The sequence below is a fragment of the Prevotella sp. P4-98 genome (assembly GCF_002251405.1).
Taxonomy (GTDB): Bacteria; Bacteroidota; Bacteroidia; order Bacteroidales; family Bacteroidaceae; genus Prevotella.
Map to the genome: position 1 here is coordinate 173,015 of NZ_NPJC01000058.1, position 44,434 is coordinate 217,448.

Sequence of the window (44,434 nt, forward strand, 5' to 3'; positions counted from 1 at the left end):
TCCATTTACTCATTGCTTTATTCCTTTCTTTATAATTTGTCGCATCCATACAGGAGCCAACAATAAATCATATTCTATGGTGTCAGTCTCAGGAGTTTCTGAGAACAATTGTCCAATCCTCGCTTCAACATCCTGAGTGATGTTATGCTCACCAATGTTGCGTAATGCCTGTACCAGTTCTGGCATCAAACGTCCTCGGAATGCAAAGTTCTTAGGTGCCCCATGCTTCAGAGTCACTGTTCGATTCCCTAATTTCAATTTTCGCCCAGACCCAGTAGTCAGAAAAATAGTATTCATGGGTACTTGCGTTGAGAATCCTAAGCGATTAGCGGCTGTGGCTCCAGTTGGTATAACTTTTGCCTTATCTCGTTTAGCAATTTCTTTCACTAATTCGTAAGCCGAAGGGTAAAGGATGCCAAAACGTGTCTTGCGTGGCTTGACATACACACCCTTGGCTATACGGGTAACCAATCCTTCTTTCTCAAATATGGCGAGTAACTTTGTGACATACTCAACATCATACTGAGGAAAAGAAGAAACAAAGAATATCTCGCCGAATTTACTGTGAGTAATCTTCTTTCTAATCTGCTGTACTACTGCATTCTCCATTGATTTTGTATATAAATTATGGTCGGAATGATAACAAATATTTCCGACCACAAAGATATAAAATTTCTTTCATACAACAATACTTTAAGTGCTGAAATTAAGTTTCATTGGCAAATTATAGCGTTTTTCTTGTTGTGCAGATGGCATTCCTATATAAATAATGTGTCGTTTTTTACATTAGGGGGCAATATAGCCAGAAAAGACGACTTCAAGAATAAAATGCCATGACTTAATCAAATCATGGCACACTTGTATGCTATTTGTGGTTCAAAAAAGTTACAAACGTTAAATATTCGTCTTTTTCCCAATCTTTAGAATCTAGGTTATCACTTTTCTACCGCTTAGTTCATAAACCATTAATATAAAAGACTTTACAAATACGATGACTATAATACTGTAACGCGACAGGGCTTCTAAGACAACACTCTTTCTTTACATTATCACATTACTCTCCATTATTATTAGCGCCCCACACTTACCATTGCTAAATGTACGTATCACATCCCATGTAACTCCGTTAGAAGTCCCACGTAAGTCCCAATAATCATACAAGCAAGATAGGAGACTGATAGGAGCCACCACGGTCGTACAAATGGAACACTAATTACGTGGTCACATTTGCATGTTGAAATAGTAATCATCACCATAAAGATAAGACTTTAGCCTTGTACCACACATTTTTTGAGTATAATGTTCTTTGTTTCAGAGAAAAACGTGTAAATTTGTAGGCATGAATTAATAAAAAAAACTATCCTTATGAAACAAAGGTATTATAGATTTGGAATATTGACCTGTCTGCTGCTTTTCCTACTGACGGGCAATATAGTTGCGCAAACCAATGAAGAGAATCAACAGACCTACACCAAGCTGATGAAACAGAAAAATTATGGCGATGCTATCAGGCTGATGGATAAGGTTCTGAAGGACAAGGAAAGTAAAACTGCCGAGAACTACTACAAACGGGCTGCCGCATACGCTGCCATAGATACCGACCACCAACACTACACCTTCAGCGAAATGCTCACAGATCTCGATTCCATCGCCAAACGCTATCCCGACTTTGTGAGTTACGAACTTGACAGCGCCACAACCCTACTGGGACATCGGTTGCCTGTGGTCACACTCGGCAACCGTTCGGCTCGTCACCACATCATGGTACAAGCCACCATGCACGCTCGCGAATATATGGCAACACAACTCACCATGGCACTCCTCGAACATTATGCCCAGATGTGCTATCAAGACATTTGTGAATATAAAGGCCAACGCATCAGCAATCTGCTGCAACAGGTGTGTTTTGTCATCATCCCGATGGTCAATCCCGACGGAGTGGAGATTGCACAAAACGGCAGCAACGGTCAACTGACCGATGAAGTGAAACAATGGGTAAGGCAGACTGAAGACAACGGCACCTCGCATACAAAAATCAAAGCCAATGCCAACGGGGTGGATATAAACCGCAATTTCGGCAATGGCTTCAACAATCCGTTTACTTCAAGCCGTAAGACCCATCGCAGTTTCAATTTCTATTCGGGCTTGTTGCCCTACTCCGAGCCAGAGAGCCAACTGATGCTCCGTGTGTCGCAGCGCTATGACTATGACCTTTTTCTCAACTATCACACATCCGGAAACATCATCTATTACGGATGTCAGAATGCAAAAAAATACGTCAACAAGTTAGCCCACGACTATGCCAAACTCATCCATTGCCACACCAATTATCCACTCTATGGTCCAGATAGTGCTCCTGCCGGCGGCACATGGGCTGACGACGTAGAGATTATCTACCAATGTCCCAGCGTTACCGTAGAATTAGGAAGTACCAATCCCGTACCCATCTCGGAGTTTCCTACCATATTCGAAAAGCATAAAAATGTTTGGGCTGACCTCGCTATCGAAGTGCTGGACAACCCATAGCCTCTATACTTTTTAATGTATTTCCCGTCAAGAATGGGAAAGTGCAGTCTTGGTAGATTTTCTGTAAAGCAACATCAGACAGACAAAACCCAACAAACAGAAAGGAATACCGGCAAGTGCCGTATAACGCGGTGTGCAACCAAACGAGATGGGCAATCCGCCAACAAATGCACCAAGCGCATTACCAAGATTGAACGCCATCTGTACGCAGGCACCTCCCAGCATCTCACCACCTGGTGCATGACGCAGAATGAGGAATTGCTCAGGACCGCTTACGGCAAACAAACAGCCAGCCACTACCACCATAAGCACTACCGAGAGCCATCCATAATCGGCAAGGAAGAAAATCAATATCAGTCCGACAACGGCAAGAAGCTGTGTGGCTGGTGCAACACGATAGGCTGAATAGCGGTCGGAAAGCACTCCACTCAGTATGTTGCCGAGCACCATTCCTGCACCAGCGGCTATCATCAGCATCGGAACTTGAGTCAATGCAAATCCACTCTCTTGCGAGAGCAACGGAGAAATATAACTGTACCAACAGAACACGCCACCATTGCCAAGCAATGTTGCCGTAAGTATCAACCAAGGAGCACTGGTGCTAAGAAAGCGAAACTGCCCTTTGAAACCTGTCACTGGCAAGCGATCCATATTGGGCACCCAGCGCCAGATACTGCAAAGGACGAGCAAGGCACATATACTGGTAATGAGGAAAGGGAATCTCCAAGACCATGTGGAACAAAGCCAAGACGACACCGGAACACCCATCAGGTTTGCCACCGTCATTCCTGCTATCATGGTTGATACTGCCTTACCCTTCTTATCTTCGGGTGCAAGATGCACAGCCACGATAGACGCTACTCCGAAATAAGCACCATGGGGCAGTCCTGAAATGAATCTTGCCACCAGAAACAACCAGTAGTTGGGAGCAAGCACAGAGAGTACGGCACCCGCAAACATCACCAATGCCAAAAACAACAAGACACTCTTGGGCTTGAATCTATAGCCCACAATGAGTAGCGGTGCACCAACTGCCACACCTAAAGCGTATGCAGAAATCAGGTGTCCTGCCTGCGGAATACTAATCGACAAACTTGATGCTACTTCCGACAAGATAGCCATCATGACATATTCAGTAATACCTAATGCAAAAGTGCCAAGAGATAAGGCAAAGAGAGCTTTCTTCATTTGTGTTTTCAATTTTCGTGCAAAGATAGGGTAAGAAAGTAAGGTATAATTGGTAGATATTATCAAATAATTGTCTAATTTTGCACCAACAAGCATTATACCTGATCGATTATGAGGAAATATTCAAAGTCAAAGGATATGGTTACCGACGAGAAACAACCTGCATATGAGGTGCTCGACTACGACACAGAGGGAAAGTCGTTTCGCTATCTGCATCATGAGGTGCCGATAAGCGAAGAGATTGCCATCCACTTCCATCCTGAATTGGAAATCAACTGGATAGTGCGTGGCTATGGTATGCGCATTGTTGGCACCTGCCATGAGTTTTTCTCACAAGGTGAAATGGTATTCATGCCGGGCAGCATGCCCCATTGTTGGATATACGATCCTGAGTCGTGTGGCGATACAGGTCGCAAGGAGTCGCATGTGTGTCAGTTGTCTGCCAACATACTGTTGCATGCCTGCATCATATTTCCCGAACTGAAACCTGTAGTCAACTTTCTGCTTAGTCTGCGCCAAGCATATCTGATTACGGGCAGCAGCAAAGCTGTAGTCTGTCAGCAACTATTGGCGATGGAGCATGCTGATGATGCCATGAGGCTGTGTCATCTGTGGTCTGTCCTTACCTATATAAGTCATCACCCTGCCGATTTATTACCCATTGGTAAACCGGAAGACACCACGTTTGAAATGAATCAGAGTATTGAACAGATGCGCAAACTATTGGACTTTATATCGCTTCATTATAAAGAGGAAATCAGGCTCAATGATATTGCCCAGCATCTGAATCTCAGCACAGCGTCCTTCTGCCGATGTGTGAAGCAGGCCACTGGTCAAACATTCATTGCTTATCTCAACAGTTATCGGTTAAACAAGTTTTGCGAACTGTTACAATCTGACACAACACAGCGTATCAACGAATTGGCATGGGCATGTGGCTTCAGCGATATCCCCTATTTCAATCGGTTGTTTAAGAAAGTAAAAGGCATGACTCCATCCGCATGGATTGCAGAGAGTCGGAAATGTGTGGAAACAAAGTCGTAAGATTTGAGCGAGTCTGAGACGTCAGAATGAGACAAAACTGGCTGCTTCCAAATACTGTATGAAATATCTGCAAATTCGTCAAGGCTGCCCTTTAATAACGATATTCTTCACTTCCACTGCCATATCAAGGTCGTTGCGTCGGCAACGGGCAAGCCATTTCCTGAAGTTTTCTACTGTGGTTTCCCTGGGCATAAGTTCTGTTGTTGAACGGTCGATGGTCTTGGTCAGAGGATTGGGTGAGAAAATGATGTAGAGCTGATTATACTCTTTGCTTTCTTGACTGTTGAGTATGTATTCATCTACTAACGAAGCGATACTGCGGTCAGCATCCTTAGGTGAGAAAAGCACATAACGACGGTTTGCCTTTACTGGAAAATTGCCTGTCGTCTGTTGGCGATAAGGCAAGAGGCAATAGGCTTTCTGACTCTCATCGATGAGATAAACCAGACAATAAGCATCAGTGGGCGACTGGAAAGAGAACACCGTGTACATGATACTGACAGCCTTCTGCATGAATTTCTTCGACTTAAAAGAGCGTTTTCGTTAAGCCAAATATGCTGAGTTAAGCTTGTTTTCACTATGCCATGGCGAGAATAGATGCACTTAAACAAATGCGCATTTAACATCATTTGCAGAAAAAAACTTGGAAGCTATCCATATATTTTCTATATTTGCAAAATCTATCACTCGTTAAGCCGTAGAACATCATCCTTATAGATCATCAATTCGGCAAGCGACAGATAGTGAGAGTAATTAACCCTAAGAAATAACTTTTTAAAAACCAAGAAACATGAAGAAGTATGTATGTGATGTATGTGGATGGATTTACGACCCAGAAGTAGGTGATCCCGAAGGCGGTATTGCACCAGGAACAGCATTCGAAGACATTCCCGATGATTGGGTTTGCCCTCTTTGCGGAGTTGGCAAGGACGAGTTTAGTCCAGTAGACTAATCTACGTTCTCAGACTCTATATTCATTTAACTTTTAATATTAGGAGGAACTATTATGACAAAAATAAGACAAGTATATCGCTGCCCCATCTGCGGCAACGTAGTAGAAGTATTGCACTCTGGAGCTGTTCTGAGTTGCTGTGGACAACCCATGCAACTGATGGAAGAAAACGCTACCGACGGAGCCTACGAGAAACATGTACCTGTTATCGAGCCCATAGAGGGAGGTTTTCGTGTCAAGGTAGGAAGCGTGGAACACCCCATGATTCCCGAGCACTATATCGAATGGATTGAACTCCTCACTCCTACCGATGTGCTTCGTCATGAATTGAAACCAGGCGAGAAACCTGAAGCTATCTTCATGACTAATGCCACAGAGGTGACAGCACGCGAATATTGCAACCTACACGGACTGTGGAAAGGCGAATAATACATTTCTCACTCATTTATACAAACAAGGACAACGAGTACTAATGCTCATTGCCCTTGTTTTTTATTTATTCTGTTGACGAATGGCATACGACTACAGATATAGAAGCTACTTAAAGAAACGATTCAGTTGCTTCACAGCCTTATCAAATTGCTTGACAGGCAAAGTATAGTTCTTCACAGGATTCATCTTGCTATCGTATACATCAAGCGATCCCTGTGGAGTCTTTTCCAAAATACTATCTTTGTCGATAATGAAAGCATAATTCAGATTGCTACCTACTATCTGCCATAGACGGGGTGAACTATCAGTCATAAGCCTGCCCATAGAATAGTCGTCTTCAGGATTCTTCACGCCTAAATATTCCTTCATCAACGTAGGGACCACATCATAATGAGTCGTACGATGTGCATACTGATGTGGCTGTTGCCCTGGCACATGCCATATCATTGGAACTCCTATCTGATGAATAGAGAAATTACTATTGTGTCCCCAGTAATTGCGATGATTCTCATTAAACTCCTGACTATGATCGCCAGTGATCATAACCAAAGTATTCTCCAACAATCCTTGCTTCTTCAAAGTCTCAAACACTCTGCCTAAGAGTAAATCATCTTGGTAGCAAGTATTGCGATAAAGATTCCAAAAAGGAGTGGGATCCATATTGTTGTTCAGTTTCGTGTAGTCGGCAAAGGCCCATGCTGGCTGAAAACGCGTATTCTTATCGGCAGGTAACTCAAAACTATGAGGAAGGTCAAAGAAGAGGAACGAGAAGAAAGGCTTTTTCTTGTCCTTTCTACCTTCCACATCGGAAATAAAGAGATTGGTAATACGAGTATCTCGGTCCAAGGCTGTCTTACCCTCGGTCTCTGTTCGTATACCAGGTACACCACCAAAGATAACCCTGCCGAAAGGAGGGTCTGCCCATGTAGCACTGGGATAAGTATGAATATCATAACCTAAAGCCTGCAACCTCTGTATCAAGAGTGGTTGCACATGAGCAGGTTCAAAACTTTCCCAATAATAGCAAGACAAACCGAAGAAAAGGCTAAACACACCACTCCTCGTACCATTGCTTCCACTCGTATGATTAGTATACCATTGATTCTGTTTAGCAAACTGATAGGTATGAGGCATGCACTCAGGAGTCAGCGCCCTGCGATTCCATGAATCAATAAGAATAACTACAATATTGGGTAAAGAATCGGGCTTTTCCGCTTCTAATGGGTGTATGGGATATTGCAAGTCTGTACTATGTCTGCCCTGGGTATTCCCCATTCCTCTTGGTTGTTTGAATCCCCACTTGAGCAGTAAACCATTAGAAGTAGTAGGAAAATAATAAGGTAATAAGGTGGCACTCTTCATAACCGACTGATGCTGATAGAAGGCTGCATATACATGCCAAAGATGCGCATAAAGCATACTGCCTACAAAGATGCCTACCATCAGCCAAGCATAGGCTTTTCTTCTCCATAACCAAAAACGATGAGACAGATACCACACTCCCACTACGACAGCTGCGACAACAGCAAAGAGTCCTACTTCCTTAAGATAGAGCAAGATATCAAAATTGAATATCTCGCCTGCACCCTTGCCAAAAACCATACTCAACACAAAACCATTGATATGGAAATGATAGATGGAAAAAACCTGCGAGTTGAGGTAATTGAGCACACTGAGCAACACCACTCCAATTATCTGCACCACCAGAGCCGTCTTTCTGTATCGACACAACAGGAACAATAGACTTAAGAGATAAGACACCAATGCAAACTGCGAAGCATGACTCACGCAAGATGCAGCAAAGAAAACCCATCCCTCCAAATCCATATAGTCGAGAATGGAACTATCCACAATATAAAAGCCAAACTGAATGGCTATCAATATTGTAAAAATGCATAAAACAAAAAACCTTGTTTTATGCTCTTTATCAATTGATTTTTATAAGTCATATTTAGGTAAACCTTAATTCCGCAACACTATTATAAATTAAACTTTTTAAGTACCTGAACAACAAAAAGTTCTTAGACTAGCTATGCGGCAGAGCCGAGCGGTCCAGGATTTTGCCATGTCGAAGAATTCACTTATCTTAGTATTGCAAAAAGAAAACAAGCAAAAACTCCTTCTTTTTCTTTATATCCGCTTTTCTATGCGGCAAAGTGGTTCGTTTATGCCACCCATTTCCTTTTTATATCTTTCTTCGCCACGACACATGTCGAAGTCTACTATACCTTCGTTCATCCAAAGCTTTGTAGCCTCCAAAATAAGCAATATACCTGGCGAATAGCGACTAAAAGAGGTGTCGATAGCAAGACGTGGCATAAGTAGATTTTTGTTATGACGATATACAATCATAAATGCTGCAGGCTTTTTGTCTATTTCCAAAACATAAAGTTGAGCATCTTTTAGCTTTTTCAAGCTTGCTGTAGCGCAACCGTTTTTCACCTCGTAGACAGCCTTTAAGTAGGTGGTGATATTGCTGAAAGCATTATAGCTCTTGTGTCGCCAAGCCATCTTACGTTTGAAATAGAAATGCCAAAGATAGCGCAAATAGCTGTCGGAAGCCATATTGTCGTGGTTAAACACTTTTAGCTCCATTTTCTTACCATCTGTGGTAAGATGATTATACGACTTGCGAATATTCTTATATATATTTTTAGGTAGCGACGACACATATTCTTCGTGAGAAGCAAATTGTGTTAATGGTACATGAAAGCTTGTACGCTCGATAGTATTATTGTCGATTAGCTTCATTATTTTAGCAAAAGGAGTTTGACACGGCACATCAGCAAGGCTTAGCGTCATTCCCTTACATGAGGCTACTATATGGTCGGCAATAGCCTTCATTATCTCCTCGTTGCCTTCGTATGTATATGGGCAAACCATATTCAGCACACCTCCTACTCGGCATGATGGTATTCGTGCCTTTTTTGATGAGCGTGTAACAGCAAAAGGAATAATGGCGAAAGGTTTACCATCTACTGTTATTAAATCGTAGCGCATAATGGTAGTAAGTATTCCTAAACCATCTGTAGAATGGTGAGCAATGAAGTAATTCCATTCGTATGTCTGATAGTAGGTATAGTTGATGTATGCAGATGTTTTGTTTTCTGCTATCTTGTCGAGCACAAGCCATTGATTCTTAATGCTTTCTATCTTGCTATGTTGACTAATAGATATATTATTTTTCATAAGTCTTATACAATAGTTCGTTAAAATTTGAGTATATGGCTACGCAGCCTTAGGCTGCCAGCCAATGAGTTCTTAGACTAGCTAAGCGGCAGGGCCGAGCGTCCCAGGATTTTGCCATGTCAGAGGATTCACTTAATTTAGTGTTGCTGTAATAATCAAACAAAACCTCATCAGACATGACAAAAATACAAATAAAATCTGAGAAACTCACTCCTTTTGGAGAAATTTTTGCAATCATGGAGCAATTTAACCCAAATCGGTCTTTATAAAATTACAAGATGCTTGTTCTAATGATTTGGTTAAAACAAATGATATATATAACCACCAATAAGCCCAATTGGTATTGATTTTCTTCATTTTTCATGCCCTTTAATAACGATATTCTTCACTTCCACAGCCATATCAAGGTCGTTGCGTCGGCAACGGGCAAGCCATTTCCTAAAGTTTTCTACTGTGGTCTCTCTGGGCATGAGTTCTGTGGTTGAACGGTCGATGGTCTTGGTCAGAGGATTGGGTGAGAAAATGATGTAGAGCTGATTATACTCTTTGCTTTCTTGACTGTTGAGTGTGTATTCATCTACTAACGAAGCGATACTGCGGTCAGCATCCTTAGGTGAGAAAAGCACATAACGACGGTTTGCCTTTACTGGAAAATTGCCTGTCGTCTGTTGGCGATAAGGCAAGAGGCAATAGGCTTTCTGACTCTCATCGATGAGATAAACCAGACAATAACCATCAGTGGACGACCGGAAAGAGAGATAGAGTTGATCGTTGGTATTGAAGCGGTCGGTTTCAAACTTATCGTCGGTGCCATTACACAACACTTTTGCCATAAACTCTACCTTGGCTCTTTTTATTTCACGCGCCTTTCCCTTTACTTTTGCTGTGATGAGAAAACCATCATCTTGTGGTATTACGGTTATATCCGGTTTACCGACGGTCTCTATCCATTCGCCATTCACCTCGTATACTGCCACCTGTACAAACTTATCGATAGATTCACTACTGGTTTCTTTGGCAAACGACGAATTGGTCATCGATACGGTAGTTCCAAATTCGTCTGCCAATGCTTTGATTTTAGCTCTTTGCAAGGCATAGTCCTTGGCTTCGCGCAACGTGACATTTTGTGGTGCTGCGTATGTATATTCACCTGCTACGGTTTTCACCTTCTGCGCCATCAGCATGATGGGACAAAACAACATGGCAAAAAGCATCGTAAACTTCATTCTATTCATCATCTTTATAGATATCAAATTTGTAATGGTTAGCATACTTATTGTTTCACGCTGCAAATATAAGGACTATTTCCGGTTTTACAAAGTCTATTTTCACATTTTTATTGTAGCAGTACGAGGATGGCTCATTCATACTCAACATGAAACCCAGGCTCTATATACTAATGTACGCACGCGCACATACGCGCACGCGACTCGTCAACTTTTCGACCACCGACCACCAATTACGCATAACAACCTACCATATAGCATCTTACAACGGTGGTCAAAAGATATTCAAATGAGTGATCGACCACCAATCGACCACCCATCAATATCCATGGCTGCCTATACAGTCTCCCCTTCAACACCATTCTTTATTACTTGATAACAATAGGGATAGTACCTTCTATGACAGGCCATATTGTTCATTGTGTTTGTACAACATTACACAACATTTGGCCAAGCGTTGGAAAACACCCTTGCCAAACGTTAGAAAATACTTTTATCAACGTTGGAAAACACTTTTGTCAACGTTGGATAATACTTTTATCAAACGTTGGATAATACTTTTATCAAACATTGGATAATACTTTTATCAAACATTGGATAATACTTTTATCAAACGTTGGATAATACTTTTATCAAACGTTGGATAATACTTGAAAATAATATAGTAGTTTACACAACTGCTCGTTTTCCAGGTATTTGTGTCAACTGCAAGTGTTATTGCATCTATTTTTTTATTTGTGCCAACAGCTATGTTCTGTTCATAGACCTAATAACACTGCACTGGTTTTGTAAATGTTTAAGCCATACAACAAACGCCACCATGTAAAATTATAATATATTTTTGCCCTAAAATCCGTTATTATTAGCAAAATCTTAACAGTACACGTACATACTTGATAACTAAAGCGTTAGACGATATATAACGGCTTTTAACGTGAGAGGGGCGAGGCATAGAATTCAGAAAGATCTGTTAACAGAAGTTAAAATTTGAGAGAGCACTAAACTTAATGGAGAGAGATAGGTATTGTGATGTGTTTTATGTATATTAATAGGTTCGCGCGCGAGCTGTGTTATGGTAGGCGCACGTCAAAAATACCCCTTGTGGCCATTTCTGCAACTTCAACTTGTCAGTGTACCACCCGACGAGTTGATTCGCCACAGACGCCTTGCAAATACCTTAAAACGGGTATTATAATCACCAGATAGTATCGGCGATTTGATTATTGGCTGTTCGTCGCCACCTCGACCCATCTTCGTCGTATTCTCGTCGTCATTTCGCTGTTTTTTCGTTGTTTTCTCGTTCGTTTTTCGATTGGTTCTTTATCGGCAAACGAATGACGAGCGAGAGACGAACGAAAGACGAACGAGAACCGAGCGAAAAGGGAACGAGAAGCGATCGAGAACGGAACGAAAATGGACAGAAAAAAGATTAAAATTCAGTATGTTTTGTAAACAAGTATGCCTGCACATCCCATTCGTCTTGTTAAAAATGTTAGCATAATATATATAGACATGATAGTATGTTGGCTATTGTTTAGTGAAGAGGTATCATACGATTTGCTAAAAACTGAATGATATATATGTTTTCAGAGACGCAGAATGTAATAAATGTGAAAAGAAACAGAATAATCGCTATTTTTCTTTGTAATACGAAACAAAAAACGTAGATTTGCCAACGAATACTAATATTAAAACTATGATGAAACTCAACGACAAACAAACAGCTGCTGCCATTATCGCTGTAGGCATGGCATTCATGGGAATGGCCATCCGCAATGGCATTGTGACTTTTAAAGACCGCGACCGTACCGTGGCAGTCAAAGGATTGTGTGAACGCGAAGTGAAAGCTGATAAAGTGACATGGTCGCTGACCTATAAAGAGATTGGCAACGACCCTTCCACCATGTACGACCTGCTGGAACAGAAGAACCGCAAGGTGGTGGCTTTCCTCAAATCGGCAGGCATCAAAGATGATGAGATAAGCATCAATCCTGCAGAGATTGCCGACCGGCAAGCCGACAACTATGGCAACGAAATCATGAACTACCGCTATAAGGCGAAAAGTGTGATTACCGTCACGTCAAACAATATCGACCAAGTGAGACAACTGATGCGCCGACAGGCTGAACTGATGAAGCAAGGCATTGCAATCGTCAGCGAAGAGTATAGCAACAACGTCACTTATGAGTTTACAGGGCTAAACCGCATCAAACCAGAAATGGTGCAGGAGGCTACCAAAAACGCTCGTGCCACTGCTCAGAAATTTGCAGACGACTCCGGCAGTAAGTTGGGAGATATACGTAGTGCACAACAAGGACAATTCTCGATTGAGAACCGCGACAACAACACACCGTATATCAAACGTATCCGCGTGGTCAACACCATGGAATATGCCTTAGACTGATACAGAAGCAGTATAAAGCAAAACAGTAAAAAAAGTATCGTGCCCCTTCTGACCTACAGGTCAAAAGGGGCACGACTGTTATAGTACGACAACTTTATGCTGCAAAAGCAAAGAGTCCGTCGAAGATGCATGAGCATACACCGAAGAGCACAATACCAGCAATGGTGAGTACCAAAGCTACACGAGTAGCGCAATCGGTGGTAAAGGTAGGCAATGGATTCTCAGACTTGTTGATATACATAGCCTTCACGATGAGCAGGTAGTAGTAGAGTGACACTACCGTGTTGATCAAGGCGATGAATACCACAAAGTAAGCCAGGAACGATCCCTGCTGAGCGGCAGCCATGAAGACGAAGAACTTCGAGAACATACCGGCAAATGGAGGAATACCTGCCAATGAGAACAAGGCGAGCGTCATGAGGAATGCCAAGCGTGGGTTGGTCTGATACAGACCATTGTATGCCGACATGATGGTAGAGCCGTTGCCACGCTGTTCAACAGTATTGATGACAGCGAATACAGCCATATTTGCCACCACATATACCAATACGTAATACATCAGCGAAGCCATGCCCATCTGAGAAGCACCAATCACTGCCAACATAATGTAGCCTGCCTGTGAGATAGAACTGAATGCCATGAAGCGCTTGAGTTCTGACTGGCGGATAGCGAAGAGGTTGGCAATAGTGATGCTGAGCACGATAACGATATAGAGCAGATACTCCCAATACTCAGTAAGAGGAGCAAATGCACGCGAAAGTACTACCAACAGAGCGAAGGCAGCTGCACCTTTTGACACGACGCTGAGATAACCAGTAACGGCAGTAGGAGCACCCTGATAGGTATCAGCAGTCCAGAAGTGGAATGGAACAAGCGAGAGCTTGAAACCGAGTCCGCTGAAGAAGAACACCAAACCCACAATAGCCAAAAGCAAAGAGGGCTGATAGTGTGCTACGCTGAAAAGCATCTGGAAGCGTCCTGCAACATCATTGAAATAGAGCGTGCCTACTGTGCCATAAATCAAAGAGATGCCATAGAGCATGACACCACTTGAGAATGTGGCAGTGAGTACAAACTTAGCAGCAGCCTCAGCTGAGCGATTCTTATACTTATCGAATGCCACGAGACAAGCCATGGGCACTGAAGCCATTTCAAGTCCAAGGAAGAACAGCAGGAAATTGCCGCTCGACATCATGACATACATACCAAGCAGTGTGGAAAGTACCAATACATGGAACTCACCTGCAAGTTTCTCTGCATCGCGCTCAAGCCAAGACTGGGCTACAAGCACTACGAGAAGTGTACCGAGAGTGAGAATAATCTTCATCACCTGAGTAGCCTTGGTAGCTACATACAGTCCGCCAAAGGCTTCTGCAGGACCTACGAAAGCGCATGACACAATCTGTGCCACGAGCAATACGGTCATCAGCATGCCGAGCGTCTGCACCTTCTTCTTTCCCTTGCCAAGCATCAGGTCGGCAAAGAACATGATAACCAGAGCAAGCACGAGTGATGCTTCTGGTAGCATATGTAAGAATTGTCCGTAATTCATTGTTGTATCTTTTATTTAAGGGATTAAAGAATGTTTGCCAGAATAGGACCTACTGCATCGCTGATAACATTGCTGGCCCAGAGAGGGAACAGACCGAGACCTGCCACACAAGCAATGAGGCAGATAACAGCTACACGCTCGTCCCAAGAGGCATCGGTCAACTCCAGGAAGTGAGGATTCTTCACCTCGCCATACAGAATCTTGCCGACTACACGCAGAATATAAACTGCTGTGATAACAATACTGGTACAAGCGATGATGGTGCAGACACGATGGAACATGTCGCCATTCTCAAACGAACCGACGAAAATAGTCATTTCTGCAATGAAGCCTGAGAAGCCGGGAAGACCAAGGTTTGCCAAACCAGCAATCACATAACCCACTGCAAGGAAAGGCATAATCTTCATCAGACCGTCCAAATAACGAATGTCACGAGTATGGGTACGACCATAAATCATACCGATGAGGGCAAAGAAGAGAGCCGTCATCAAACCGTGTGACAGCATCTGCAGAATGGCACCAGTGCATGAAGTCTTGGTCATCATCAGCAGAGCGAAAAGCACCAAGCCACAGTGGGATACCGACGAATAGGCGTTGATATACTTGAGGTCGGTCTGTACGCAAGCAGAGAATGCACCATATACCACCGAGATAGTGGTAAGAATCAAGAAGATCCAAGCCAATTCATTGGCAGCATCAGGCAGAAGGTACATAGCCACACGGAAGCAACCGTAGCCTCCCAGTTTCATCAGTACACCAGCGTGAAGCATTGATACTGCTGTAGGGGCAGAAGCATGACCGTCGGGTGACCATGTATGGAATGGGAACATAGCACCAAGCACACCGAAACCTATAAAAATGAAGGGGAAGAAAATCTTCTGAATCTCTACCGGAATATTGTTCATGGCAGCAATGGCATTAACGTTCATCGTGGTATGACCACTGAAATAATAGATGCCAAGAATACCAATAATCAGCAGAGCAGATCCTCCCATCAGCATCAGAGTGAGCTTCATGGCTGCATACTCCTTGTTACCACTACCCCATACTCCAATCAACAGATACATGGGGATAAGAGCAACCTCATAGAACATGAACATAGTGAAGAGGTCGGTGCAGATGAAGAAACCATAGACACCAGTGGAAAGCAAGGTGAACCACAGGAAATACTCCTTTGTCAGTGGCTGCAAACGCCATGAGGCGAATGTTCCGGTGAAGACGATGATGCTCGAAAGCAACAACATCACAACAGAAATGCCATCGACACCTACAGAATAGGCAATATTGAGAGGCTTGAACCATGGAGTGCTTGCTGTAAGCAACATCACGTCGGTATTGCCGGCAGCACGCTGCTGAACAAAATAGATGGTCAGCCAAACAGACAGTGCCAGCAGACACGAAGCGCCAGCCACCATCACACCACGCACCTGATTGAGGCTCTTGCTCAGCCAAAGGCCAAGGAGCATCAGGGCGGGGATTACTACGAATAATGTCAATATACTCATTGTTTCGATTTTTCTTTATTCATAATGTTCAGAGAGCACATGCCAACAAGATGAGGGTCAATGCTACAGTGCCGGTGAGGAACCATACGGCATACTGGCGAACATCACCACTCTGCCAAGGACGAATAGACTCGCCAGCCTCGTTGGCGCCCCATGCCAAGAAGTTGAAAGTACCGTCAACAATGTGGCGGTCGAACCAGGCAACAGGTTTAGAAATGCAACGGAAGATGATACGGTGAGTAACATACTGCCAGATTTCGTCTTGATAGAAACGCTTATAGGCAGCACGATGCAAACGCGGGAACATCTTGTACAGACGATCGGCGACGGGCTGACTCTCACCCTTATATATATAGGTGGCGAGGCAAATACTCAGAATGGCAATGACGGTAGAGGTCAATGCTATCTGTACGTCGAAATGGATGTTGTACTCCTGACCGCTGGCGGTTACAAACGAACCGAAGCTGCCTCCCCATCCTGCAAATCCTGCAATGGTGGTGTAAACACCCACACCAACAGTGATAACACAGAGAATAATAAGAGGAATGGTCATGGTAAGTGGAGCCTCATGTGGAGTATGGTGCTCGTGGGCAACCTTGTTTTCAGTTCCCCAGAATATACCATAGTACAAACGGAACATATAGAAGGCGGTCATAGCAGCAATACCTGTCATAATCCATCCTACCACAGGGCTATAGGCAAAGCAGGCACTGATAATTTCATCCTTGGAAGAGAATCCAGAGAAGAAGGGAATACCAGCAATAGCCAGACAGCTGATAAGGAAGGTAATATGAGTAATAGGCATATACTTACGGAGGCCACCCATCATAGCCATCTCGTTAGAATGAACTGCATGAATGATACAACCAGCACCAAGGAACAAGCAAGCCTTGAACATGGCGTGGGTGAAAAGGTGGAACATAGATGCCATGAAACCCAACTGTGCATGGTTATCGAGCATCGCCTCGTGACCTGGCAGACTCACACCAAGAGCAACCATCATGAAGGCAATCTGCGAAATGGTAGAGAATGCCAACACACGCTTGATATCGCTCTGGGCACATGCCACAGCAGCTGCATAGAATGCGGTGAAGACTCCCACCCATACCACAATGCTCAACTGAGGCTGTGCATATTCTATCCACAGTGGGAACATACGGGCAATCTGGAACACACCAGCAACCACCATCGTGGCGGCGTGGATCAGCGCAGACACAGGTGTAGGACCTTCCATGGCATCGGGCAACCAGATGTGCAAGGGGAACATAGCACTCTTACCAGCACCACCGATGAACATCAGCACAAGAGCGGTAGGAAGAATAAATGTTCCTGCAATCACAGCCTTGGCGGTATTGCCGGCAATGAATGGAGTGGTTCCCGCACCCATCTCGATAGTTCCTGCAAACGAGAAACTGAACGATTCGGTGTAGTAACCGAAGATCAGAATACCGATAAGGAAGAAAAGATCGGCAAAACGAGTTACGATAAATGCCTTCTTAGATGCTGCAATAGCTGGCTTCAATGGATAGTAGAAACCAATCAACAAGTAAGATGATACACCCACGAGCTCCCAGAACAGATACATCTGGAAGATGTTGGTAGCTACCACAAGGCCAAGCATTGACATGGTGAAGAGACTCAGGAATGCGTAGTAACGCTGGAAGCCTTTTTCGCCGTGCATATAGCCAAACGAATAGATATGTACCATCAGACTGACTGTTGAAATAACGATGAGCATCATCACCGAGATGGGATCCAACAGAATACCCATATCAAAATGGAGATTGCCCAACGGCAGCCAGGTGAAGTTGTAAGGAACAATAGTAGCGAAAGTGCCATCAGCCAGACGGGGAGCAAAGAAATAGCTGAACGCCGTCATATAAGACAACACGGTCACAAGTCCCAACGAAGTGGTGCCGATAAGGCCTGCGACCTTATGCGACAGCTTCATGCCATAGAGTCCCAATACCAGGAACGAGAGAGCTGGCAGAAGCAGAATCAAAAATGTATAACTGTAATCCATCACTTCTTAATTACCATTTCATGTTTTTGATACTTTCAACGCTGTCGCTCTTGAAACGGCGATAGACATTGATGATGATTGCAATCGCAACGGCAGACTCGGCTGCACTTACACCGATAGAGAAGAGTGTCATAAACATACCCTCCATGCTATCAGGATAGAGCATACGGTTGAATGCTGCGAAATTGATATCGACCGCATTGAGCACCAACTCAATAGAGATGAGCATGGCAATCAGATTGCGACGGGTCACAAAACCAAATACACCGATAAAGAAAAGCAGTGCACTCAGGATGAAATAAAATTCTACTGGTACCATAGTCTTAGTCCTCCTTTCTTGATACTACCAATGCACCGATAATACATGCCAACAGGAACAGTGAGATGAACTCGAAGGGGAGTACATACTGATACTTGCCGGCACCTACCAGTGCATGACCGATTTCACGCATGGGAACTTCCTGATCGGGAGTTACCGTACCAATATAACGCGACATGCCGCGCAACATATCATTCTTTAGGAATACCAGCACTACAGTTGCCAAGCCCACAACGCTCAACAAGGCACCCATCACTACACGGCTGCCCTTGAGACGCTCTACCATACCCTGAAGGGTACGTTTGCTAACCAACTGGATGGCGAAGACATAAATCATCGTCACGCCACCAGCATAAACTGAAATCTGTGCTGCTCCCAGGAATGTATAGTCGAGCAGGAAATAAAGACCTGCTACGCCAAAGAGCACAAACAACATAAAGGTTGCGGCTCTCATGATTCGCTTCGTCGTCACACACATCACGGCAGAGCCGAGAATGACGACAGCGAGAATGCAAAACATTACTAAATTAGCCATTGTCTTTACTTCGTTTTAGTGTTAAACTTACCGATAGTCATGCTGGCACCACCTTCCAAGAGGTTGGGCAGAGAACCACCCTGATATACCTCCTTGTCGAGGTGGAGTACCAGACTCTTACGGTCGAATACGGCATTCTCGAAATCGTTGACAAACTCGATAGCATCGAAGTTACAAGCATTGGTACACAACTGGCAGAACATGCAGTCACCAAGGTCGTAACGATAATCATCGAGCACCTTTTTCTTCTTGCCGGTCTCGGGATCTTCCTGCATGTGAGAAGTGATCTTAATCGTGCCATTAGGGCAGGTTTTCTCACACAATGTGCAGGCCGTACATTTATAAGTTCCGTCTTCGTTACGCTTGAAGACGAGGCGTCCACGGTGGCGCTTTGCCACGTGGAGCGTAGTTTTACGGTTCTCGGGATACTGCTCCGTAGATTTGTTGGTAAAGAAGTCCTTGAAATATTCCTTCCAAGTAATCTTCATACCAGTCAGGAGCGTCTTTACTCCATGTCCGAGTTCTCCGAAATATGATTGGTTATTTTCCATTTCTATTCTTTTCACCTTATTTAATATACCATCCGAGTGCCACCACGATAGTCATCAGCACAAGGTTGATGAGGGCCAGCGGCATGAGATATTTCCATTCGAGTTTCAGAATCTGGTCGATACGCAGACGTGGGAAGGTCCACTTAATCCACATCAGAATCCATACCAAGGCAAAAGCTTTACCCATGAACCATACGATACCAGGGATATAGTTCATCACCTGGTCGAATGCTGCTACACCAATGTTAACAGGAGCCCAACCACCAAGGAATACGGTGGCGGCAATACCAGCAATGATAAACAGATTAAGGAACTCTGCCAGATAGAAGAAACCAAAGCCCATACCAGAATACTCAGTATGGTGACCAGCGGTCAGCTCACTCTCAGCCTCTGCCATATCGAACGGACCACGGTTGGCCTCAGCGTTACCGGCAATGAGGAATACGAAGAAAGCGATGAGCGCAGGAATGTGGCCCTGGAAAATCAACCAACGCCAAGGTCCTGTCTGAGCCTCAACGATACCAGAAATCTGCATCGTTCCTGTCAGGATGACAGCTGTAATCAGACAGAGGCACAATGACATCTCATAAGAAATCATCTGTACGGCGCCACGCATAGCAGATACCACAGAATACTTATTGTTGGAACTCCATCCTGCAAGGAAGATACCTACCACACCGATAGAAGAAATGGCAGTCAACAGGAATACGCCCACATTGAAGTCGAGCACCGTTGCACCATTGTTCCATGGCAGGAACGAAAAAGCACCTACAGAACCGATAATAACCAGCAGCGGAGCCACGGCATAAAGCAGTTTGTCGGCTTTATCTACAAAGAAAATTTCTTTGATAAGCATCTTCAGTACGTCGGCAAACACCTGCATCAGTCCCCAATAGCCCACACGCATCGGACCAAGACGGCACTGGAAGTAGGCACACACCTTACGTTCCATGAAAATCAGCGCAATGGCAATCAGCGCATATCCTACAAGGATTCCCGCACCAATCAGCACGCACTCTATCAATATCGACCAGAAGTCGCCCAGTCCCAAAGTGACACGAAGCAACTGGTCTATCCAGTTTGTTATTATTGAAAAGTCAAACATGATATTTTACGTTCTTTTGTTGTTTAACGGTCAATGTCGGGAATCACAAAGTCGATGGCAGCACCAGTTGCCACAAGGTCGGCAATCTTCTGACCACGAAGCATAGGATCAAGCGCACCGGTAAGCGAAAGTCCCATAGGACGCATCTTCAAGCGGTAAGGACTCTTGTCGCCACGTGAATCGAGATAGACACCAAACTCACCGCTGGCTCCCTCAACAGAGAAATACCATTGTCCTTCGGGTACCTTGATGATGGGTTTCTGCTTCACATAGAAGTCACCGGCAGGAATATTGTCGATGAGTTGCTCAATAATGCGCAGACTCTGATACATTTCCTGAATGTGACAGGTATAGCGGTCCATTGTATCGCAACCAGTCATAATAATCTGATCCCATTCAACCTTATCGTACATATCATACGGATGGTTCTTACGTACGTCGTTCTTCCAACCAGAAGCGCGACCAGCAGGACCTGTTACTGCATAGCTGATACAATTTTCAAGATCCATCGGACCAACTTTCTCAAAACGATTGTGAGTAATGATATTGTCACCAAACACATCAACATACTCCTGAATCATTGGTTTGAGATACTTCACGAGCACCTTCACATTCTCCACGAAGTTGGGATCGATATCATCCTGCAGACCACCGATGCGGTAGTAGTTCTGGATGAGGCGTCCACCAGTGGTTTCCTCCATGCAGTTGAGCACATGCTCACGATCGCGCATAGAATAGAGGAAGGCAGTCAATGCACCCATGTCCTGTGCACAGCATCCCACATACAGCAAGTGTGAGTCAAGACGCTGCAACTCGTCCATGATGGTACGGATATACTTGATACGGTCGGTCAGTTCGACACCCATACCCTCTTCTATCACTCCTACCAGCGCATGACGATGCATCATTGCAGAAAGATAGTTCAGACGGTCAGTCAGTGCGAGCGACTGTGGATAAGTATAGCTTTCACACATCTTCTCAATACCGCGGTGGATATAACCCAAGTGAGGATATACACGCTTCACGGTCTCACCATCAACCACGGTCTGCAAGCGAAGCACACCATGGGTAGAAGGGTGCTGAGGGCCGATGTTGATGACATAATCGTCGTCGGTAAAGAGTTTATTCTGCTTCGAACAGAGATGACCATCCTTGTCGAGCCAGTATTCCATACCATAGTCAGGCTCTTTATCGTCTTCAAGCACATAGTCATCGTTAAACTTCCAATCCTTGCGGAAGGGATGTCCTTTGAAGTCATTGCGGAGGAAGAGACGACGCATATCGGGATGACCGAGGAAGAGGATACCGAAGAAGTCATAGACCTCGCGTTCCAACAGATCGGCAACATGCCAGATATTGGTCACAGTAGGAATCACACTCTCACCGTCAACCACCTTAGCAAGCATTTTCACGCTGCAACGCTCATGGCTGTCGGTATTTTCGAGAATATAGACACAGCCAAGGCCTTCTTCAGCGCCGAAGTCCTCACCAACAATAGTTACAAGATAATCAAAGTGTTTCTTGTCCTTCAAGTTCTGCATCTCTGAGGCGAACTTGTCGAAATCGAATACTAAATGCTCAAGTTTCATGCGTTCTCCTCCTTCTCTTTCTTCATTTGTTCTACAAACTCCTGAGGCACATCGGTCACCACAATAGGTTCACGGCGATGATCACCCAGACGGCGTGCAACGAGTTCCTCGTTTGAAACACCCAGTTCGCGCTCAGCCTCCGACTGTTTGTGATTCGCACCACCGAAGAACTTCTCGATTTTCACCTTACGCTGCAACTGCATCATACCATACATGATAGCCTCTGGACGTGGAGGACAACCAGGAATAAACACATCCACTGGTACAATTTCCTCAATACCCTTCACCACATGATAGCTTGACTTGAAAGGACCACCGCTAATGGCACATCCTCCGACAGCTATCACATATTTTGGTTCAGCCATTTCATCGTACAGACGCTTCAAGGCTGGAGCCATCTTGTGGGTAATAGTACCGGCACACATGATCAAGTCGGCCTGACGGGGTGAGTTACGTGTCACCTCAAAGCCGAAGCGTGCGAAGTCGTAGCGTGAGCATCCACATGCCATAAACTCGATACCACAGCATGATGTAGCAAAAGTCAATGACCAGAGTGAGTTAGAGCGTCCCCAGTTGATCAACTGGTCGAGCGAACCTGTCACAACATTGACACCGCCTTCGTGCAGATCGTCAATAAGTTTCTCCAGTGTGGCATTGTCTTTGAATTCCTCGTAAGGAATACTCTTGATTTTCGGCTTTATTTCCATTCAAGAGCTCCTTTCTTCCAGGCATATGCCAGCCCGAACACTAATACAACCAAGAAGAAGCCGATGCTCAACAATGCTGCAACACCCATCTCCTTCACTACTACTGCCCATGGATAGAGGAAAACAGTTTCCACATCAAACATGAGGAAGAGGATGGCAAACAGATAGAAGCCTACACTAACCGGCAACCAAGAAGAACCATGAGTAGGAATACCACACTCATAGGGCTCGCCTTTTACCTTGTTGTAGCTTCGCGGACCAAGAAGTTTGGCCATCACATACGCTGCCACCACCAATGTAATAGCCGTCACGAGGACGGTAATTAACAAAGTAAAGTTCATAAAAGTTATAATATTATAATATCGATTTTGCTTAGCGCTTGCAAAGGTACTAACTTTAATCGAAACCACGAAACATTTTAGCATCGTTTTCTCGCTTTTTTCGTGCTTTTTCAAATAAGATACTGCCCGCACATTCACATTTCACATCACAAAGGATAAAATGCCACATTTACCGACCGCCAACTATCAAAGTGTAAAGCATCATCTACAACACGCCACCACATTTTCTATTATCTGCTTACATTTTGCTTTCTCGCATAATTCAAGGTGGCACTACTTTAATTTTAGTTAATTTATGGTAGAAAAATAGGCAACGTCTTTGTTTTTTGAATAATAATTTAGTAATTTCGCAGTCGAAAAACAAAAATTCCAAAAACAAAAGAAATATGAAAAGAATCCTAACTCTAATGCTGATGCTGGCAATGGTTATAACCATTTCAGCAGAGAAAAAAGCCAAGTACGTGTTCTATTTTATCACAGACGGAACAGGTGTAAATACTGTGCTCGGTGCCGAGATGTATAATGCCGAAATGCAAGGCCGTATCGGTCGTGTACCATTCTGCATGACCTCATTTCCCATCGTAGGTGTAGCCTCTACATATTCTAACAATAGTGGAGTAACCGACTCTGCCGCTTCTGGTTCAGCTCTCGCCACAGGCGTGAAGACCGAGAATGGTGCTCTTGGTATGCGTCCCGACCTCAAGACACCCGTTACCTCTCTTGCCGTATGGGCAAAAGAAGCAGGAATGAAGGTTGGTGTGGCATCAAGTGTTACCATAAACCATGCTACGCCCGCAGCATTCTATGCCCATCAGCCCAAGCGCTCATTGTCCTATGACATTGCCAAGGATATGATTGCTACCGACCTCGATTTCTATGGCGGTTCAGCTGTTGAAAAGGCAGAAGATCCCAAGAATCATCCTGGTGCTCCCTGCATTTATAAAGAGATGGAGAAAGCAGGATATGCTGTAGCTTTTGGTATGGCAGACTATCAGAAAAAAGCCAAGAAAGCCAAGAAGATGTTGCTTGTTCAGGATCCAAAGCACCTGAATCCTGCCTCAGACATATACTCTCTCCCCTACGCTATTGATGTTAAAGACGGCGAGATGACCATCGAAGACATTCTCCGCGCAGAAATTGAATTTCTGATGCGCGACAATAAGAACGGTTTCTTCTTGATGAATGAAATTGGCGGCAAGGTCGATTGGGCATGTCACGGACATGATGGCGCCACAGCATTTGCCGAGGTTGGTGCTGTAGATCGTTGCATCAAGATTGCCTATGAATTCTACAAGCAGCATCCCGACGAGACACTTATCGTGCTCACCGCAGACCACGAAACTGGCGGTTTAGTACTTGCCAACAACGGTCTCTATGCTTTGAACCTCAAAGCTCTGGGCAACCAAAAAGTAAGTATCGACGGATTCACACAGATTCTCCGCAATCTCCGCAAGCAGACTTCCAATAAAGTAACATGGGAACAAGCCAAGCAAGCTCTGACCGACAACTTCGGTTTCTGGACTGCATTGGAACTCACTAAGGACGAAGAGGCATCTCTCCAAAAGGTATGGCATGAATCTTTCGAAGGCAAGACAGAGGATGTGAAGAACGAATACACAGCCAATGAACCCCTTGCTGAAGAAGCCAGACACATCATCAACACCAAAGCTCTGATCTCATGGAGTACAAACGGTCACTCTGCAGGTCTCGTTCCTGTATATGCTATCGGTGTAGGTTCTGAGCAGTTCATGGGTCACAACGATAATGCCCAGATTCCTGTCAAGATTGCCAAGGCAGCTGGATACAATATTCCAGGATATCTGAAATAAGAGAAAATCACTTATCAGACTCCACCAATTGCAGAGTCGATAGATGATTGAAATACAATTCCCCAAACAACAATCCCAAGTGTCAAGCACTTGGGATTGTTAGTTAATGCAACCTAAAATAATATCAAACCGAACGTTCGATGATTTCGAGACACATACGGCTATTGTGATAAGGACACTTCCAGAATCCGGCTTTGTCATCATCCAGATTCAAAGTACCATCTTTACGACGGCTCCAGTGCCACTCGCCATTTTCATTGTCTATAAGGTTCTCCTTAATATAAGTCCAACAGTGTTGTGCTTTCTGCAAAGCAGACTCGTCACCGAAATACTGATAGATATTAAAGAAACCTACCACTGCTTCAGCCTGTACCCACCAATGGAGGTCGCTATCCACATAGCCAGTGTCGAGATTAGCTTCATGAACCATAGAACCATCGGCATTAAGTCCTTTCTCAGAAGCTTTCGCCACCATTTCAACGATGGGCTCCACCTTCTTCAATACTTCAGCATCACCCAATACAAGGGCTGCCTCATGAATAAGCCATGAGCATTCGATATCATGTCCATAACTCTCCAATGCTCCTGCACCTCGTTTCCAATCCATATCGAAGAAAAGATCGAGATGATGAGTTTCAGGATTGAGGATACGGTCTGTGAAGATATCTATCAGATTATGCAGAGAAGCCTTCAGCTCATCTGATTTCCATACGCGGTACAGATTGGTATAGGGTTCGATGATATGGAGATGGGTATTCTGCGACTTAGGATAGTTGGCATCAAGTTCCGACAAACGCATATCGGCAATCGGTTGCCAATCGCGTGTCATAGCCTCGATATAACCATTATATTCATGGTCGAGAGCATGTTCCTCAATGCATCGGTAGAGATCAATTGCCACTTTCAATGCCTCTGCATCACCTGTTGCACGTGCATACTCCGACATGCCGTAGATAGCAAACCCAATGGCATAAAACTGTTTCTTGGTATCAAGAGGTTTGCCGTTGCAGTCAAGACTCCAATATACGCCACCATATTCAGGATCAATAAAATAATCGATGATATAATGCTTAGCGCGACTGGCAGCCTCTAAATATGTTTTATCGCCCAACACACGATAGGCAGCAGAGAATGCCCATAGGATACGAGCATTAAGGATAGCCCCTTTCTCGGCATCGGCATGCAAATGTTCATGTCCGTCGATACGTCCATAGAATCCGCCATGCTCTTGGTCCACCATCTTGTCGAGCCAGAAGCGCAAGATGTTCTTCTGTAGAACATCCTGCATTTCTGTTTTCATTGTAGATACAATATTACTCATCGTTATTTCTTAATTGGGAATTTATACGCCAACAGCATCAGCAGCAAGGCGATTGCTGCGGGGAACAGAGAGAATAGCGACCATACCATTGTCAGCACCGAATCGGTAACAGAAGCTGGATCGATAATCGTATTGCCAAAATCGTCTGTAATCATATTGGCACCTGCCCAACCAAGCAACAGGGCAATCAGCGAACCAGAGATAGCCGTACCAAACTTCTGCGACATAGTACCTGACGAGAAGATCAGTCCTGTAGCCGAGGTTCCGAAGTGTTCTGTATGATAGTCCGCCACATCGGCATACATAGACCAAAGCAATGGTGAATAGATACCGATACCCATTGAAGTAAGGATCACCAGACCAACCATCACGCTGATATATGCAGGATCCATTGGTATGAAGAAGAATGCTACCGATGTAACCAGGCAGAATACCGCAGCCCAGAAGAATGCCATACGTTTTGATCCAACTTTCTTGGCAAACCAAGGAGCCACGCCACCGAATACCATACAGGTAACTTCACCGAATGCCATGAATACTGTGAAGTTGATAATCAGGTTATCGATGGTCACATTGCCATGCAGACAGTAGTCAAACATATATCCAGCTACTGCGTAACGGAATCCGTTGAAGAAGTTGGTACAAACAGCCATGGCAGTCATGTAGAGCCATGCCTTGTTGCGAACAAGGTCACCAAACTGTCCAAACGAGAATTTTTCAGCTCTTACTGGTTTCAGACGCTCTTTAGTAAGCAGACCGCATGCCAGCGTCATGATGGCAGCAACTGCACCCAGTACAGCGCCAGTCACGGCATACTGATGTGCTACACTACCTCCAATCCATTTCTGGAGATAGGGAAACGAGAGCAGGGTGGCAAATCCCATGGCATACGCCCCAATCATGCGATAGGCAGAGAATTGGTTTTTCTCGTTGTCATCTTCTGTCATCACACCCAGCAACGATCCGTACGGTACATTGACCATGGTATAAATCGCCATCATCAGCAGATAGAGGGTATAAGCATAGATGCGCTTACCCATATCTCCGAAATCAGGTGTAAAGAGCAGCAAGGCGAACACCAGTCCGAACGGAATAGCTCCGAAGATGAGCCAAGGGCGATAGGTGCCCCATCGTGACTGTGTTCTGTCAGCAAGACTTCCCATCAAGGGGTCTGTTACGACATCGAACATACGCGCTACAAGCATCAGCACAGCGGCATCAGCAAACGACAAACCGAACACATTGGTAAAGAACAACGGAAAGGCGATAGACATCACTTTCCATACTATGCCACCTGCAGCGGCATCACCCAGCGCATAAGCAATTTTTTCCTTAACACTTGCCATAAATAATAAGGTGTTTATTTGTTCAACGACTTGTTTTTAGCCACCAGTTTTTTGATGGTTTCCACACTAAACTGTGTGCGGTATCCGTCAGCAGGAGTGTTCATGCAGTAATCCACCAAGCGATCGATGGTAGAAGTAGCCACATGCATGCGAGTATCGGAAGAAGCATAGTAGATGAACACTTTGCCATCTTCGTCGGCTATCCAACCATTGGTAAACACAACGTTCATCACGTCGCCGATATATTCCTCACCCTGTGGTACGAGCAGATATCCGCCTGGTTCTGCAATGACCTTTGTAGGATCTTCCAACGAAGTCATATACATATAGAGCACATAGCGCAGGCCGCTTGCACATCCACGTACACCATGGGCAAGATGCAACCATCCTTTATCGGTCTTGATGGGATGAGGACCTTCACCGTTCTTCACCTCCTGAATGGTGTGATAGTGGCGTGCGTTGATAATCTTCTCTTCTTTGATTTCTGCATGGGTGATGTCATCAACAAGTGCCCAACCGATGCCACCGCCTGAACCGGTATCGATGAATCCATCCTGCGGACGGGTGTAGAAAGCGTATTTACCCTCTACAAATTCCGGATGAAGCACCACATTACGCTGCTGGCTCTTGGTTTTCAAGTCTGGCAGACGTTCCCAGTTGATCAGATCTTTGGTACGTGCGATGGCAGCCGTAGCAGTAGCAGCACTAAGGTCACCGGGCTGAGCATCGTCGTGACGCTCGGCACAGAATACGCCATATATCCATCCATCCTCATGGGCGGTAAGACGCATATCGTAGATATTGGTAGCGGGAATCACATCTTCAGGCATCGTGATAGGCTCATCCCAGAAGCGGAAGTTATCCACACCATTGGGACTTTCTGCCACAGCGAAGAAACTCTTGCGGTCTGCACCTTCCACGCGAACCACCAACAGATACTTGCCATTCCATTTGATGGCACCAGAATTGAGGGTAGCATTCATCATGATGCGCTGCATCAGATAGGGGTTATCCTTTTCGTTAAAGTCATAACGCCACTCCAACGGAGTATGTTCTGCAGTAAGAATAGGATTCTTCCAACGGTCATAGATACCGTTACCCCACTCTTCCATTTCATTTTTCTTGGTCAGCAGCGCCTCATGATGAGCACGCAGAACCTTTACTTTTTCGTCAAAATTGCTCATTTTGTTTTGATGATTTATTGTTTTATTATTATTTAATTTTCTTAATATCTTTCAGAAAGAGCGTATTCTCAGCCTCATAGAGTTTCTTAAAATCCTGTGCACAAGGCAACGAGGGAGACGGTCCGAAATATTCTTCCTTATAGTTGCGCCAAAGCAAGAAGTAACTGATGGGATAGCGATCCATTACAGGTTTCAACACGCGCGTCCACCAAGTTGCATCAGGCATATTCTTCAGTCCACACTCAGTCATGGCAAGCAGTTTACCGTTGCGCTTAGCAAAGTCGCTGAGGAAATTGAGGTCGGCTGTAACCTGGCTTACGAAGTCGGCTTCTGTCCCCCACTGGTAAGCATCTTCACCAATCAGCGTCACTCTATCATTACCGGGATAACGCTGCAGGAATCGTTCTTCGGTCCATCCGCCATCAAGGTTTGGCGAATAGCTCCATAACAGATTGTCAAGTCCTCGACCGTTGAGATAGTCTTGCAACATATTCCAAAGTTGGCGATATTCGGTATCGGTACAGAGTTTCTGTCCCCACCAGAACCATGATCCGTTATTTTCATGCCATGGGCGGAAGATGATGGGTACGGGTTGTCCCTTCTTGGTCTTCAGGCTGACGAGGAAATCGCCTACGCGCTGCATCCATGTTTGGAATTTAGCATGACACTTTCCACCTGGCAATATGTTCTTTACTACCGTAGAGTCAGTAACATCCCATGCTGTTCCTCCCGTAAGTGGGTTGCGTGGGTGCCAACTGATGGTAACAATACCTCCACGTTCGTAGTGAGCAATGAGTTCATCGTGTATACGAGTAAAAGGCACACTATCGAGATTTTTCTTGTCGTCCATCTCTATGCCTCCGAGATCAAATCCCATCAAGGCAGGATAGTCGCCTACGGTTTCAAGCACATCACTTCGGTTTTGTTCCCATTCCCATGTCACTCCATAGAAGGGATCATCCTGATGTGCCATCATGTAACCTTTGGGTTGCAAGAGGCGCAACCGCTGTTCCAGTTGTTTGCCGCCATCAATTGTCTTCTTTGCCATGATTTGTAGTGGGCAACCTGCCAACATCAAGGCAGCCATGGCTATCATTGTCATCATCTTCATGGTTTGATATTCATTTGAGTGAGCAACCAGTTTTCCCATTCATCCCATTGTTCCTGATACCAGAAATGGGCTGTCTGCTGATAAGGTGTGATAGACTTCGGACCTTTCACTATATTATAGGTCGCCCATGCTGTAGTGGGTGGCACTACATCATCATTATATCCAAAGGAGAACCATCCGGTTTGTGCATTGGTGATGCGGCGTGCGAAGTTCACTCCGTCGTAATAGCGTGAAGTCTCGATTTGTTTCTCCATTCCCTTGCCTTTGTTCCAATAGAAATAGTGGGGCCATCCGCAAGCCACGCCTTTCAGCGAAGCGGTATGGTCGCAAAGAGCTGCATGCACGGGAGCGTAGAATGTGATGCGGCGATCGAGTCCGGCTGTTGCCAGCGAGAGGAATCCGCCCTGACTTGAACCAGTCACACCCAGTTCTTTGCCGTTCCATGGTGTGTATTGTTCGATATAGTCGAGTGCACGAATACATCCCAACACCACATGTTTATAGTAGCTCTTATCGCGATTGTCCATGCCAAATTCCCAATATCCGTTGAGTGCACCCTGTCCGAGGTCGTCATAAACAGACTGCTGCATGGTAACGGGAATGCCATGAATACCTATTTCGAGCGTCACGGCACCTTTCGATGCGGTATAGATGTCGCCACCATAGGGGCGCACACCTGCACCAGGCACACGGAGCAAAGCGGGATACTTACCCGGCTTTACGGGTTCGCAGAGGATGCCATAAGTGCGTGATCCCCAGCGCACATTCTGGAAGCTCACTTCATAGACGTTAACGTCTTTGGTGCAACGTTCTGGCAATAGGCGCTTGGTAGGATTGAGGTCTGTATGGCGTGCTTCGCTAATGGCATTCTGCCAGAACTGGTCGAAATCGGCAGGATTGACCGTTGTAGGTTTCAACTGTTCGGGTGAGAAGGCTGCTGCACATGCGCCTTTATATTCCTTACCTCCGATAGTGGTCTTCACATCCACGCGGTAGAATCCGGGTTTGCTCATCTTGCCCTTCACGGTCAAGGTACCGTCTTTAAGCACTACGGCGGTTTTCTTCACATCTTGATACATCTCCGGCCCTGCCTCATAGTCGATAACGGCTCCGGCAAGGGGTGTTGCCGATTTGGTAACAGAGATACGGAAAGTTGCGGTCTCTCCTACTTTGTAGGTCCAATCCTGATGATCGGGCACTACGTTGACCTGGATATTGTAGCCTCTGATTTGGGCTGCCACAGGCAGCACGCAGACAGTAGCCAGCAATAGCAGGAGTGTCTTCATAAAATGTTTCATGTTCTTAGTATTTGGATTTTTGTAGTATTATCTTAATGGTTCGTGGGGAGTGTCACGACATTACTGTCGCTCATAGCGCTCTTCCACCAAGCATCGCTACACATGGTGTCTGTAGAACCTTGCTTGCCTTGGTACCACACCATGAAATGTCCCCATTTGGCACCAGCAGTCCAGCAGTTGCCGATATTTCCCTGCTCGCCATTATCACTCTTACCACATTCACCCAGCACAATCATCTTGGTGGGATAGGCAGCTTGCAGTTCGGTAAATTCCTGTTTGTTTTTCTCCACACTACAGCCATAGAGGTCGCGTGCCACCATATCTACATATTGGTCGCCGGGATACCAGTCGTTATCTTGGTTGTACTTTGTGGCGTCGCCGTTAAAGTTTTGTGAGGTCCATATCCAGATCAGGTTTTTCACTCCTTTCTGTTTGAAATAGTCGAACATAGCAATCCAGAGTTTTTTATAGTTGGCAGATCCTTCTGCACCCCACCAAAACCAGGCTTTGCCCCAGCTGGCACCAGATTTCAAGGTAGCATTTCCTGCACCTTCATGGAATGGGCGCCATGTCGCAGCAATTCCTGCATCTTGCAGTTTCAACAAGACAGCCGCCACTTTATCCATTTCTTGATAGAACCACTTGTTTTCCCACGTGCCTTCTTTCAGCGCATTAGAGGCTTTGAACGTGGTTTTTGTAGGATCACAAGTCACACCAGAACCATCCATCTTGACTTCTGTATTCTCACTTGTAGGCACATTGAAATGCCACATCAACTGAACAATACCGCCTTTGTCTGCCCAATTCTTTACGGGAGTAATGTCGTTGTAATTAATCCATCCTTTACTACCCTGATTAGGCACATAGATATGGATAAAGTCGAAACAGTTCATGGCGGGATATTTACCTGTCAGCGCCTTGACCTTATCGGCAATTTTTGTATTCCAGTTCACATCAGCCATCACACTACTAATCACCTTTTTGCCATACAGACCCAGGAAATAATCATAGAGATCTTTTACCTGTTGGGTTTGTCCTGCCACGAGAGTCTTTGTGATGTTGACTTCGGGAGTTTTGTAGGTTGTGAAACTGAAACTGTAGGCTGCTGTAGTATTTTTCACCAATCCGGCAGGAATGGTTATAGCTACAGTAGTGCCCTCATCGGGGCAGTTAGCTTTGATAGTGAGGGTACGTGCAGAACTCTTCAGACTCTTTACCGTACCGCCGGCAATCTGTACTTTGGCAACATCAGTAGAAGTCAGCGTGATGTTCTGGTCATATTTCACATCGATAGTCACATCACCCACAGCAATATCTTTTGCACCATTTGCAGGTGTGACCGATACCACATTAGGAACTGTTGGTTGATTACCACCACCGACATCATTAGGATCGTCACCACCACATCCCACTGCCAATACAGCAGCAGCAAGCATCATTAGAAGTTTTGAAATTTTCATGATTTATATTCTCGTTTTATGTATTTCGTAATATTCGACTGCAAAGTTAGTGGTTTTTTCTGAAATAGACCGATACTTTAATGACTAACTCGCGTACTATTACTTTTATCTTTCAGATTACACAATTCAACCTTGTTATCAACTGAATTTAAGTACCATTCTTCACATGCCTCATCCCGAATCCATCCCGAAAGCATCCCGAAGAAAAAAGTATCATTACACCTATTATTTTTCAGATTTATGAAGTGGTAGAGAAATAGCGTCTGAACTCAAATCGCATACAGGAATTTTAGTTTTCAAAAAAATTCGACCACACGACCACAGATCCGTTTATCACACTATCTATCAACACTTTAAAGTGTGGTCGATAGTATTTCTATCGACCACCCATCGACCACCGCCAAAATTTGTCGAATATTACATTTCAGCCCAATATGCGTATTGTCAGATATCTCCAAACCTTTGGCAAAAGTATTGCCCAACGTTTGGCAAGAGTATTGCCCAACGTTTGGCAAAAATGTTTTCAAACGTTTGACAAAAGTGTTTTCAAACGTTTGACAAAAGTGTTTTCAAACGTTTGACAAAGGTCTTTTCAAACGTTAGAAAAAGGTCTTTGCAACGTTTGACAAAGGTGTTATACAACGTTTGATAAAAGTATTATCCAATATTTGATAAAGGTTTTTGCAATATTGCATAATAGTTCTTATCTGCTAACGTAAAACAAACGGGGAACAGTAGGAACTTTGGCTTACATCGTAAACAGGTGTTTGCAATCGATTTACGGTGGTCGATGGGTGGTCGATACAAACACCTTCGACCACCACTTAAAATACTGACCAACAGCGCGATGCACAGGTCTGTGGTCGAGTGGTCGAAATTTTACGAAAACTAAAATTTCTGTACGCGAATACCTCAAAATCAAGAAGAGGCGCATCCTCGTCGGATGCGCCTCTCAAAGTAGGAATCAATTATAGATTTGTTAGGGGAGAATGCAAATCTTCTTCACGCCGCCCAGGTCACCCTGAATCCAGAAGCCACCACCATTGAGGCCTGCCATCATGGCGTCGTCAAATTCTTGTTCAAGTACTTCCAAAGAAGGATTCCAGTCTGCAATAGTATAAATTGCTGACCAAGCGGAATTGTTGATCTGTACCTGTCCCTTAGCCGTAGGATCTTTATAGATGATCAGCTTAGAGCCTTTCTTCACACCAAGTCCAAGGAGGAAGTCTTTGGTCAAATTGATCTGACCATCAGCATTCCATTGGAAGCTGAAAGGATAAGTAATGTCTTTACCTGACTTGGTCTTTACCTGTCCGGCAATATCAACCTCAAGAGAGATCTTGTAATCCACAGTAACTTTAGTAACGGTAGTATTGTCGTTACCGCCACAGATAGCCAGACCTTTCTCCTTCAGAATCTTCAGATTCTCTGCGTCAAGTACAATCTTAGCTTCCAGGTTATCGAATGATCCATTCCAATAAGCATTACCCATCTCGTCAGATGGAACGTAAGTCTTGTTGAAAGCAAAGCCCCCCTCAGTCTTCATAGCGTAATCATGAGTCCAACCAATACCAATGAAGGCGAGCTGAGTCCAAGCATTAGAAGAATTATCTACGGTATAGGTAACAGTCATGATAGCATCAGCAGGAATGTCAGCAAACTTTTCTGCAGGAATCTTGACCATACCATCACCCCAATTCAGGAATACCATTCCAGAGAACAACTTGAGAGTTACCTCTGTTGCAGGAATAATAGTGATGTTATATACAATCTCACCATTTGAAGAAATCAACTTAACCTTTGCCTGAGCAGGAGTTGTTTCGGGGATACCGATAATAAGTTTCTCACCGCTTACGATATACTGGCATGCAACGCCATTAATCTCAACACCGGTAAGTTTATCGACATTCTTCACTTTCAAAGTCATGGTCTCACCTGCCTTAACCTCATCTTCTGCACCAGGAAGTTCAACTGCATAACAGAATACAGCCTCGTTTACAGTAAGTGCAGGAGCATTTACAGTAACACCATTGGCAAGTTTCATCACAGGAGTACCAGTCTTGGCTTCCATAGGAAGTTTGATGCTCAGAGTAGTACCATCAGCAGAAACTGCATCTTTCTCTACGGTTGCTTCAGCACCACCGAAGTCAACACTCTTCACGAGGTCAAGGTCGGTACCGATAATCTGGATAGTAGAACCAGCACTTGCAGGATTAGCGTTGTAACCTGTTGCGGTTGGCTTAACAAGTGTGAATTCAACTTCTACTTTCTGACCATTTGCCATCACGAGGCGGAGCTTGCCTTCGGTAGCTGTTTCAGGAACGGCTGTCACAACAACCTTATCGGCAGCTACGCTGATAGCTTCGCCAGACAGAGCGTCAGCATTGTCAAACTCTACTGCTGTTACCAGATCCATATCCTTACCAGAGATGGTCAGCGCAGCACCAGCCTTTACAGGAGCAGGAGCAGCTACACAGTCAGAAGGCTTAACAGTTTCAACCATAGCAGCAGGTACCTCTACGTCTGATTTGCAGACGAGATCGATAGCGCCATCGGGAGCTTCAGCAGGCAGCACGAACGAGAGGCTCTTGCCATCTTCAGCAATAGTGATTTCGGTAATCTCGACACCACCAACCTTAACGGCTTTGATCAGCTGCATATAGTCACCAGTAACGGTTACGGTTTCACCAGCCTTGGCAGTAATAGTACCTTCAGCGTCAACCTCGTTGCGTCCCTTTACCTTAGCAACGGTAGGAGTACCAACGATGAGACGGTCGTCGCTCAATACAATCTGATAGTCGAGTTTTGCAGCATCGCCCACGGTAAGGTCAGCGGTGTAGAACTGCAGTTTACCGGTCTTGGCATCCTCAGGAACCTTCACCTTGATGGTGTAGCGGTCGTGCTGAAGGAAGTCTTTTTCGCTGACAACCACGTTGTCGGCAAAAGCCATAGAGTGAATCAGGTTGAGATAACCATCCTCGTCACCCTTGATTTCAATCACATCGCCAGGCATTGCCGATGGAGTGATGCTCTTGATAACGATACCCTCAGTATAGGTCAGTGTAGATTTGGTAGTAATCTCCTGGTCGTTGTTTGCCACAAGTACTACATTACCTACCTCAGGACCATCGTGAGGAACGGTTACACGAATTTCACTGGGAACACCGGCCTTCACCACTTCGATAGTGGTAATAGCATCAACACCAGGAATGCGTACTTCGCGAATCTGGTCGAGGTTGCTACCGATGAAGCGCAACTGACCGCCACGCATCACAGGAGAAGGACCGAAAGCATTGAGCGACACACCACCTTGATACTGGTTGGTGTCTAAATCGTCGTTGCTGCACGCTGCCAGTGACAGCCCCATAAGGGCCATCACCAACAGGGTGAATATGTTATTGATCTTTTTCATAATATCCTTTTAGTTATTGATGTGTTATTTGTTAGGAACCACACGGAGGTTGTCGTAACGGAAGATCGGGGTACACTTCGTGCCCTGAACACCACCGTTGATAGGCCACATGATGAAGCTATCGAAACTTGAGATGCTCATTGGAGACGGAGCTTTGGTACCATCGTCGTTATAAACGAACTCGGTGAGAGGAATAGTTACTGTGATCCACTCATCGCCAGTATCGAACGAACCGGTTGACTTCCAAGGATTGTAGAGTGCACGAGGCAGGTCCTTACCACCATTAGCAGAAGTTTTGATGTAAGTATTGTTCTGCCAAGAGTCGTTAGCACAGAGCTTATTGTTCACAAAGAGAATCTGGAGTGCACCGGCAGACCAAGGATTGCTTGATGGGATGTAAAGCTCAAACTTGAACGACATATTCTCCCAGTCAGAGAAGTCGATGATGTTGCGCAGAGGCACACCGGCACCTTCCTTGATGCTCATAGGATTTCCGTTCCAGTTACCACACCAGAATGGGAGTTTCAATCCTTCAACCCATCCACCTTCTGTTTCAACAGGACCTAACTGACAGTAAGCACCGCTAATACCACCTTCGGTAGAGTATTTAGCAGCAATATTCCATCCCTGAGGTATAACACCCTTAGGACCTGCATTGTTAGGACCGTCAAAGTCGGTAATGATGTTACGGCTGTCAGCATAATAGAATGATGAATTTCCTTCACCGTAAATGGTAGAAACCTTGATGCGACCTTCTTTTGCTCCCTCTGGAACGATGAATGAGATAGAAGACTGAGTAATCTTCTTGATATTCTCACGAGGAACTTCAAGATTCATTGAGTTGTCGATACCTGTGAAGGTCAGAGTCAGTGGCTGGTTGGGGTCATCTATAAAGTACTGACCGTTGATCTGAGCCAATTCACCTACGTGAACATATTCACACTTCATTGAAGTTACAGCAGGTTCTGGCACCATCACCTTGAAATCGTATGTAGTGGTATCCTGACTCTTGTTGACCATATAGATCTTACCAGTGTTGCTGGCAGGAATCTGGTTTGGAATAGTTACCAACATGGTATGGTCTGTGATATAACTGGTGTTGAGCACAGCCTTCACATCATTGAAATACATTTCCTTGATGCTGGTCAGGTTGTTACCGACAATACAGATACCCGAACCGGTGTATGCCGAAGTCAGCAAAGAGTCCTTTGCGGCAACATCCTGTGGGCGGATATAACTGATCGTAGGATTACCATCGGTCAGTTCGAATTTATCTGGCTCATCTTCACAAGCGGTGAAACCCAAACCCAGGGTCACAACGCCAATTGCAAGGAGAAACCGTTTCATATTTCTTTTCATAATATCTTTCTGTTTCTTAAATTACACATTAATAAGAATAGGTTGCACGGATGTCAACATGTACACTTGGAGAACCAGTAGCCAAATTCGGGTTCAGAGCAACGTCCTCTGATGGGAATGGCAGTGTGAAGCTGTTGGCTGTCACATTGGGAACTTCTGTATCATAGTCATATTCAACCTGTCCGCCGGTATAGGTGAGGTTCCATGTACCAGACTTGTAGTATGCCTTATACAAATGATCGCAGTTCCAGAGTTTGTTACGGTGCTGAGCCTTAAGTTCGGCAATACAGCTGTTTACATCATAGTATGCACGACGTACGTAATCATACCAACGGTCGCCTTCACCAGCAAACTCCAGACGACGCTCCTTCCAGATCATGTCGAAGTTGAGCGAAGTAACGGCAACGGCAGTAGGAATAGCACGCTGATGAACAGCATTGAAAGCATCAAGAGCTGATTGCTCACTGCCACGACCCAGCAGCGTCATAGCCTCAGCGTGGATGAGATATACATCAGAGAGGCGGAGAAGATGGGTTGCAAGAGCTGATGCCATACGTCCGTCGGCAATACCCATTTCAGCCTGGTGGTCTGCTGCATCACCGTAGAGATGCTTCACGTTGTTAGAACCGCAAGGACCTTCGAGCTGCTCTGTTGCAGAAGCATTGTATGACTTGTCATAGATGAATTTAAGATAGTCGAAACCACCCTTGTCACGCCAGAAATAAGCGTACTTATCGCCAGCAATCATCATGGTAGCCTTACGACGGGTGTCGATATCGGCACGGCTTGCAGGGCTCTGCCACTCTACCAGACGAGAATCCTTGCCTGTGCCATCAATCTTGATGACACCGAAAGCTTCCATCAGGTCGGTAGAAGGACCAGTCCAGCCTCCCCATACATTACCAACCTCACACATGCCTTCGATACCAAGGTCAGATTGCAATGAGTTCTGGCAAGTCCAGTGTGCACCAACAGTCCAACGCCAAGCAATCAAGCTTTCAGGGCAAGTGTTGTTGGAACCACGGAAGATGTCTTCATAGTTGTCCATGAGTTTACGACCGGAGTTATCGATCACGTCTTTTGCATAGTCTGCAGCTTTCTGCAAGTCTTCGTTGTTGAGCGAACCACTCACACCAGCCTTGGTCAGATAAACCTTTGACAGAAGACCTTCTGCGCAGTAGTAGTCGATACGACCTGGATCAGATGATTTGGGCAACAGCTCCATAGCCTTCTCCAAAGTAAGGATGATATACTCATAGACGTCAGCTTTCTCCACTTTCGACAATTCATTGTATTTGCCAGATGCCAACATGGCAGAGTTGTCGTGAATGATGGGGACATCGCCGAAGGTACGAACGAGGTAGAAGTAAGCCATGGCTTTCCATGTCAGACACTCTCCCATGCACTGGTTCTTTACTTCCTGTGAAGCAGAGGCACCTTTCAGAGACTCATATACTGTTGAGCAGTGACCAATCTCAGCCCACAGTGAATATGACATATTGATGAGGTCCTGGTCAGTACCGTTTACTGAGAAGTTGAGGTAAGGAGAATTTCCCCAGTACATATTGCCAGAGAACACCTCACCCACCTTGATGAAACCACGTTGGAAGTCATACCAGGGAGAGTTGTAGAGATAGTTCACACCAGCAATACATGCTTTATCAGAACCATAGAAGTTCTCGGTGTTGTATTTATCCTCCGTAGGACGATCGAGGAAGTCCTCACAAGAGGTTGTCAGGAACGATGCGGTGATCAAAGCACCGATTCCCAAAACATTTTTCAAAGATATATTAAAATTCATATTGTGTTCTGTTTAGGAGTTATCAGAATGAAACATTAAGACCGAAGGTCCATGATGTTGGTGAAGGATAACGACCATTATCAAGACCAAACACATTGGGACTGGTAGTAGAAGCACCAACTTCAGGATCGTAACCGTCGTAACCGGTGATAGTGAAGAGGTTGGTAGCAGAGATAGTGGCACGAACGTTTTCGAGTCCAATCTTACCTACGAGTTTCTTATCGAAGGTATAGCTGAGGCTGATGTTCTTCAGGCGAAGGTATGAACCGTCCTGAATGAAGCGTGAGCTCCAAGCGTCGTTGTCGTTCGGGTCGTTGATAGAAGCGCGTGGGTAACCACCGTTTCCTGTAGCAACCACATTAGCAATGTTGTTGTACCAACCATCGGCATAAACGCCATCGGCAGGAGTCAGACGAACACGACCGTTGACGTCGGTCAGCTGGTTGGTCCATGCAGAGTTCATGTGAGTAAGCTTCATCTTGTTGTAGTTACCGACCTTGTTGCCTACAGAACCATTGATGAATACGGTCAGATCCCACTGCTTGTAGTGGAATGTGTTGTTCCAACCAAAGGTGAAGTCGGGCAGCGGAGAACCGATATTAGTCTTATCCTTTTCGTCGATAACACCGTCATGGTTCACATCTTTATATTTAATATCACCTACGAATGTGGTGTTGCGTGAGTTATACTTGGTAGGATCGGTGCTCCATTCAGCCTTGGTCACATTACCGTTTTCGTCACGTTCTACAGTAACAGGGTTGTTTGACTGCAGGGTGTTAACAGGTGAGTTGAGCAAATCTTCAAACGAAGTATAAACGCCTTCAACCTCATAACCATAGAAGTTGTAGAGTGATTCGCCAACTACTGAACGTGCAACGACGTCAGTCCACTGTCCATAACCAAGGAGAGCGGTTGAGTTAGAGAGGCTCTTCAGTTTGTTCTTGTTGAAAGAAATCTGGAAGTCTGACCCCCAAGAGAAGTTCTTGGTTTCGATAGGACGGGTATTGAGGGCGATTTCAAGACCTTTGTTCTCGATGTCACCATAGTTTCCGTAAGGTGCATGAAGTGCTGAAGAACCGTTTCCTGATGTTCCCATGAATGAAGGAAGAATCAGCTGCATCAGCATGTCTGAAGACTTCTTGTTATAATAATCGACAACGAGGTTGACGCGGTTGTTGAAGAAACCGAGGTCAAGACCGATGTTCCACTGTTCCTGAGTTTCCCATTTGATGTCCAAGTTCTTGATGTTATCAGGACGATAGCTGGTGCCGAGACCTGTTTCCATTACTGACATGGAAGATCCCCATTTGTAACCACCGATATTTGAGTTACCGGTCTGACCCCAACCGAGACGGAGCTTACCATTGGACAGCCATTTCACATCCTTCATAAACTTCTCGTTGGTGAAGCGCCATGCAGTAGCCAAAGAGTGGAAGCCTGCCCAACGCTTGTTAGGACCGAAGTTTGAAGAACCGTCGTAACGATAGGTGTAAGTAGCGAGGTAACGGTCATCGTAGTTATAGGTTTCACGAGTGAAGAATGAAGCCATGGCAGTAGAACCGAATCCGCTACCAATCTGAGGATCACCTGTACCAAGAGATGGATTGTGTACTACATCGCTGGGAAGAGCGGTGTTGAATACAGATAGGTTGTCATACTTCGACTCCCATGCTTCCTGACCGACCATGGCGGTGAAGCTATGTTTGCCGATAGAACCATTATAGGTCAGATAGTTCTTGAAGGTCCAGTAGGTGTTGGAGTTCTTCTGTGAACGTGCCTCGTTCTTCTCTAAGTTGTAGTTTCCGAGATGCATAGTGGGGTTAAAAGTCTCACCATGAGTCCATCCGAGATCCCAACCAAATTCAGTATGCCAGGTCACGTTCTTAATAGGTGTTACATCGAAGAAGATGTTACCATTCAGTTTCTGACGTTTCAAAGTAATATCGTTGAGCAGCGCCATAGCGATTGGGTTGGGGCTGGTGAATCCCTCTTTGCTCACTGATGAGTATCCGCCATCGATATTATAAATCTGAATATCAGGAGGTGTGGTCAGCGAATACATGATAATACCCTCTTCACCGTCAGCTTTCAACAGATCTTCATCGGTCTGGCTGTAGGCAACGTTAACACCCATCTTCAACCATTTCTTCAGCTGGGCGTCGATATTGGCACGAAGTGAAATACGCTTAAAGTCAGAACCGATGATAGTTCCTTCCTGGTTCATGTAACCAGCGCTGACATAGTACTTCATCTTATCAGTACCACCCTGAGCACCAATCTGATGCTGGTGCTGGAAAGCAGTGCGGAACACAGCATCCTGCCAGTTAGTACCCTTACCGAGTACTGAAGGATCAGAATATGCAGGGTCTGCCTTTGTGATTTCTCCCTGAGCAACAAGGTCGTTGTAATACTCTGCAAACTCGCGGAGGTTCATCATGTCAAGGCGTTTGGTCTGACGTGACCATGTGGTAGAACCATCATAGGTGAACTTAGCTTCACCGGCTTTACCACGCTTGGTTGTGATGAGCACAACACCGTTGGCACCTTGGGCACCATAGATGGCGGTTGCAGAAGCATCCTTCAACACTTCCATGCTTACGATATCGCTGGGGTTGATGGTTGACAATGGCGAAATGGTTGAAACCGAACCGTTACCGAGCTTATCGCCCAATCCGTAGTCGGCACCAGACTGACCTCCTGACTGGAAGATCACACCGTCAACAACATATAGAGGTTCTGCACCGGCGTTAATGGTAGCTTGACCACGCACGCGAATAGAAGAGGCAGAACCAGGAGCACCTGAAGTCTGTACGGCGGTCACACCAGTAACACGACCGGCAAAAGCCTGGTCGATATTGGTAACATTTGCATTCTTAAGTGCTTTTTCGTCCATGGTAAACGAAGCACCGGCAAGGTCGCTTTTCTTCATCGTACCGTAACCAACGACTACGACTTCATCAAGCATTTTTTTGTCTTCCTCCAGCGTAATGCTATAAGAGGTTTTGCTGTCAACCTTCACTTCCTTGGTAATGTAACCGATGTAGGAAATGACGAGGGTCTGACCTGGGTTAACGTTGAGTGAGAATTTACCGTCGAAATCGGTAGCAACACCATTCGATGTGCCTTTCACCACTACACTTGCACCAATCACAGGACCCATAGCATCGCTAACAGTACCCGTGATCTTCTTGGACTGTTGAACTGCCTGTACCGATGCTTCGGCATGAGCAGCCATAACTGGCGAATACGCGCCCAACAGTGAGCACGCACCCATCAACAGCGCAGTCTTTCTGATTTTTTGATTCATACTTTTAGGTATTTTCTTTAATAAAAATGAATTAACATCGTGTTAGTAAATTGTTGAGAATCATATTCTCTTGTCGTAGCCAAGTCCACCGGACCCGCATACGCTGGAGTATCATTTTGGTCTTTCTGCTGTAATTATTTTAGGATATTTAATATTTATTTTTTATTTCTTTAAGTTTTCAATGTACGGTAGTGATATCAAATCACGTTGCAAAATTAGCATATAAAAACGAGATTTGATAATATTATAATGCTTAAATATAATACTATTTCACCACTATGTTAAAAAACACCAAATAATTAACAAACGATTGCACAGTGTTAAGGTGCACAACTAATAAGTGTATTTTTACCACTATATAAATTACATAATTTACACTTTAAGTGGTTTTCGACAGCTGCAAAAACATATCTTATAAATAATACTATTTTTCACACACGATATTTGGTCAGTTGGAAGATTATGCGTACTTTTGCGCTCAAAACCCAAACTATCATAAAATGAAGAAATATCTATTGATGACGTTGGCATCTGCACTGATTCTGTCAGCATGCGGACCCAAGAAGGCAAGCGACCCCTTAGCAGACTCAGGTCGTACACAGCGCACGGAGAATCTGCTGACCAATCTGATGGCGTATGGTGACAGTGGCGTATATATGTTCGGACACCATGACGATACCGTCTATGGTATCGGATGGAAAGGGGACTCTGCCCGATCCGATATACATAGCGTATGCAACGATTATCCGGGGCTGTTGAGTTTCGACCTTGGACATATTGAACTGGGCGACTCGGTCAATCTCGACGGTGTTCCCTTTGATCGCATGCGCCAAGAAATCTTCACCCATTTCAACCGTGGTGGCGTAATTACATTATCGTGGCATCTGAACAATCCGCTCTCTGGTGGTACTGCATGGGTTGCCGACTCACTGAAGAACGTCGAAACCAAGACTGTGGCTTCGGTATTGGAAGGTGGACAGAAGCATGAGATGTTCTTAGGATGGATTGATAAAGTGGCAGACTTCCTCAACTCACTGGAAACACCATACGGCGTGAAAGTACCGGTTATCTTCCGCCCATGGCATGAGCATACCGGTTCATGGTTCTGGTGGGGACAGGAACATTGCACCGCTGCACAGTATAAAGCGTTGTGGAAAATGACCACCGACCGACTGAAAGACAAAGGAGTGGTAAATGCACTCTATGCTTATTCACCTGGCACAGAGATGGATGGCAATGAATCCAAATATCTGGAACGCTATCCTGGCGACGACATCATAGATGTCATGGGACTGGACTGTTACTGCTCCTCACCTGAGGCTGACACCGTAAAGATTGCCGGTTATGCTGCACAGTTGGATAAGAACCTTGCCACAGTATGTGCCGTTGCCAAGAAACACCACAAGGCTGCTGCTCTTACTGAAACCGGCTACGAGGGAATAAAGACTGCAGACTGGTGGACCAAGACATTACAACCGGTGCTCGACAAGCACCCCATCTGCTACGTACTGGTATGGCGCAATGCTTACGACAACCCACAGCATTACTTTGCTCCGTTCCCCGGTCAGATTTCCACTACCGATTTCGTGACGTTCGTCAACAACAAACATGTGCTGATGCGTAGCGATGTGAACAACATCTACTTTGTGAAAAAGAAAGAATAAGGCGACATTTATGCCGAGCATACCTAACAATAGTTCGTTAAAATTTGAGATAAAGGCTAAGCAGTTTTACGCTGCCAGCCAAAGAGTTCTTTGATAGTATGACTAATTAACTTTCGGTTCGGTATTCTCCGACACTTGTCAAAAATTAATTTAG

The 44,434-nt window shown here is 45.0% G+C and carries 34 protein-coding genes (1 of these 34 only partly in view); 7 read left to right on the forward strand and 27 right to left on the reverse strand.

The genetic code is table 11. The features are described from left to right. Both CIK96_RS09245 and CIK96_RS09250 read right to left on the reverse strand, forming a co-directional pair. On the reverse strand, positions 1-13 hold the start of the coding sequence (locus CIK96_RS09245) for a nucleotidyl transferase AbiEii/AbiGii toxin family protein (RefSeq protein ID WP_094440434.1). It extends 1,040 nt beyond the left edge of the window; 13 of the gene's 1,053 nt are visible here — the first part of the coding sequence; it begins with the start codon at positions 11-13; the stop codon falls past the left edge of the window. Continuing rightward, positions 10-609 carry a DUF6088 family protein gene (locus CIK96_RS09250; RefSeq protein WP_094440435.1) on the reverse strand — a complete coding sequence of 200 codons (600 nt, stop codon included), beginning with the start codon at positions 607-609 and terminating at the stop codon, positions 10-12. Before CIK96_RS09250 ends, CIK96_RS09245 begins: the two co-directional genes overlap by 4 nt. 756 nt (positions 610-1,365) lie before the next feature. Here CIK96_RS09250 and CIK96_RS09260 point away from each other — a divergent pair. Then, on the forward strand, positions 1,366-2,526 hold the full coding sequence (locus CIK96_RS09260; RefSeq protein WP_094440437.1) for a M14 family metallocarboxypeptidase: 1,161 nt from the start codon (positions 1,366-1,368) through the stop codon (positions 2,524-2,526). 27 nt (positions 2,527-2,553) lie between these two features. Here CIK96_RS09260 and CIK96_RS09265 read toward each other — a convergent pair whose 3' ends face one another. Then, a complete protein-coding gene (locus CIK96_RS09265) occupies positions 2,554-3,714 on the reverse strand; it encodes an MFS transporter (protein ID WP_094440438.1) in 1,161 nt (386 codons plus the stop codon). Between the two features lie 111 nt (positions 3,715-3,825). Between CIK96_RS09265 and CIK96_RS09270 the strand changes: the two genes are divergently transcribed. Continuing rightward, on the forward strand, positions 3,826-4,758 hold the full coding sequence (locus CIK96_RS09270) for an AraC family transcriptional regulator (protein ID WP_094440439.1): 933 nt from the start codon (positions 3,826-3,828) through the stop codon (positions 4,756-4,758). 78 nt (positions 4,759-4,836) lie between these two features. Here the strand turns inward: CIK96_RS09270 and CIK96_RS09275 are convergent, their stop codons facing one another. Beyond that, positions 4,837-5,271: a DUF4384 domain-containing protein gene (locus CIK96_RS09275; protein WP_094440440.1), complete on the reverse strand. Its 435-nt coding sequence runs from the start codon at positions 5,269-5,271 to the stop codon at positions 4,837-4,839. A gap of 277 nt (positions 5,272-5,548) precedes the next feature. Between CIK96_RS09275 and rd the strand changes: the two genes are divergently transcribed. Both rd and CIK96_RS09285 read left to right on the forward strand, forming a co-directional pair. Beyond that, positions 5,549-5,710, forward strand: coding sequence for a rubredoxin (gene rd / locus CIK96_RS09280; RefSeq protein WP_094440441.1), 162 nt, complete (start codon positions 5,549-5,551; stop codon positions 5,708-5,710). A 54-nt stretch (positions 5,711-5,764) separates the two neighbouring features. Then, positions 5,765-6,139, forward strand: coding sequence for a desulfoferrodoxin (locus tag CIK96_RS09285; protein WP_094440442.1), 375 nt, complete (start codon positions 5,765-5,767; stop codon positions 6,137-6,139). A 108-nt stretch (positions 6,140-6,247) separates the two neighbouring features. Here CIK96_RS09285 and CIK96_RS09290 read toward each other — a convergent pair whose 3' ends face one another. The 3 genes from CIK96_RS09290 to CIK96_RS09300 all read right to left on the reverse strand — a co-directional run bounded on the left by CIK96_RS09290 (position 6,248) and on the right by CIK96_RS09300 (position 10,569). Beyond that, on the reverse strand, positions 6,248-7,993 hold the full coding sequence (locus tag CIK96_RS09290; RefSeq protein WP_254047117.1) for a sulfatase-like hydrolase/transferase: 1,746 nt from the start codon (positions 7,991-7,993) through the stop codon (positions 6,248-6,250). Positions 7,994-8,272: 279 nt separating this feature from the next. Next, a complete protein-coding gene (locus tag CIK96_RS09295; protein ID WP_094440443.1) occupies positions 8,273-9,331 on the reverse strand; it encodes a GNAT family N-acetyltransferase in 1,059 nt (352 codons plus the stop codon). Positions 9,332-9,684: 353 nt separating this feature from the next. Continuing rightward, complete coding sequence (locus CIK96_RS09300; RefSeq protein ID WP_254047118.1) at positions 9,685-10,569, reverse strand: DUF4384 domain-containing protein; 885 nt, start codon at positions 10,567-10,569, stop codon at positions 9,685-9,687. A 1,684-nt stretch (positions 10,570-12,253) separates the two neighbouring features. On the opposite strand from CIK96_RS09300, the gene CIK96_RS09305 reads away from it, so the two are divergent. Beyond that, positions 12,254-12,961, forward strand: coding sequence for an SIMPL domain-containing protein (locus CIK96_RS09305; protein ID WP_254047119.1), 708 nt, complete (start codon positions 12,254-12,256; stop codon positions 12,959-12,961). A 94-nt stretch (positions 12,962-13,055) separates the two neighbouring features. Here CIK96_RS09305 and CIK96_RS09310 read toward each other — a convergent pair whose 3' ends face one another. Genes CIK96_RS09310 through CIK96_RS09355 form a run of 10 tightly spaced genes read right to left on the reverse strand, consistent with a single transcriptional unit; the run spans position 13,056 to position 23,188 of the window. Then, positions 13,056-14,513, reverse strand: coding sequence for an NADH-quinone oxidoreductase subunit N (locus CIK96_RS09310; RefSeq protein WP_094390702.1), 1,458 nt, complete (start codon positions 14,511-14,513; stop codon positions 13,056-13,058). A 23-nt stretch (positions 14,514-14,536) separates the two neighbouring features. Continuing rightward, positions 14,537-16,018 carry a NuoM family protein gene (locus tag CIK96_RS09315; RefSeq protein WP_094390703.1) on the reverse strand — a complete coding sequence of 494 codons (1,482 nt, stop codon included), beginning with the start codon at positions 16,016-16,018 and terminating at the stop codon, positions 14,537-14,539. 28 nt (positions 16,019-16,046) lie between these two features. Then, the gene (nuoL, locus tag CIK96_RS09320) at positions 16,047-18,041 is read right to left on the reverse strand and encodes an NADH-quinone oxidoreductase subunit L (protein ID WP_158214666.1); all 1,995 of its coding nucleotides are present in this window, start codon (positions 18,039-18,041) and stop codon (positions 16,047-16,049) included. Positions 18,042-18,051: 10 nt separating this feature from the next. Further along, positions 18,052-18,360 (reverse strand): NADH-quinone oxidoreductase subunit NuoK, encoded by a 309-nt coding sequence (gene nuoK, locus CIK96_RS09325; RefSeq protein ID WP_094390705.1) that lies wholly within the window; start codon positions 18,358-18,360, stop codon positions 18,052-18,054. 4 nt (positions 18,361-18,364) lie between these two features. Next, the gene (locus CIK96_RS09330; RefSeq protein WP_094390706.1) at positions 18,365-18,895 is read right to left on the reverse strand and encodes an NADH-quinone oxidoreductase subunit J; all 531 of its coding nucleotides are present in this window, start codon (positions 18,893-18,895) and stop codon (positions 18,365-18,367) included. Positions 18,896-18,900: 5 nt separating this feature from the next. Beyond that, on the reverse strand, positions 18,901-19,446 hold the full coding sequence (locus CIK96_RS09335; protein ID WP_094390707.1) for a 4Fe-4S dicluster domain-containing protein: 546 nt from the start codon (positions 19,444-19,446) through the stop codon (positions 18,901-18,903). 16 nt (positions 19,447-19,462) lie between these two features. Then, complete coding sequence (gene nuoH, locus CIK96_RS09340; protein ID WP_094390708.1) at positions 19,463-20,551, reverse strand: NADH-quinone oxidoreductase subunit NuoH; 1,089 nt, start codon at positions 20,549-20,551, stop codon at positions 19,463-19,465. A gap of 23 nt (positions 20,552-20,574) precedes the next feature. After that, positions 20,575-22,140 carry an NADH-quinone oxidoreductase subunit C gene (locus CIK96_RS09345; protein WP_094440444.1) on the reverse strand — a complete coding sequence of 522 codons (1,566 nt, stop codon included), beginning with the start codon at positions 22,138-22,140 and terminating at the stop codon, positions 20,575-20,577. Next, entirely contained in the window at positions 22,137-22,847 is a 711-nt protein-coding gene (locus CIK96_RS09350) for an NADH-quinone oxidoreductase subunit B (RefSeq protein ID WP_094435772.1), read from the reverse strand. Before CIK96_RS09350 ends, CIK96_RS09345 begins: the two co-directional genes overlap by 4 nt. Then, positions 22,838-23,188: an NADH-quinone oxidoreductase subunit A gene (locus CIK96_RS09355; protein ID WP_094390711.1), complete on the reverse strand. Its 351-nt coding sequence runs from the start codon at positions 23,186-23,188 to the stop codon at positions 22,838-22,840. The genes CIK96_RS09350 and CIK96_RS09355 overlap by 10 nt, the downstream gene beginning before the upstream one ends. Positions 23,189-23,574: 386 nt before the next feature. Between CIK96_RS09355 and CIK96_RS09360 the strand changes: the two genes are divergently transcribed. Then, positions 23,575-25,017, forward strand: a complete 1,443-nt coding sequence (locus CIK96_RS09360; protein ID WP_094440445.1) for an alkaline phosphatase — start codon at positions 23,575-23,577, stop codon at positions 25,015-25,017. A gap of 124 nt (positions 25,018-25,141) precedes the next feature. On the opposite strand, the gene CIK96_RS09365 is transcribed toward CIK96_RS09360, so the two are convergent. The 10 genes from CIK96_RS09365 to CIK96_RS09410 all read right to left on the reverse strand — a co-directional run bounded on the left by CIK96_RS09365 (position 25,142) and on the right by CIK96_RS09410 (position 42,616). Further along, entirely contained in the window at positions 25,142-26,338 is a 1,197-nt protein-coding gene (locus tag CIK96_RS09365) for an AGE family epimerase/isomerase (RefSeq protein ID WP_094440446.1), read from the reverse strand. A 2-nt stretch (positions 26,339-26,340) separates the two neighbouring features. Further along, positions 26,341-27,684 (reverse strand): MFS transporter, encoded by a 1,344-nt coding sequence (locus tag CIK96_RS09370; RefSeq protein WP_094390714.1) that lies wholly within the window; start codon positions 27,682-27,684, stop codon positions 26,341-26,343. A 14-nt stretch (positions 27,685-27,698) separates the two neighbouring features. After that, a complete protein-coding gene (locus tag CIK96_RS09375; protein WP_094390715.1) occupies positions 27,699-28,868 on the reverse strand; it encodes a glycosidase in 1,170 nt (389 codons plus the stop codon). A gap of 28 nt (positions 28,869-28,896) precedes the next feature. Further along, positions 28,897-29,979, reverse strand: coding sequence for a glycoside hydrolase family 26 protein (locus CIK96_RS09380; RefSeq protein WP_158214667.1), 1,083 nt, complete (start codon positions 29,977-29,979; stop codon positions 28,897-28,899). Next, on the reverse strand, positions 29,976-31,265 hold the full coding sequence (locus tag CIK96_RS09385; RefSeq protein ID WP_094440457.1) for an acetylxylan esterase: 1,290 nt from the start codon (positions 31,263-31,265) through the stop codon (positions 29,976-29,978). The genes CIK96_RS09380 and CIK96_RS09385 overlap by 4 nt, the downstream gene beginning before the upstream one ends. A gap of 44 nt (positions 31,266-31,309) precedes the next feature. Next, entirely contained in the window at positions 31,310-32,737 is a 1,428-nt protein-coding gene (locus CIK96_RS09390; protein ID WP_254047120.1) for a glycosyl hydrolase, read from the reverse strand. A 979-nt stretch (positions 32,738-33,716) separates the two neighbouring features. Next, positions 33,717-36,149, reverse strand: a complete 2,433-nt coding sequence (locus CIK96_RS09395; protein ID WP_094440447.1) for a hypothetical protein — start codon at positions 36,147-36,149, stop codon at positions 33,717-33,719. 24 nt (positions 36,150-36,173) lie between these two features. Next, positions 36,174-37,496, reverse strand: a complete 1,323-nt coding sequence (locus CIK96_RS09400) for a glycan-binding surface protein (RefSeq protein WP_094440448.1) — start codon at positions 37,494-37,496, stop codon at positions 36,174-36,176. 40 nt (positions 37,497-37,536) lie between these two features. Beyond that, positions 37,537-39,309: a RagB/SusD family nutrient uptake outer membrane protein gene (locus CIK96_RS09405; RefSeq protein ID WP_094440449.1), complete on the reverse strand. Its 1,773-nt coding sequence runs from the start codon at positions 39,307-39,309 to the stop codon at positions 37,537-37,539. A gap of 22 nt (positions 39,310-39,331) precedes the next feature. Further along, a complete protein-coding gene (locus CIK96_RS09410; protein ID WP_094440450.1) occupies positions 39,332-42,616 on the reverse strand; it encodes a TonB-dependent receptor in 3,285 nt (1,094 codons plus the stop codon). Positions 42,617-43,116: 500 nt separating this feature from the next. Here CIK96_RS09410 and CIK96_RS09415 point away from each other — a divergent pair, with 500 nt between their 5' ends. Beyond that, positions 43,117-44,280: a glycoside hydrolase family 26 protein gene (locus CIK96_RS09415; protein ID WP_254046349.1), complete on the forward strand. Its 1,164-nt coding sequence runs from the start codon at positions 43,117-43,119 to the stop codon at positions 44,278-44,280. The last annotated feature ends 154 nt before the right edge of the window (positions 44,281-44,434 follow it).

Excerpts from the sequence above, each read along its gene's own strand:
- CIK96_RS09300 (WP_254047118.1), bottom strand. The coding sequence starts at position 10,569 with ATGATGAATAGAATGAAGTTTACGATGCTTTTTGCCATGTTGTTTTGT.
- nuoK (WP_094390705.1), bottom strand. The coding sequence starts at position 18,360 with ATGGTACCAGTAGAATTTTATTTCATCCTGAGTGCACTGCTTTTCTTT.
- CIK96_RS09295 (WP_094440443.1), bottom strand. The coding sequence starts at position 9,331 with ATGAAAAATAATATATCTATTAGTCAACATAGCAAGATAGAAAGCATT.
- CIK96_RS09250 (WP_094440435.1), bottom strand. The coding sequence starts at position 609 with ATGGAGAATGCAGTAGTACAGCAGATTAGAAAGAAGATTACTCACAGT.
- CIK96_RS09335 (WP_094390707.1), bottom strand. The coding sequence starts at position 19,446 with ATGGAAAATAACCAATCATATTTCGGAGAACTCGGACATGGAGTAAAG.
- CIK96_RS09345 (WP_094440444.1), bottom strand. The coding sequence starts at position 22,140 with ATGAAACTTGAGCATTTAGTATTCGATTTCGACAAGTTCGCCTCAGAG.
- nuoL (WP_158214666.1), bottom strand. The coding sequence starts at position 18,041 with ATGGATTACAGTTATACATTTTTGATTCTGCTTCTGCCAGCTCTCTCG.
- CIK96_RS09370 (WP_094390714.1), bottom strand. The coding sequence starts at position 27,684 with ATGGCAAGTGTTAAGGAAAAAATTGCTTATGCGCTGGGTGATGCCGCT.
- CIK96_RS09305 (WP_254047119.1), top strand. The coding sequence starts at position 12,254 with ATGATGAAACTCAACGACAAACAAACAGCTGCTGCCATTATCGCTGTA.
- CIK96_RS09360 (WP_094440445.1), top strand. The coding sequence starts at position 23,575 with ATGAAAAGAATCCTAACTCTAATGCTGATGCTGGCAATGGTTATAACC.
- CIK96_RS09260 (WP_094440437.1), top strand. The coding sequence starts at position 1,366 with ATGAAACAAAGGTATTATAGATTTGGAATATTGACCTGTCTGCTGCTT.
- CIK96_RS09355 (WP_094390711.1), bottom strand. The coding sequence starts at position 23,188 with ATGAACTTTACTTTGTTAATTACCGTCCTCGTGACGGCTATTACATTG.
- CIK96_RS09410 (WP_094440450.1), bottom strand. The coding sequence starts at position 42,616 with ATGAATCAAAAAATCAGAAAGACTGCGCTGTTGATGGGTGCGTGCTCA.
- CIK96_RS09270 (WP_094440439.1), top strand. The coding sequence starts at position 3,826 with ATGAGGAAATATTCAAAGTCAAAGGATATGGTTACCGACGAGAAACAA.
- CIK96_RS09275 (WP_094440440.1), bottom strand. The coding sequence starts at position 5,271 with ATGCAGAAGGCTGTCAGTATCATGTACACGGTGTTCTCTTTCCAGTCG.
- CIK96_RS09385 (WP_094440457.1), bottom strand. The coding sequence starts at position 31,265 with ATGAAGACACTCCTGCTATTGCTGGCTACTGTCTGCGTGCTGCCTGTG.
- CIK96_RS09285 (WP_094440442.1), top strand. The coding sequence starts at position 5,765 with ATGACAAAAATAAGACAAGTATATCGCTGCCCCATCTGCGGCAACGTA.
- CIK96_RS09315 (WP_094390703.1), bottom strand. The coding sequence starts at position 16,018 with ATGAGTATATTGACATTATTCGTAGTAATCCCCGCCCTGATGCTCCTT.
- CIK96_RS09330 (WP_094390706.1), bottom strand. The coding sequence starts at position 18,895 with ATGGCTAATTTAGTAATGTTTTGCATTCTCGCTGTCGTCATTCTCGGC.
- CIK96_RS09390 (WP_254047120.1), bottom strand. The coding sequence starts at position 32,737 with ATGAAAATTTCAAAACTTCTAATGATGCTTGCTGCTGCTGTATTGGCA.
- CIK96_RS09405 (WP_094440449.1), bottom strand. The coding sequence starts at position 39,309 with ATGAATTTTAATATATCTTTGAAAAATGTTTTGGGAATCGGTGCTTTG.
- CIK96_RS09350 (WP_094435772.1), bottom strand. The coding sequence starts at position 22,847 with ATGGAAATAAAGCCGAAAATCAAGAGTATTCCTTACGAGGAATTCAAA.
- nuoH (WP_094390708.1), bottom strand. The coding sequence starts at position 20,551 with ATGTTTGACTTTTCAATAATAACAAACTGGATAGACCAGTTGCTTCGT.
- CIK96_RS09365 (WP_094440446.1), bottom strand. The coding sequence starts at position 26,338 with ATGAGTAATATTGTATCTACAATGAAAACAGAAATGCAGGATGTTCTA.
- CIK96_RS09400 (WP_094440448.1), bottom strand. The coding sequence starts at position 37,496 with ATGAAACGGTTTCTCCTTGCAATTGGCGTTGTGACCCTGGGTTTGGGT.
- CIK96_RS09395 (WP_094440447.1), bottom strand. The coding sequence starts at position 36,149 with ATGAAAAAGATCAATAACATATTCACCCTGTTGGTGATGGCCCTTATG.
- CIK96_RS09265 (WP_094440438.1), bottom strand. The coding sequence starts at position 3,714 with ATGAAGAAAGCTCTCTTTGCCTTATCTCTTGGCACTTTTGCATTAGGT.
- CIK96_RS09380 (WP_158214667.1), bottom strand. The coding sequence starts at position 29,979 with ATGAAGATGATGACAATGATAGCCATGGCTGCCTTGATGTTGGCAGGT.
- rd (WP_094440441.1), top strand. The coding sequence starts at position 5,549 with ATGAAGAAGTATGTATGTGATGTATGTGGATGGATTTACGACCCAGAA.
- CIK96_RS09310 (WP_094390702.1), bottom strand. The coding sequence starts at position 14,513 with ATGAATTACGGACAATTCTTACATATGCTACCAGAAGCATCACTCGTG.
- CIK96_RS09375 (WP_094390715.1), bottom strand. The coding sequence starts at position 28,868 with ATGAGCAATTTTGACGAAAAAGTAAAGGTTCTGCGTGCTCATCATGAG.
- CIK96_RS09415 (WP_254046349.1), top strand. The coding sequence starts at position 43,117 with ATGAAGAAATATCTATTGATGACGTTGGCATCTGCACTGATTCTGTCA.